This window comes from Sporolactobacillus sp. KGMB 08714 (assembly GCF_036598985.1).
Taxonomy (GTDB): domain Bacteria; phylum Bacillota; class Bacilli; order Bacillales; family Sporolactobacillaceae; genus Sporolactobacillus.
This window is the reverse complement of record NZ_JAUUBW010000067.1, coordinates 57,672-115,342: the sequence shown is the minus strand read 5'-3', so window position 1 is coordinate 115,342 and position 57,671 is coordinate 57,672. Positions and strand designations below refer to the sequence as shown.

The 57,671-nt window shown below is 50.2% G+C and carries 54 protein-coding genes (2 of these 54 cut by a window edge); 38 read left to right on the top strand and 16 right to left on the bottom strand.

Annotated elements, in window-relative coordinates:
* Window positions 1-433: the final stretch of a phospholipase C gene (locus tag Q6A92_RS18660; protein ID WP_332239014.1), read on the top strand. The gene continues 1,121 nt to the left of window position 1, outside the view; 433 of the gene's 1,554 nt are visible here — the last part of the coding sequence; its start codon lies beyond the left edge, outside the window; it ends in the stop codon at window positions 431-433.
* A 290-nt stretch (window positions 434-723) separates the two neighbouring features.
* On the opposite strand, the gene Q6A92_RS18655 is transcribed toward Q6A92_RS18660, so the two are convergent.
* Complete coding sequence (locus Q6A92_RS18655; protein WP_274400513.1) at window positions 724-849, bottom strand: hypothetical protein; 126 nt, start codon at window positions 847-849, stop codon at window positions 724-726.
* Window positions 850-970: 121 nt separating this feature from the next.
* Here Q6A92_RS18655 and Q6A92_RS18650 point away from each other — a divergent pair, with 121 nt between their 5' ends.
* Complete coding sequence (locus Q6A92_RS18650) at window positions 971-1,843, top strand: FTR1 family iron permease (RefSeq protein ID WP_332239013.1); 873 nt, start codon at window positions 971-973, stop codon at window positions 1,841-1,843.
* 793 nt (window positions 1,844-2,636) lie between these two features.
* Here the strand turns inward: Q6A92_RS18650 and Q6A92_RS18645 are convergent.
* Entirely contained in the window at window positions 2,637-3,620 is a 984-nt protein-coding gene (locus Q6A92_RS18645) for a quinone oxidoreductase family protein (protein WP_332239012.1), read from the bottom strand.
* 262 nt (window positions 3,621-3,882) lie between these two features.
* Here Q6A92_RS18645 and Q6A92_RS18640 point away from each other — a divergent pair, with 262 nt between their 5' ends.
* Window positions 3,883-5,127 carry an MFS transporter gene (locus Q6A92_RS18640; protein WP_332239011.1) on the top strand — a complete coding sequence of 415 codons (1,245 nt, stop codon included), beginning with the start codon at window positions 3,883-3,885 and terminating at the stop codon, window positions 5,125-5,127.
* A 63-nt stretch (window positions 5,128-5,190) separates the two neighbouring features.
* On the opposite strand, the gene Q6A92_RS18635 is transcribed toward Q6A92_RS18640, so the two are convergent.
* On the bottom strand, window positions 5,191-5,757 hold the full coding sequence (locus Q6A92_RS18635; RefSeq protein WP_332239010.1) for a hypothetical protein: 567 nt from the start codon (window positions 5,755-5,757) through the stop codon (window positions 5,191-5,193).
* A 188-nt stretch (window positions 5,758-5,945) separates the two neighbouring features.
* Here Q6A92_RS18635 and Q6A92_RS18630 point away from each other — a divergent pair, with 188 nt between their 5' ends.
* Window positions 5,946-6,104, top strand: a complete 159-nt coding sequence (locus Q6A92_RS18630; protein ID WP_332239009.1) for a hypothetical protein — start codon at window positions 5,946-5,948, stop codon at window positions 6,102-6,104.
* A 636-nt stretch (window positions 6,105-6,740) separates the two neighbouring features.
* Window positions 6,741-9,131, top strand: coding sequence for a glycoside hydrolase family 31 protein (locus Q6A92_RS18625; protein WP_332239008.1), 2,391 nt, complete (start codon window positions 6,741-6,743; stop codon window positions 9,129-9,131).
* 90 nt (window positions 9,132-9,221) lie between these two features.
* Here the strand turns inward: Q6A92_RS18625 and Q6A92_RS18620 are convergent, their stop codons facing one another.
* The 3 genes from Q6A92_RS18620 to pflB form a co-directional block, all read right to left on the bottom strand.
* Window positions 9,222-9,413, bottom strand: coding sequence for a hypothetical protein (locus Q6A92_RS18620; protein ID WP_332239007.1), 192 nt, complete (start codon window positions 9,411-9,413; stop codon window positions 9,222-9,224).
* A gap of 235 nt (window positions 9,414-9,648) precedes the next feature.
* Window positions 9,649-10,410 carry a pyruvate formate-lyase-activating protein gene (gene pflA, locus Q6A92_RS18615; protein WP_274400523.1) on the bottom strand — a complete coding sequence of 254 codons (762 nt, stop codon included), beginning with the start codon at window positions 10,408-10,410 and terminating at the stop codon, window positions 9,649-9,651.
* Window positions 10,411-10,458: 48 nt separating this feature from the next.
* Complete coding sequence (gene pflB, locus Q6A92_RS18610) at window positions 10,459-12,708, bottom strand: formate C-acetyltransferase (protein ID WP_332239006.1); 2,250 nt, start codon at window positions 12,706-12,708, stop codon at window positions 10,459-10,461.
* Window positions 12,709-12,958: 250 nt separating this feature from the next.
* Between pflB and Q6A92_RS18605 the strand changes: the two genes are divergently transcribed.
* Together Q6A92_RS18605 and Q6A92_RS18600 are read left to right on the top strand one after the other, a co-directional pair.
* Window positions 12,959-13,273 (top strand): TFIIB-type zinc ribbon-containing protein, encoded by a 315-nt coding sequence (locus tag Q6A92_RS18605; protein WP_274400525.1) that lies wholly within the window; start codon window positions 12,959-12,961, stop codon window positions 13,271-13,273.
* Between the two features lie 493 nt (window positions 13,274-13,766).
* Entirely contained in the window at window positions 13,767-14,474 is a 708-nt protein-coding gene (locus Q6A92_RS18600) for a type 1 glutamine amidotransferase (protein ID WP_332239005.1), read from the top strand.
* Window positions 14,475-14,487: 13 nt separating this feature from the next.
* Here Q6A92_RS18600 and Q6A92_RS18595 read toward each other — a convergent pair whose 3' ends face one another.
* Entirely contained in the window at window positions 14,488-15,312 is an 825-nt protein-coding gene (locus Q6A92_RS18595) for a Cof-type HAD-IIB family hydrolase (RefSeq protein WP_274400528.1), read from the bottom strand.
* Between the two features lie 50 nt (window positions 15,313-15,362).
* Complete coding sequence (locus tag Q6A92_RS18590) at window positions 15,363-16,118, bottom strand: DeoR/GlpR family DNA-binding transcription regulator (RefSeq protein WP_332239004.1); 756 nt, start codon at window positions 16,116-16,118, stop codon at window positions 15,363-15,365.
* 236 nt (window positions 16,119-16,354) lie between these two features.
* On the opposite strand from Q6A92_RS18590, the gene Q6A92_RS18585 reads away from it, so the two are divergent.
* From Q6A92_RS18585 to Q6A92_RS18515, 15 genes are all read left to right on the top strand, one after another.
* Window positions 16,355-19,195: a sigma 54-interacting transcriptional regulator gene (locus tag Q6A92_RS18585; RefSeq protein WP_274400532.1), complete on the top strand. Its 2,841-nt coding sequence runs from the start codon at window positions 16,355-16,357 to the stop codon at window positions 19,193-19,195.
* A 259-nt stretch (window positions 19,196-19,454) separates the two neighbouring features.
* Entirely contained in the window at window positions 19,455-19,883 is a 429-nt protein-coding gene (locus Q6A92_RS18580; RefSeq protein WP_332239003.1) for a PTS sugar transporter subunit IIA, read from the top strand.
* A complete protein-coding gene (locus Q6A92_RS18575) occupies window positions 19,884-20,375 on the top strand; it encodes a mannose/fructose/sorbose PTS transporter subunit IIB (protein WP_332239002.1) in 492 nt (163 codons plus the stop codon).
* A 78-nt stretch (window positions 20,376-20,453) separates the two neighbouring features.
* Window positions 20,454-21,248: a PTS mannose/fructose/sorbose transporter subunit IIC gene (locus tag Q6A92_RS18570; RefSeq protein ID WP_274400682.1), complete on the top strand. Its 795-nt coding sequence runs from the start codon at window positions 20,454-20,456 to the stop codon at window positions 21,246-21,248.
* Between the two features lie 15 nt (window positions 21,249-21,263).
* Window positions 21,264-22,127, top strand: a complete 864-nt coding sequence (manZ, locus tag Q6A92_RS18565; RefSeq protein WP_274400538.1) for a PTS mannose transporter subunit IID — start codon at window positions 21,264-21,266, stop codon at window positions 22,125-22,127.
* A gap of 170 nt (window positions 22,128-22,297) precedes the next feature.
* Window positions 22,298-22,756, top strand: a complete 459-nt coding sequence (locus Q6A92_RS18560; protein ID WP_274400540.1) for a DUF986 family protein — start codon at window positions 22,298-22,300, stop codon at window positions 22,754-22,756.
* 327 nt (window positions 22,757-23,083) lie between these two features.
* Entirely contained in the window at window positions 23,084-23,632 is a 549-nt protein-coding gene (locus Q6A92_RS18555; RefSeq protein ID WP_332239001.1) for a beta-class carbonic anhydrase, read from the top strand.
* 144 nt (window positions 23,633-23,776) lie between these two features.
* Entirely contained in the window at window positions 23,777-23,971 is a 195-nt protein-coding gene (locus Q6A92_RS18550; RefSeq protein WP_274400544.1) for an alpha/beta-type small acid-soluble spore protein, read from the top strand.
* Between the two features lie 184 nt (window positions 23,972-24,155).
* Window positions 24,156-24,992, top strand: a complete 837-nt coding sequence (locus tag Q6A92_RS18545; RefSeq protein ID WP_274400546.1) for a Cof-type HAD-IIB family hydrolase — start codon at window positions 24,156-24,158, stop codon at window positions 24,990-24,992.
* Window positions 24,993-25,324: 332 nt separating this feature from the next.
* Window positions 25,325-26,557 (top strand): metallophosphoesterase family protein, encoded by a 1,233-nt coding sequence (locus Q6A92_RS18540; RefSeq protein ID WP_332239000.1) that lies wholly within the window; start codon window positions 25,325-25,327, stop codon window positions 26,555-26,557.
* Between the two features lie 104 nt (window positions 26,558-26,661).
* Complete coding sequence (locus tag Q6A92_RS18535) at window positions 26,662-29,481, top strand: ATP-binding protein (RefSeq protein ID WP_332238999.1); 2,820 nt, start codon at window positions 26,662-26,664, stop codon at window positions 29,479-29,481.
* 139 nt (window positions 29,482-29,620) lie between these two features.
* Window positions 29,621-30,298 (top strand): response regulator transcription factor, encoded by a 678-nt coding sequence (locus Q6A92_RS18530; RefSeq protein WP_274400551.1) that lies wholly within the window; start codon window positions 29,621-29,623, stop codon window positions 30,296-30,298.
* Window positions 30,298-31,680 (top strand): HAMP domain-containing sensor histidine kinase, encoded by a 1,383-nt coding sequence (locus Q6A92_RS18525; RefSeq protein WP_274400553.1) that lies wholly within the window; start codon window positions 30,298-30,300, stop codon window positions 31,678-31,680. Before Q6A92_RS18530 ends, Q6A92_RS18525 begins: the two co-directional genes overlap by 1 nt.
* Before the next feature lie 97 nt (window positions 31,681-31,777).
* Window positions 31,778-32,773 (top strand): 3'-5' exoribonuclease YhaM, encoded by a 996-nt coding sequence (gene yhaM, locus Q6A92_RS18520; RefSeq protein ID WP_443029759.1) that lies wholly within the window; start codon window positions 31,778-31,780, stop codon window positions 32,771-32,773.
* A 107-nt stretch (window positions 32,774-32,880) separates the two neighbouring features.
* Window positions 32,881-33,174: a sporulation YhaL family protein gene (locus Q6A92_RS18515; RefSeq protein ID WP_274400557.1), complete on the top strand. Its 294-nt coding sequence runs from the start codon at window positions 32,881-32,883 to the stop codon at window positions 33,172-33,174.
* 139 nt (window positions 33,175-33,313) lie between these two features.
* Here Q6A92_RS18515 and Q6A92_RS18510 read toward each other — a convergent pair whose 3' ends face one another.
* Window positions 33,314-34,204, bottom strand: a complete 891-nt coding sequence (locus Q6A92_RS18510) for a peptidylprolyl isomerase (protein ID WP_274400558.1) — start codon at window positions 34,202-34,204, stop codon at window positions 33,314-33,316.
* Between the two features lie 393 nt (window positions 34,205-34,597).
* Between Q6A92_RS18510 and Q6A92_RS18505 the strand changes: the two genes are divergently transcribed.
* Together Q6A92_RS18505 and Q6A92_RS18500 are read left to right on the top strand one after the other, a co-directional pair.
* Entirely contained in the window at window positions 34,598-35,203 is a 606-nt protein-coding gene (locus Q6A92_RS18505) for a YpmS family protein (RefSeq protein ID WP_332238998.1), read from the top strand.
* A gap of 137 nt (window positions 35,204-35,340) precedes the next feature.
* Entirely contained in the window at window positions 35,341-36,573 is a 1,233-nt protein-coding gene (locus Q6A92_RS18500) for an aminopeptidase (RefSeq protein ID WP_332238997.1), read from the top strand.
* A 188-nt stretch (window positions 36,574-36,761) separates the two neighbouring features.
* On the opposite strand, the gene Q6A92_RS18495 is transcribed toward Q6A92_RS18500, so the two are convergent.
* From Q6A92_RS18495 to Q6A92_RS18485, 3 genes are all read right to left on the bottom strand, one after another.
* The gene (locus Q6A92_RS18495; RefSeq protein WP_274400563.1) at window positions 36,762-37,166 is read right to left on the bottom strand and encodes a YtxH domain-containing protein; all 405 of its coding nucleotides are present in this window, start codon (window positions 37,164-37,166) and stop codon (window positions 36,762-36,764) included.
* Window positions 37,167-37,328: 162 nt separating this feature from the next.
* On the bottom strand, window positions 37,329-37,871 hold the full coding sequence (locus tag Q6A92_RS18490; RefSeq protein WP_332238996.1) for a tryptophan transporter: 543 nt from the start codon (window positions 37,869-37,871) through the stop codon (window positions 37,329-37,331).
* Window positions 37,872-37,993: 122 nt separating this feature from the next.
* Window positions 37,994-38,431: an HIT family protein gene (locus Q6A92_RS18485; RefSeq protein WP_274400565.1), complete on the bottom strand. Its 438-nt coding sequence runs from the start codon at window positions 38,429-38,431 to the stop codon at window positions 37,994-37,996.
* 222 nt (window positions 38,432-38,653) lie between these two features.
* Between Q6A92_RS18485 and Q6A92_RS18480 the strand changes: the two genes are divergently transcribed.
* From Q6A92_RS18480 to Q6A92_RS18455, 6 genes are all read left to right on the top strand, one after another.
* The gene (locus tag Q6A92_RS18480; protein WP_274400566.1) at window positions 38,654-39,406 is read left to right on the top strand and encodes an ABC transporter ATP-binding protein; all 753 of its coding nucleotides are present in this window, start codon (window positions 38,654-38,656) and stop codon (window positions 39,404-39,406) included.
* Entirely contained in the window at window positions 39,394-40,614 is a 1,221-nt protein-coding gene (locus Q6A92_RS18475; RefSeq protein ID WP_332238995.1) for an ABC transporter permease, read from the top strand. Before Q6A92_RS18480 ends, Q6A92_RS18475 begins: the two co-directional genes overlap by 13 nt.
* A gap of 180 nt (window positions 40,615-40,794) precedes the next feature.
* Window positions 40,795-41,589: a cell wall-active antibiotics response protein LiaF gene (gene liaF / locus Q6A92_RS18470; RefSeq protein WP_274400568.1), complete on the top strand. Its 795-nt coding sequence runs from the start codon at window positions 40,795-40,797 to the stop codon at window positions 41,587-41,589.
* 5 nt (window positions 41,590-41,594) lie between these two features.
* Entirely contained in the window at window positions 41,595-42,638 is a 1,044-nt protein-coding gene (locus Q6A92_RS18465; protein ID WP_332238994.1) for a sensor histidine kinase, read from the top strand.
* Entirely contained in the window at window positions 42,631-43,269 is a 639-nt protein-coding gene (locus Q6A92_RS18460; RefSeq protein ID WP_274400570.1) for a response regulator, read from the top strand. The genes Q6A92_RS18465 and Q6A92_RS18460 overlap by 8 nt, the downstream gene beginning before the upstream one ends.
* 357 nt (window positions 43,270-43,626) lie before the next feature.
* Window positions 43,627-44,331: a TerC family protein gene (locus tag Q6A92_RS18455; protein WP_274400572.1), complete on the top strand. Its 705-nt coding sequence runs from the start codon at window positions 43,627-43,629 to the stop codon at window positions 44,329-44,331.
* Between the two features lie 136 nt (window positions 44,332-44,467).
* Here the strand turns inward: Q6A92_RS18455 and Q6A92_RS18450 are convergent, their stop codons facing one another.
* Window positions 44,468-45,355 carry a LysR family transcriptional regulator gene (locus tag Q6A92_RS18450; RefSeq protein ID WP_274400574.1) on the bottom strand — a complete coding sequence of 296 codons (888 nt, stop codon included), beginning with the start codon at window positions 45,353-45,355 and terminating at the stop codon, window positions 44,468-44,470.
* Between the two features lie 255 nt (window positions 45,356-45,610).
* Here Q6A92_RS18450 and Q6A92_RS18445 point away from each other — a divergent pair, with 255 nt between their 5' ends.
* The gene (locus tag Q6A92_RS18445; RefSeq protein WP_332238993.1) at window positions 45,611-46,828 is read left to right on the top strand and encodes a multidrug efflux MFS transporter; all 1,218 of its coding nucleotides are present in this window, start codon (window positions 45,611-45,613) and stop codon (window positions 46,826-46,828) included.
* Between the two features lie 39 nt (window positions 46,829-46,867).
* Here the strand turns inward: Q6A92_RS18445 and Q6A92_RS18440 are convergent, their stop codons facing one another.
* The 3 genes from Q6A92_RS18440 to Q6A92_RS18430 all read right to left on the bottom strand — a co-directional run bounded on the left by Q6A92_RS18440 (window position 46,868) and on the right by Q6A92_RS18430 (window position 48,804).
* A complete protein-coding gene (locus Q6A92_RS18440; protein WP_274400579.1) occupies window positions 46,868-47,773 on the bottom strand; it encodes a YitT family protein in 906 nt (301 codons plus the stop codon).
* 241 nt (window positions 47,774-48,014) lie between these two features.
* Window positions 48,015-48,215 carry a hypothetical protein gene (locus tag Q6A92_RS18435; RefSeq protein ID WP_274400580.1) on the bottom strand — a complete coding sequence of 67 codons (201 nt, stop codon included), beginning with the start codon at window positions 48,213-48,215 and terminating at the stop codon, window positions 48,015-48,017.
* A 340-nt stretch (window positions 48,216-48,555) separates the two neighbouring features.
* The gene (locus tag Q6A92_RS18430; RefSeq protein ID WP_274400581.1) at window positions 48,556-48,804 is read right to left on the bottom strand and encodes an aldo/keto reductase; all 249 of its coding nucleotides are present in this window, start codon (window positions 48,802-48,804) and stop codon (window positions 48,556-48,558) included.
* 307 nt (window positions 48,805-49,111) lie between these two features.
* Between Q6A92_RS18430 and Q6A92_RS18425 the strand changes: the two genes are divergently transcribed.
* The 7 genes from Q6A92_RS18425 to glpK all read left to right on the top strand — a co-directional run.
* Entirely contained in the window at window positions 49,112-49,678 is a 567-nt protein-coding gene (locus Q6A92_RS18425; protein WP_332238992.1) for a GDSL-type esterase/lipase family protein, read from the top strand.
* A 1,126-nt stretch (window positions 49,679-50,804) separates the two neighbouring features.
* Window positions 50,805-52,424 (top strand): anaerobic glycerol-3-phosphate dehydrogenase subunit GlpA, encoded by a 1,620-nt coding sequence (glpA, locus tag Q6A92_RS18420; protein WP_332238991.1) that lies wholly within the window; start codon window positions 50,805-50,807, stop codon window positions 52,422-52,424.
* On the top strand, window positions 52,417-53,565 hold the full coding sequence (locus tag Q6A92_RS18415; protein WP_332238990.1) for an FAD-binding protein: 1,149 nt from the start codon (window positions 52,417-52,419) through the stop codon (window positions 53,563-53,565). Before glpA ends, Q6A92_RS18415 begins: the two co-directional genes overlap by 8 nt.
* Window positions 53,558-54,775, top strand: coding sequence for an anaerobic glycerol-3-phosphate dehydrogenase subunit C (locus Q6A92_RS18410; protein WP_332238989.1), 1,218 nt, complete (start codon window positions 53,558-53,560; stop codon window positions 54,773-54,775). Before Q6A92_RS18415 ends, Q6A92_RS18410 begins: the two co-directional genes overlap by 8 nt.
* A gap of 197 nt (window positions 54,776-54,972) precedes the next feature.
* A complete protein-coding gene (locus tag Q6A92_RS18405) occupies window positions 54,973-55,524 on the top strand; it encodes a glycerol-3-phosphate responsive antiterminator (RefSeq protein ID WP_332238988.1) in 552 nt (183 codons plus the stop codon).
* Window positions 55,525-55,769: 245 nt separating this feature from the next.
* Complete coding sequence (locus Q6A92_RS18400) at window positions 55,770-56,603, top strand: MIP/aquaporin family protein (RefSeq protein ID WP_332238987.1); 834 nt, start codon at window positions 55,770-55,772, stop codon at window positions 56,601-56,603.
* 26 nt (window positions 56,604-56,629) lie between these two features.
* On the top strand, window positions 56,630-57,671 hold the 5' portion of the coding sequence (glpK, locus tag Q6A92_RS18395) for a glycerol kinase GlpK (RefSeq protein WP_332238986.1). The gene runs 488 nt beyond the window's last position; the window shows 1,042 of its 1,530 coding nt (coding positions 1-1,042); its start codon is at window positions 56,630-56,632; the stop codon falls past the right edge of the window.

The following is a 57,671-nucleotide window of genomic DNA, read 5'->3' as shown; positions in this document are numbered from 1 at the left end:
GCAATGGAAAGATACGGCTGTCGTCATTGCCTATGACGATTCGGACGGCTGGTATGATCACGTGGCGGGTCCGCTGGTCAACGGCTCAAACGACCTGGGCAACGATGCCTTGTTCGGCCTCGGAAACAGCGGAACGCCGAGTCTCGGAAACTATCTCGACCGCGCCGGCTACGGCCCGCGTCTTCCGCTTCTCGTGATTTCGTCTTATGCGAAAACAAATTATGTTGACCATACCTTGACTGACCAGACTTCAATCCTGCGCTTTATCGAGGACAACTGGAAACTGGGAAAGATCGGCAATCATTCATTTGATGCGATAGCTGGTTCGCTCAATAGCATGTTCAATTTCAAACAGGGCCCGAAAGCACAAAGATTGTTTCTTGACCCGGCGACAGGCAAACAGGTCCGGCCGGGCAAAGTGAATAAGAATTAAATCTTAGTCATCTATGAAAAATAGTGCCGGCACGGATCGCTCTGATCGGCCGGCCGCCATCGAAAACGGATTTTTAAATCGAGTGACCGGGAGAGGATGCTTCCGGTTTTTTTGTATTTTTCAGCTCTTAATCTGCAGGAGACGCGTTCAAAATCGATCCGTTCCTGCTCTAAAGGAAACTGCCTGATTCTCTGTTACGGGAATCGATAGATGCGAATAAAAAATGAACGGTCGTTGATTGCAAGTAAATGGCGAACCCGCCTCAGTAAACGAAAATCAACAAATATGAATCATTGAACAAATTCCGGCTTTCGACCGATCATGACCGTTCCGGCAATCAGCCGATGCTTCAGTGTGATGACAAAGTTAATTCCCGTTTCATATCGGAAAAGATAGGTTCTGAATGAATATTCCATTTTGCAGCGATCTTTGCGAATGGCAAAAAAGAAATGTTTAAATCAAAAGAGAAGAATTTTTTCATTTTTTTCTTGTACGAACCGGGCTCACATGCTAAAATATTTGTGAAAACAATTGATAATGATTATCAATTTCGAATATGAAGGGACGATCCTTATGTACGCCGCTTTTCTTGTTGCTCTAAGGGAAGGTCTTGAAATATCACTCATCGCCGGTATCATTTTTGCCTATCTAAGTAAAATCGGCGAGAAAGAGAAAAAAACGTATATCTGGGCCGGCCTTTTTTTAGCAGCACTTGTATCCATTGGTTTTGCAGTGATCATTTATCGCTTTAACGGCCCCGGCGAATGGGCGTATCAGGCCTATCTTGAAGCGACGATTTTTTTCCTGGCTGTAACGATACTGACTTACATGACTTTCTGGATGAAGAAGAACGGATCGTCGCTGAACGCCGGCATCAAAGATAAAATCAATAACGCACTGCACGGCGGAAACGTGTTTCAGCTCGTCTTTCTGGCGTTTATCACCGTCATCCGCGAAGGCGCCGAATTTGTGATGTTTATTCTTGCCATCCTTAACGGCCGGTCTGCAAATCCGCTGCCCATCGTATCGGGTACGGCCATCGGGCTTGTCCTCGCCGTTTTGATCGGTTACGGTATCTACAGCGGTACTTATCGAATGAATCTGTCTTATTTCTTTCAAATAATGGGCTCCCTGCTGATTGTCGTTGCAGCGGGGTTGCTTGGGAGTGCCGTCGCCGCGTTAACAGAGACCGGTATATTGCCGGTGACCGGCTACATATATAATTTAAGCGGCGTTCTGAATCAGCATGATGCGATCGGCGCGGTGCTCAATGCCCTGGCGGGCTACTCCGACCATCCGACCTATCTGCAGGGCGCGACGTGGTTCATTTATCTGGTTGTTGTCATGATCCTGTTTACGAGAAATAAGAGCGTGCAGACGGGAAAAATAAACGCGTCGTCCGGCAAGTAATCATGGTTGAACAGAATAAAGTAAAATGGGTATTCCCCCAACTCATATATCTAGTTGGGCCGCGGCGTGAAAGCGCCGTCGATTCTTCCGAAAAACGAGCGGCTGGCACGAGCGGCAGTCTATAGCCCCGAATGTTTATGCGGACAACGGTTTATTCCGCTGAAAAGGAGGATATCCGGCACGGACAGGCATTAACCTGGCGGAAACACCTGATCTTTTTCTTTGGCCTGCCGCGTACCCATGTAAATCGTGGTGAAAATCGCCGGGAAACGTCGGCGTATCAGTAAACAGACCGGGATCAATAAGTGTGAATAATCGAAGCACCAAGATTGTACCCGATTGATTTAACCAACCGTGGCAGACAGTTTATCGGTTGTTACTTTCGGTTTAAACTCTTAACGGAGCGATACTCCGCCGGAACAGGGCGAATCGAGCCCATTTCAGGGCGATAGTTCGCTGTTTTAGGGCGATTCATTCCTTTTTCAGGGCGATTAGCAATTTTTTTGGAGAGAATTCTCGGACCGATGTTGGCCGGCGGCCGGGCTGTATGGATTGGATTTCAGCCCATTATCGACCGTGGCAGGCATTAGAGTTATCGGCTGTTACGTCTTGATTATCGACCGTGACAATAAGTTTATCGACCCTTGCAGAAGTTTATGGATCGTGAAGACGTTCTCGCCTTTCAAGAGATGGTTTCAGGAAGAGTCGATCATCAATTGACGGCACAGCAGAAAAATGAACTAAGGGGATACTCATATAAAATAAAAGGAGACGGCCTAACGGCCGCCTCCTTTTACTTCGCCACATCCAGAACGATTTTTCCTGTACTTTTGTGGCTCTCCATCCATTCATGAGCTTTTGCCGCGTCTTCCAGAGGATAATGTCTCCCGACTTTCATTTTCAGGCGTCCCTCTTTTAAATAACGGAAAATGTCGGCGGAAGCATTGCTCAGAAGATCCGGCCGGTTCCTGATTGTTGTTCCGAGACTGAAACCGAGAACGGCACGGCAGCTTGAATGCAGATCCGTTGTCTTGAAATGTCCCGTTCCTCCTGCTGCACTGCCGAAATTGACAAGTCTTCCGTACATGGCGAGGCAGGTAAGACTTTTTTCGGCGACATCACCGGAAATCGAATCAAGAATGACGTCAGCACCTTTTCCGTCAGTCAATTCTTTGACTTTTGCTGCAAAGTCTTCAGTCTGATAATTAATGACATGGTCCGCGCCTGCTTCCAGAGCAGCGTCGCGCTTCCGATCATTTCCAACCGTGCCGATCACTTGTTTTGCGCCCATGATCCGGGCAAGCTGGACGGCCGTTGTGCCGATTCCGCCCGCCGCAGCGTGGATCAGCACCGTCTCGCCGGGAGCAAGGCGCGCCACGTCGGCAAGCAGCTTATACGAGGTGAAGGAGACGGTCGGACAGGCCGCGGCTGTCTCAAAATCAACGTTATCCGGAATCGGGAAAGTCAGATTTTCATCGGAAACCGTATATTCCGAATAAGAGCCGTTTTTAAGAAGCGCAATGACCCGCTGGCCGGGCTTAAGACGGTGCACATCAGACCCGACCTTTTCAATGATGCCGGCTGCGTCCAGGCCGGGAATAAAAGGCGGCTTGCCGCCCGAGTGATAGCGGCCCTGCCGTGACATAATGTCGGCAAAATTGACGCTGGTTGCGATAATGCGGATCAGCACTTGCCTTGCATCTATAGAAGGGATGTCCGTTTCGGCTACTTTTAAGACGGACGGACCGCCAAAATCTGAGACAACGACTGTCTTCATTCTCTGTTCCTCCCGATTTTGAATTCTGTGTCGGATATCATGATAACATCCGTATTCATTATAACGGCGGAGTCCGGATGTTGCACTCAATGTGCGTGAAAGAGGCAGTGGGATTTTTTACCCGGATCAATGATAAGTTATTGTAAATAATCGATCATTTTCAGACAAAACAGCCGTGCGTTCTATAGAATAGACGATAGAAGCTGAAAGATTACCTTCCAGTATTCCTGCACTTAACCAAAAAGGGAACGGAGCGTGTTCGATGAAAAAATGGTCCCGGGAGGAAACTAGCTGGATATTTTATGACTGGGCAACCACGGTCTTTTCTGTTGTCATGATGACGGCGCTGCTCCCGATCTATTTCAAATCCGCAGCGGCGGAAGCAGGCATGAGCGGGCCTGAGTCGACCGCCATATGGGGCTATGTCAATTCTTTTGCCACGCTGATCATTGCCCTCCTTGCCCCGATTTTGGGGACGATTGCCGACTTCAGGGGATATAAAAAACGTTTTTTTACAGTTTTTTTCTTTCTCGGCGTTCTGTTCACCGCTCTTCTCGCCCTGATCCCGGCGTCACAGTGGACGGCGGTACTCGTCTTCTATTTTATTGCCTTAATCGGATCTGCCGGGGCGAATGTTTTTTACAATGCCTTTCTTGTCGATGTCACGTCAAATGGACGGATGCATCAAGTATCTGCCAGGGGATTCGCGCTCGGTTATATCGGCGGCTCCATCCCCTTCATTTTTTGCATAGCGCTTGTCATGCTTGCCCAGAACGGCCGAATTCCGATGACTGTCGGAGCGGCGAGCAGACTGTCGTTTGCGGTGACGGCACTTTGGTGGGGGCTGTTCACCATTCCTTTTTTAAAAAACGTCCGGCAGCGCTATTTTATTGAGCGCGTGTCGAGACCGGTCACAGCGAGTTTCCGGCGCCTGTTTCATACTATTCAATCGGTAAAAAGCTATCCTGCCGTTTTCCTTTTCCTATTGGCCTACTTTTTCTATATTGACGGTGTCGGCACTGTCATCACAATGTCCACTTCATTCGGGACCGATCTCGGAATCGGAGCGGCTCAGCTTTTGTTGATTCTGCTTGTGACTCAATGGGTGGCCGCCCCGTTTGCCGTGCTCTACGGCCGTCTTTCTGAGCGGTTGGGTGCCAAAAAAATGCTTTACGCCGGCATCGCCGTCTACATCGTCGTATGCGCCTATGCCTATTTCATGAAGACAGCTCTTGATTTCTGGATACTGGCCATGCTCGTCGCCACGTCGCAGGGCGGCATTCAGGCGATCAGCCGCTCCTATTTTGCGAGGCTGGTCCCTAAGGAGTCGGCCAATGAATTCTTTGGTTTTTACAGCATCTTCGGCAAATTTTCAACGGTCCTGGGTCCTCTTCTGCTCGCTGCGGCGACTCAGCTGTCGGGGCGGACGAATGTCGGTGTGCTCAGTGTGGCCATTCTCTTTATTATTGGCGCTCTGATCCTGAGAAAAGTGCCGGACCATGAATGAGCGTGCGTTCACGGTCCGGGCTCCGGGCCATTTTTCATAGTCTGACAGATTGCCGATGCCCGCTTAATTTCTTTTTGCCCGGATTCTGATCCACAGAGCGATCACGAGTGCGCCGGCCACATCTGCTATTAGATCGGTCATCGTATCTGTATTGTCGATCTGCATGGTTGTACCGAACAGCTGGTCGATGCTGAATTCATAGATTTCCCAAAAGAGCCCGCCAAGCGCTGAGAATGACAGGATGAAGAGAAAAAGGAACCACGGGGAGATCCTTTGTCCCGCATCCCGGCGGCCGACAAACATCCTGTAAAGAGCAATGGCTGCAAAAGCAAGAACGACACCGCTCAGTCCATGCACCAGCTTATCCCATCCGTGAATTCGGTAAAAGCCTAGAACCGATCCGAGAAACTGAGATCCGAACAAAAAGATGAGATAGGTGATGGCGAGCGGCAGATCGGGCCTGAAACGTTTAAAAACAGTCAGCAGGGCAGGAACGGCCCCGCACAGCATGCCGGCCAGTCCGATCGATCCGAAAAAAGCGTTTCCGGAGACGAAATTGAAGACGGCCACCAGAGCCATTAAAATAATGTAAAAAGTGCTGAATAAAATAACATAGCGGCGATTTGTCATCGCTTACACCTGTTTCCTTTATAATAGAATAAAATGATTATCCCGGCGACAACCGGTAAAATGAGTGAAGACCGAAAAACTGCGCTTAATGACCGAAAAAGCGTTGGCGACGACCGATAAACCGAACGTTATGACCGAAAAACTGCGTCTAGCGACCGATAAAATCCTGCCGACAACCGGTAAAATGAGTGAAGACCGAAAAACTGCGCTTAATGATCGATAAAGCGTCGACGGCGGCCGATAAACCGGACGTTATGACCGAAAAACCGTGCCTAACGACCGATAAAATGAGTGAAGACCGAAAAACTGCGCTTAATGACCGAAAAAGCGTCGGCGGCGACCGATAAAGCGGACGTTATGACCGAAAAACTGCGTCTAGCGACCGATAAAATCCCGGCGACAATCGATAAAATGAGTGAAGCCCGATAACTGCGGACTGTGTGCATAAGCAAATAGGGGCAGAAAAATACCGAACATTTCAAAATTTATCATCCGCCTATGGAAATCGATCGCCTGCCTTCAAATTATATCGTTTTTCGGGAAAGAATATCCATATTTATTAGAGATGTCACCGATTCATGCTGCGGTTCGGCCAGATTTAAACTGAAGGGATACTCTCTGGAAATACTTATCATGAAAATCATGCGGCTGGGCAGAAAAAAATTTTTGAGGCTTTGCGGCTGATCTTTTTCTATCCGTCCGCAGTCCGTCGTCTGTTCTGTGCCGGGGGACCGTTGTTAATGCTTGATGACAATGCTAAGCTAATCTTTAGCTGAATATTATGAAAAAGCATCGGTTCTTTGTCCTGGCGGGTTCTTACGATGATTGATACTGCCGAAGCCCTTCGCGAGTGAAGCATTTTTACGTAAGCGGTTTAATTCTTTGAGGGGCATTGACCCGTCACTGCCGGCCGGATTAAGAAAAAGATAAAACGGATGTCCGACTGTCTGTTCAATATTCTATCGGAAAAGCGAGGAGATTATATGTTCGGCCTGATAAAACATTTTAAACAGCAGGACAATAAAATCATGATTGAATTTGAACAAAACAGCGTTCTGGCTGAAGTGATCACACCTTCGATTATTCATTTTTTCGCGCCTTTATCGGCGAAACAGGGCATTTCCAGGGCTGTGGAGAACCTCAGGACTGCGCCGGGCAGCCTTTCCGTCAGACATGAGCATCGAAAAATTGTTGTCAGGACTGAAAAGTTAGTCGTGAATATCTACGATGAGTTTAAGGTTGATATTTTCAACGCCGACGGAACCGTTTTATGCGAAGATTACAGGGGCGGCGATCAGCCGTTCGTAAGGAGGGGATCCGGGGAAGGGCTGGATCTTGCGGCTGAAGAAGGGCACAAGTTCGCGGCCGAGAAACAGCGGCTGAAAATAAAAGTGCTTAAAAAGATGGAGAAAGCGATGTACTTCTATGGACTGGGAGATAAAACCGGCCATCTGAATAAAAAAGGCACCCATTACAAAATGTGGAATACGGATGATGCAAGCCCTCATGTTGAGAGTTTCGAGGCAATGTACAAATCGATTCCTTTATTTATTGCGCTCAAAGAGAAACAGGCCTTCGGCATTTTTTTCGATAATACGTATGAATCTGTCTTCGATATGGGCAAAGAGAACAGCGGCTACTATTCATTCGGCGCCGTCGACGGCAATCTGGATTATTATTTCATCTACGGGCCGTCGGTCGGGGAAGTTGTCGGCGGCTATACTTATCTGACCGGAACAACGCCGCTGCCGCCGCTCTGGGCACTCGGATACCAGCAGTGCCGGTGGGCGTACACACCGGAGAAAAGGCTGCGCGAAATTGCCGGCCTTTTCAGAGAAAAGGATATTCCGTGCGACGTTCTCTACCTCGATATTGACTATATGGACGGCTATCGGGCCTTTACCTGGGATAAAGCGAAGTTTGCCGATCCGAAAAAAACGCTGGCCGATCTCAGAAGCAGAGGCTTTAAAGTCGTTACGATTATCGATCCCGGGATCAAGAAGGACAAGGGTTATACCATTTACGATCAGGGAATCAGAAACGGCTATTTTGCCACGGACAAGGACGGCATTCCCTACGTCAATCGGGTTTGGCCGGGAGACGCGCTCTATCCCGATTTTGCAAATGAAAAGGTCCGGGCATGGTGGGCGGACAATCAGAAAATCATGACAGACACCGGCGTTGCGGGCATTTGGAATGATATGAATGAACCGGCAAGCTTCAACGGGCCTCTTCCCGGCGATGTCGTTTTCAATGATAACGGCGTGCCTGCCGATCATAGAGAAATTCATAATGTCTACGGACACTACATGTCGAAAGCGACTTATGAAGGTATAAAAAAGGCAACCGGCAAACGGCCGTTTGTTGTTACACGGGCATGCTACGCCGGGACACAGAAATATTCGACCGTCTGGACCGGCGACAATCAAAGCATATGGGAGCACCTGAGAATGTCGCTGCCGATGCTGATGAATCTCGGATTAAGCGGCATGGCTTTCTGCGGCGCCGATGTCGGCGGATTCGGATTCGACTGCACGGCGGAACTGCTCACACGCTGGATTCAGGTCGGCTGCTTCGCGCCCCTTTTCCGCAATCATTCCGGCATATTCACCAGGGATCAGGAGCCCTGGGCATTCGATGAAGAATCGGCGAGCATTAACCGTAAATATATCAAACTGCGCTATCGGCTGCTTCCGTATTTCTATGATATTTTCCATCGCGAGGAAGAAAACGGCCTGCCGCTGATCCGTCCGCTGCTGCTGCACTATCAGGACGATCCGAAAACTTATGAGATCAATGATCAGTTCCTCTGCGGTGAAAATATCCTGGTCGCTCCGATAGTGGAACAGGGCGCAAAGGCGCGGATCGTTTATTTGCCCGCGGGCAGCGGCTGGGTCGACTACTGGACGAAAGAAGAGTTCAAGGGAGGCCGGTATGTCATCAAAGAGACGCCCCTTGACGTATGTCCGGTTTATATAAAAACGGGAAGCATCATCCCGAATTATCCGGTTCAACATTATGTCGGTGAGATAGAGATTGAGGAGCTGGCTCTGGACATCTATCTTCCGGACGGCGGCGCGGACAGTTATTATGAACATTATCAGGACGACGGCGAGACATTCGCGTATCGTCAAGGCGCCTATAATCTCTATCAAATTACCGTTCGAAAGGACGGAACGGGAAAGACGGTAAAAATTGCTTTAAATAAAAAACATTCAGGTTACAACAAGGCTTACCGATCTTTTAAATTCATTCTCAATAATATCAGGCCGTCCGAAGTGGCCGCAGACGGGAAGCCTGTTGCGTTCGAAAGAGTAGAAAACGGCGTTCAGTTCCGCGTTGCCCGGGCGGCGGAGATCGTTGTCAAATGCTAAGCAGAAAGGGGATAACGAATACAGGAAACCGATTTTAGCGCCGGTCTTTTTGCATCGGCAGCTTATCGGATGTCGCGGACATTCCATCGATCATTGCTGAGATTTATCGGTCATTAGGCACGTTTTATCGGTCGCCGGGATTTTATCGGTCATGACGTCCGGTTTATCGGTCATTAGGCGCAGCTTATCGGTCATTAGGTACGTTTTATCGGTCGCCACCGGGATTTTATCGGTCATTAGGCGCAGCTTATCGACCATCGCCGGGGGGGTATCGGTCGCCATTGATTTTATCAGTCTTCAGCAGGTACACCCGGTTTATCAACCGCGGCAGGACGTTTATTGACTGCTGCAGAAGTTTATGGATCGTGGAAACGCTTTCCACCTTTCATAGATGGTTTCAGGAGGCGCCGGCCATCAATTGACGGCACAGCAGGACAATGAGCTAAAGGAATACTCGTAAAATTTTACCGGCTGAAAAAAATAAAACATCCTGCCTGTAGCGGCAGGATGTTCTGCTTCATTCGGGAATAGCAACAAGACCTTCCTCAAGATTCCGCCGAAACAACTGATAGGCCCTCTTCAGTTCCTGGTCGGAGGGAGGCTGGACTTCTTTTAATTCATAATTGAGTCCGAGTGCCTCCCATTTATAGATACCCATCTTATGGTAGGGCAGAATCTCGACACGCTCGACGTTATCGAGTGTGCTGATGAATTTGCCGAGCCGGTCGAGGTCGTCCTCGGAATCGGTCACTCCGGGGACGAGGACATGGCGGATCCAGACCGGAATGTTCTTGTCTGCCAGAAGCCGGGCGAAAGCGAGGATGTTTTTATTCGGCAGGCCGGTCAGCCATTTGTGCTTGTCGGAATCGATTTCTTTCAGATCCAGCAGAATAAGATCCGTGTAGTTCGCCAATTGATCAAAAGCTCTGTGGAAAAAAGGCGCATCGACATAACAGCCTCCGGATGTGTCAATTGCTGTATGGATGCCGATTGCTTTGCACGCTTTGAACAGCTCCGTAAGAAACGGCATCTGCAGCAGCGGCTCTCCGCCGCTGACCGTTATGCCTCCGCCGGACGACCGAATAAACGGAAGGTAATCTTTTAATTCGCCGACAATCTGTTCAACGCTGATCGATTTTCCGCTGCCGATTTCCCGGGTATCGACATTATGGCAGTATTTGCAGCGCAGGGGGCAACCCTGCAGAAACACCACGAAGCGAATACCGGGTCCGTCAACCGTGCCGAAAGATTCAATCGAATGGATATTGCCCGCAACCATGTTATCCCTCCTCCCGGCTCATCATCTTCATTGGCCGGATACAGCCGCTCATATCGATTCATGGAATGTGCGGTGCACGACTTCAAGCTGCTGTTCACGAGTAAGTTTAATAAAGTTAACGGCATAACCGGACACACGGATGGTCAGCTGCGGATACTTTTCAGGGTGATCCATGGCATCAAGCAGCGTCTCGCGGTTAAACACGTTGATATTAATGTGATGACCCCCTTTCTCGGCATAGCCGTCAAGCATGGCTATTAAGTTTGCAACTCTCGTTTCTTTTCCTTTTCCGAGTGCCTGAGGCACGATCGAAAATGTGTTTGAAATGCCGTCCAGTGCATAGCGGTACGGGAGCTTGGCGACAGAAGTCAGCGAGGCAAGCGCTCCTTTTGTGTCGCGTCCGTGCATCGGATTGGCGCCCGGAGCAAAAGGTTCGCCCTTTTTGCGGCTGTCCGGCGTGTTTCCCGTTTTCTTTCCGTAAACGACATTGGACGTGATCGTCAGAACCGACAGAGTCGGTACCGACTCGCGATAGGTTTCGGTCTTTTTCAGCTTCGTCATGAACCGTTTCACCAGATCAACGGCAATAGAGTCGACACGATCGTCGTTGTTGCCGTATTTCGGGAAATCGCCCTCCGTATTAAAATCTACGGCCAGGCCGTTTTCGTCGCGAACAACATGAACCTTCGCGTACTTGATCGCGCTCAGGGAATCCGCGGCGACGCTCAGTCCCGCGATACCCGTCGCCATCGTACGCAGGATATGCGTGTCATGAAGCGCCATCTCGCTGCGTTCGTAGCAGTATTTATCGTGCATGTAATGAATCACATTGAGCGTGTTGATATAAAGATCGGCAAGCCAATCCATCATCCGGTCGAATTTAGCCATCACATCGTCATAATCCAGCACGTCGTCTGTCACCGGGGCGTAAGGAGGCGCAACCTGAACCTTCTGAATTTCATCGACACCGCCGTTGATCGCATAAAGCAGCGTCTTGGCCAGATTTGCCCGGGCGCCGAAGAATTGCATCTGTTTACCGATGCGCATCGCCGACACGCAGCAGGCAATGCCGTAGTCGTCGCCGTATTCGACACGCATCAGATCGTCGTTCTCATATTGAATCGCACTTGTTTTGATCGAAATCCTGGCGCAGTATTTCTTGAATGCTTCGGGCAGCTGTTTGGACCAGAGGACGGTCAGGTTCGGTTCCGGCGCGGGCCCGAGATTTTCAAGAGTATGCAGGAAACGGAATGAATTCCTGGTCACCAGCGAACGGCCGTCGACAGCCATGCCCCCCAGTGATTCTGTTACCCATGTCGGGTCGCCGCTAAACAATTCATTATAGTCCGGTGTGCGGGCGAATTTCACAAGACGAAGTTTCATGACAAAGTGGTCGACCAGTTCCTGGACTTCCGATTCTGTCAAAAGATGTTTGGCCAGATCTCTCTCAATATAGATGTCAAGGAATGTCGAGGTACGGCCAAGGCTCATAGCGGCCCCGTTCTGTTCTTTTACCGAAGCGAGATATCCGAAATACAGCCACTGAAAAGCTTCTCTCGCATTCTTTGCCGGTTTGGAAATATCGAAGCCGTAATCAGCCGCCATCGTTTTCATATCCCTCAGCGCACGGATCTGTTCCGTCAGTTCTTCTCTGAGCCGAATGACGTCCTCCGTCATTTTGCTGCCTGTATTCTTTTTATCGATTTTCTTCTGTTCAATAAGGTAATCGACTCCGTAAAGTGCGACGCGGCGGTAGTCGCCGATGATCCTTCCGCGTCCGTACGCGTCGGGGAGGCCGGTGATAATACCGACGTGACGGGCCAGTTTCATTTCATCCGTATAGGCGTCGAACACACCCTGATTATGCGTTTTTCGGTAATCGGTAAAAATTTTTTCCATTTCGTCGCTGACTTTATAACCGTATGATTCGCAGGCCAGCTTTGCCACGCGGATGCCGCCGAAAGGCATCAGCGCACGTTTGAACGGCTGATCGGTCTGGACGCCGACTATCTTTTCAATGTCTTTATTCAAATAACCGGGTTTGTGCGATGTCATCGTGGATACGACTTCAGTATCCAGATCCAGCACGCCGCCTTTTTTTCTTTCTTCTTCGGACAGCTGCATCACTTGTTTCCAAAGCCGTTCCGTATTTGGGGTCGGCCCTGCGAGAAAGGATTCGTCACCGTCATAGGAGGTCAGATTTTTCATGATAAAATCACGGACGTCTATTTCTCTTTTCCAGTTCCCGTCGACAAATCCGTCCCACGCTGCGCTATTTCTCTCCATTACGGCTTCCATGGTTTTTCATCCTCCTTCGTGTAGAGTAAATGTATCTACTCTCCCATCATTATAGCTCAATAATAGAAAGCGCTTTCATTCCATCTGTGACAATTTGTTCACAATAGTTGAACCCGGCTTTTCCAGAAGTATCTTAAGCGTTTTCCGGAAATGGGGCGCATCCATCACCGGCATTTGGTCTAAATCATCACCGCTAAAAAAATTTGTTATAATAAAATAAGGAGAATTATACAGAAGGGGAGCGATGAAGATGAATTGTCCGGCATGCGAAGATGTGCGAATGAAAGAAATGGAGCGGGACGGCGTGATCATCGATATCTGCCCGAGCTGCAAGGGAGTCTGGCTGGACCGCGGAGAGCTGGAAAAAATTACGGAGCGAGTAAGAGAAATCCGACAGCCGTTTAATCAATGGTACGAACAAGACGACAGGGAATATGAAGATTGGCACGACCGCAGACATGACGATCACGAGCATCATGATCGGGACGATGACAGACATTCGGAGTATCCCCGGAAGAAAAAGAAGAAATCCGTACTGGATATGCTGGGGGACATGTTTGATTGAATGATTCTTTGATAAATGCTTTGACAATATAAAATCCGTCCGGATTCTCTTCGAACGGATTTTTTTGTATAAAGTAAGAAAATGAGCGGATTTTTTTATCGGCGGGCGATTCAGGCGTTGCGATTGCCCGGCATCGGGACGCCGTTCCCCCCTGTCCTAAACGGCAACCGCTGCCCGACGTTGATGATAAATCTTTTTTTGTTCCGTCCGTGATGATACGGAATTTTTCCGGTGCACGATCGTGCGGCCAGCTTCCGCAGCAGAGCTGATGGCGTCCCGGGCAAGTTAAAGAGATTGTTTTTATTAACCTGCCTGTTCGCTTTTAATAGCGTATTTTTTTGAGAAAAGCCCGGCAGACGCACGGCCTTATTCGTTGATTTTCCTTTATCCTATATAATGATAGTACATGCTCTTTGTGCCGGAAACGGCGCATTCGAGAATTTATCGGCAGATCCGAGGGTATAAAACAGAATGAAAGGAAGTTGTCCGCAAAATGCATATTCATTACTTTCAGCATGTTCCGTTTGAGTCGCCCGGGAACATTGCCGTCTGGGCGGCAGAAAGGCATTATTCGTTCATCGGGACGCATTTTTTTGAATCGCATAAGCTTCCGGATGCAGAAAATATCGATTTGCTGGTGATTATGGGCGGGCCGATGAATATTTATGAGGAAGAAAAGTATCCCTGGCTCCGCGAAGAGAAAAAATTTATCCGGGACGTTCTGGAGCGCGGGCTGCCGGTTCTCGGTATTTGCCTGGGTGCCCAGCTGCTTGCCGATTGTCTAGACGGGAAAATTTATCCGGGGGAAGAAAAAGAGATCGGCTGGTTTCCGGTCTTTTTCCCGGAAAACAGGAAGGGCCCGTTTCGGCTTTTCCCCGGCACACTGGATGTGTTCCACTGGCACGGCGATACCTTCACGCTCCCTGAAGGCGCGGTGCGGACGGCTTCCAGCGCTGCCTGCAGAAATCAGGCCTTTATCTACGGCGATCGCGCCGCCGGCCTGCAGTTCCACATCGAAATGAACGAGGAAACTATCAGCCGTCTGATCGCTCAGTCTCAAGATGAGCCGGAAGGCGGGCGTTTTATTCAGAAGAAGCGGGAGATGACCGGCCGGCCGGATAAAATTGAAAGAAATAAGACACTGTTATTCCGCTTCCTCGATGAATTTTTAAAGGGAGCATCGGCCGGCGGACCGCAATAGCAATATGTGCCGGTTAGATTAAACCGTATGCTTCGAGTGCGGCCGGAATGCCGTCCTCGTCATTGGACAGCGTCGTCGCATCGGCGCCTGCTTTGACTTGATCCGGGGCATTGCCCATTGCGATGCCGGCGCCGGCAAAACGCAGCAGGTCCAGATCGTTGAAGTTGTCGCCGAACGCCATGGTTTCTTCCCTTTTAACATGGCAGGATTCCATCAGCAGAGCCGCGGCTGCCGACTTGCCGGCTCTTTTCGCAATGATCTCCAGATAAGAAGGTTTCGATTTATAGAACGAAGCACTAATCCCGTTTTCCGTCAGCACCGTTTCAAGAGAATCGATGGCCGCGGGAGGTCCCATGCACAGGACTTTGTTGATTGCGGGGAAATCTTTATTCATGCCGTCGTCCGCAAAATGCAAAAGATGGGTCCGGGTACCTGTGATCGCCTGTTCCTGTGTAATCCAGGCATTATCCGGTTCCGGAACAAACCATTTATCCGGGCTGTAGGCGGACACGCTGATAGCGGGGAAATGCTTATGAACCAAGTCATAAATAGAAAAGATTATATTCGGCTCGATGGGCCTGCTGAGCATCACATTTCTCAGACCGTCCGATTTTTCGCAACCGAGAATCAGCGCTCCGCCGTAACAAATGATCGGATCGGAAATGGCAAGTTCATGCTGCAGAGGAAGTATTCCGTCCGGCATGCGCGCGGAAACTAAAATAAAAGGGATGCCCTTTTGTGACAAATCATGAACAGACCGGCGTGTTTTTTTGCTGATTTGATGGCTGGAGTTGAGCAGTGTTCCGTCGATGTCGCTGAAGACAAGTTTAATAGACATTTTATCTCCTTCGAATATTTATTTTGGGCGCTTTTAGACAGCGTTTCCGGCTATTTCGCAATCATGAGTTCCGTCCCGTACAGCGATAAAGTATGCATGAAGGGTGCGGGCGGTCTTTCGCTGGTGATCAGTGTATCGACGTTTTCCCAGCCGAGTCCTTTAAAACGGCTCACTTTTGTGAATTTCTTGCTGTCGGCAAGGACGATGGTCCGGTCGGACCGGGCAGCGGCTGTTCCTTTTATAAAAGCGTCATCTTTATCGTGATAGTAAAAACCGTCTTCCGCTATCGCCGCCGCGCCGAGAAAGGAACAGTCAAAGCGGATCCGCTCAAGCTGACGGGCACTTTCGCTATCAAACAGATAACGATTTGTCTTGTTGAGCGCCCCGCCAAAGAGAAAGACGGTCGATCGGGCCCGATCGGACAATATTTCGGCAATATCCAGGGAGTGGGTGTATACGGCGGTTTCTATGTCGAGCTGTCTTGCCATCGCTGACACGGTGGTCGATGTATCAAAGAAATAGTGGCCCTTCTCGTGAATGAACGAAAGAGCCGTTGCTCCAATCCGTATCTTCTCGTCGGAAAAAGTCTGAAGTCTTTCCCGGTACGCCAATACCGTGTTTTGTAAATCGGGCAGGGCAATGCCGCCGTGCGTCCGGATTGCCGCGCCCTGCCCGGTCAGTTTGACAATGTCTCTCCTGGCTGTGTCGCGCGAAATATGAAGGTGGGCGCATATCTCGTTTACGGACATACTTTGATGGGTTTTCAAATAATCGAGAATACTGACCAGACGTTCTTCCTGATACACAGCATTCATCTCCCTGTTAAGCAATTGTAATTCATAATGCCTTTTTTATCAAGCAATTTTAAGCATTTATTTTAAAACATTACGCTTATATAAGCATTTTGGCTGTTCTGTTTCACAATTGATACACTAAAAGTGTCTTATGTTAAAATAACAGTGAAATCATTTCAGCCCGTATAGTCTAAATGATTCGGAAACGGTGTTTTCAGAAATAAATTTTTCACTGCGGAGGAATCAAAATGAAAAGAATCGACCGCATTTATCAACAACTGGAGGAAAAGTGCGATACTTTGACGAAAGATCAGCTGCTGGACCGTGAGGGTTTTTCGGCAAATGAGCTCGCGGACGATCTGGAAATGCTGAGAAACAACGTCAGCCTTGAACTGAACAATCTTGTTCGGCTGGGAAAGGTCATTAAAATAAAAAAACGCCCTGTATTGTATATTCCCCGGGACACGGTAAAGAAAAATTACGGCTATATCATCGACAATACCATTCTGGACATTCCCTCATTGAAGGAACTCTACCAGGCCAAAGAGAAGGCGGACATTGACAAGGATGAAGATCCGTTCAGCCTGCTGATTGGTTCGGAAGGGAGTCTGAAGAAACTGACAAGCCAGGCCAAGGCGGCTGTTGTTTATCCTCCGCGCGGCCTGCATACGCTGATCCTCGGACCGACCGGTTCAGGAAAGACATTGTTTGCCCATATGATGCACAATTACGCTATCTATATGAAGAGAATGGATAAGGACTCTCCCTTTATTGTGTTTAACTGTGCGGACTACTATAACAATCCGCAGCTTCTGATTTCACAAATTTTCGGCCATGCCAAGGGCGCTTTTACAGGAGCGGAAAACGATAAACAGGGTCTGGTGGAGAAAGCGGACGGCGGCATTCTGTTTCTCGATGAGGTCCATCGCCTTCCGCCCGAAGGACAGGAAATGATCTTCTATTTTATGGATACGGGGCGCTACAACAGGCTGGGCGAGACAGAGAAAAGAAGACAGGCCCAGGTTCTGATTATTGCAGCGACTACCGAAGATCCGTCTTCCTCGTTTCTGCAGACGTTCCTGCGGCGGATCCCGATTACGATCACAATGCCGTCGTTTCATGAACGGCAGACGAGAGAAAAAGTGGATCTGACCAAATATCTGCTGTCGAAGGAAGCAAAGCGGATTCATAAAAACATTAAAGTGAATGAAGACGTGATCAAGGCGCTGATCGGCAGTGTCACTTTCGGCAATGTCGGACAGCTGAAATCAAATATTCAATTTGTCTGCGCGCAGGGATTCCTTGACAGTATGGACAGTCCGTATGTGAATCTGTATGTCAAAATGCTGCCCGAAGAGATGAAAGAAGGACTCAGCCTCATTTCGAGAAATGCCAGGGAAAACGAGGAAATATCGAATTACGTAGGCAAGGTGACGGTAATTACAGACGAGGGAACGAAGGAACTGGTTGATGACGATGTTTACGAACTTCCTTTTGACATGTACAAAATCATTGAGGATAAGGCGAGCCTGCTTAAGCAGGAGAATGTGGATCCGGCCGAAATCAATCGTTTTGTAGCGACGGATATCAAACTGCACATCAAAAGTTTTTACCAGCAGGTCACCAAACGCCCCAACATGAAATTGTCCAAACTGGTGGACGGGCGTGTAATCGATCTGGCGGAAGAATTGCGGTCGCTGGCCGAGAGTATGCTGAACAAAACCTTTAATGATAAATTTCTTTATTTCATCAGTCTTCATATCGACGGTTTTCTCAAGAGAAAAAACAGGCTGAGTGCGGGTGCGCCGACTTCGTATGAAAGGCTGGTTGATGAGAACGAGCCTGAATACCAGGTCGCTTTGAAAATGAAGGAGATGATTGAAGAAAAACTGAGAGTCAGACTGCCGAAGGTTGAAGTAATGTACCTGGCAATCCTGCTGGTTTCTGCCAATGAACTGAATCAGAAAGGGAAAGTCGGCATTGTGGTTGCGGCTCATGGAAATAGTACGGCGACGTCGATCGTCAATGTAACGAAGGAGCTGCTCGGCGATTATAATATTCAGGCTGTCGATATGCCTCTTGACGTCAGCTTTAAGGTCGTTCTCGATGAAATTGTATCGGTAGTCAGGAAGGTGGATCGCGGGGAAGGGGTATTGATGCTGGTCGATATGGGATCGCTTTATTACTTTGAAGAAAAAATCGGCGAAAAATCCGGTATTGAAGTGAAGGCCGTCGATATGGTATCGACGCCGATGGTTCTCGATGCCGTGCGCAAAGCCAATTTTCTGGACATGGACCTGAAATCGATCATTGCCTCTCTGAGAAACCCGCAGAACTCCGTGGAAGAGGAAATCATTCAGGTGTCCAAAAATCGCGGAAAACCGAAAGCGATACTGACCATCTGCTCCAGCGGCCAGGGAACGGCGAAAAAAATGGAAGAACTGCTTAGAACCTTTATCAGCGACATTACCGATGAGGAGATCCACATCATTCCGATATCTGTCATCGGAATGAATCAAACCGTACAGGAGCTGGAAAAGAAATATACGATCATCGCTTCGATCGGGGTCAGAAAGCCAAAGGTCAACGCTCCTTTCATCTCACTGGAACACTTCATCGAGGGAGAAGGCCAGCTGACAATTGAGCAGGCCATCAGGAACAAGCACATACAAATTAAAAACGGCAAAAGCGGGCAATCCGACAAGATCGTCCGCGGGTTGTGCGAAGACAGCTTAAAAATGATGCTGACCTATCTGAATCCCTATCGGGCCATTTCAACCTTGCTGCACTTCTGCGATAACCTGCAGAAAGAATGGGATGTTCATTTTAAAAATACGACCACGCTCCGGGTAGTGGTCCACAGTGCCTTTGCTATGGAACGCGCGGTCAGGGGCGAGGTCCTGCATTACAGTAATCCGGTCACGGATGAAAAAAGGGCGGTACTTGCCAGGGTCAGAAACGCTTCGCAGGTCATCGAAAAGGAAATGAATATCCAGCTGCCCGAGGATGAACTTTTCTATCTTGTTGATCTGCTTCAGGATGAGTTTCCGGACCGGCTGCAAAAAGCAAAAAGCGTCGAAGCCGACTGAGCGCTGCCGGATAGAAGTGTATTAAATGGGTGTTTAAATGTCTGAAGTGTATTATTTTTGCCGTATAGATTATGTTGAAACGGTTTCAATAAATATAGTGTATTAAAATAAAAGAATATGCTCTTAATCATCCTCTTTTCGGCCTATGAAAAGAGGATTTTTACTTATTTTAAATAACCGGGGATTTTAATACATAAATTGGCACAGAAATTGCATACTAGAAAAGTGCTGGATAATGTGATGGCAAGGAGGGGAGAAGATGGTCGCACTGATTGTTGCTACTCATGGCGCATTTTCAAGAGAAATCGTTAAATCTGCAGAAATGATCTTCGGCAAGCAGGATAATCTGGCGACGGTTGAATTTACATCCAATGAAGGGCCGGATGACCTCAGAAAAAAATATGATCAGGCTCTTCAGAACTTGGATACAAGCGACGGTGTGCTTTTTATGGTCGATTTATTCGGAGGAAGCCCCTTTAACGCCGCGTCGAATCTTGTGGCCGATAAAGAAAATATGGACGTTATGACCGGTGTGAATCTGCCTATGTTGATTGAATGTTTTGCACAACGCAATACTCTGGGTCTGAAGCGGCTGGTCGATACCATCGGAAAAACGGCGGTTGAAGGTGTGAAGTCACTGAGAAAGACACTTGAGGAAACATCAGAAGATTCAGGGGAGGAATTTTAAATGATCATTAGATTGGCTAGAATCGATTCACGATTGATCCACGGCCAGGTGGCAACCGTGTGGACGAAGGAAACCGGTGCGAAACGATTGATTGTTGTCAGCGACGGAGTGGCAGGGGATAAAGTCCGGAGCACTCTTCTGAAGCAGGTGGCTCCTCCGGGGGTCACGGCACATGTCGTCAGTGTTGATAAAGCCGTTAGGGTTTACAACAATCCGAAATACGCAAAGGATCCGGTTCTGCTCCTGTTTGAGAACCCGACGGATGTCCTCCGCGTGATTGAAGAGGGCGTGGACATTCAGTCAATCAATATTGGCAGCATCGCTTTTGCAGAGGGCAAGACGATGATTACAAATGCCGTAGCGGTCGGCAAAGACGATATCGAAGCGTTTAACGGCCTTCACGGCCGCGGGATTGAACTTGAAATTCGCAAGGTTCCTTCGGATAGAAAGGAAGATATCATGCCCTTGCTGAAAAAACTGGAGAACAAATAAACACATGCTTTTCTTAAAGATGGGTTTAATGAAATTCATATAACCAATTCGAATTTTTAGGGGGGAAAGAAGATGACCATATCTTTAATTCAGATCATCTTGGTCTTTATCGTTTCGTGTATTTCGGGGATGGGATCGATCCTTGATGAATTCCAGACCCACAGACCACTGATCGCCTGCACGCTGATCGGCCTTGTGCTCGGCAACGTGACAACGGGTATTATTGTCGGTGGTACGTTGGAAATGATCGCTCTCGGCTGGATGAACATCGGCGCAGCAGTCGCTCCTGATGCCGCCCTTGCCTCGATCATTTCAACGATTCTGGTTATAGCAGGCCATCAAAGCGTCGGTGCCGGCATTGCCCTAGCGATTCCGCTGGCGGCTGCAGGACAGGTGCTGACGATTGTTGTCCGTACGCTTACCGTCGGGTTCCAGCACGGGGCCGACCGGGCGTGTGAGACCGGCAATCTGAGAGCGATGGACTGGTGGCATATGTCGGCCTTGCTGCTGCAGGCGATGCGTATCGCTATTCCCGCACTGCTCGTCGTCATTACGGTCGGAACTTCGTCCGTACAGCATATGCTGACCGCAATTCCGCAAGTTATTACCGGCGGCCTGAATGTCGCAGGCGGCATGCTGGTCGTTGTCGGATATGCGATGGTTGTTAACATGATGCGTGCGGGCTATTTAATGCCACTCTTCTTCCTTGGTTTTGTTGTCGCTGCGTTTACGAATTTCAACCTCGTTGCCCTTGGCGTTATCGGCCTGGTACTTGCCATTGTCTATATCCAGCTGAATCCGAAATACAACAAACAGGTGGCAACGGCTGGCGGACCGGCAGAATCATCCGATAATGACGATGAATTGGATTAAAGGAGGGAAAAGAAAATGAGTAATGAAACAGCCGCAGTAGCAGCAGATAAGAATGAAAAAAAGCTGACTAAAAAAGATTTGTTCTGGGTATTCGTCAGATCGAATTTACTTCAAGGTTCATGGAATTTCGAAAGAATGCAGGCTCTTGGATTCGCTTTCTCGATGACTCCGGCGATCCGCAGACTCTATCCGGCAGGCAGCGAGGAACGGAAACAGGCAATGAAACGGCATAATGAATTCTTCAACACGACTCCGGCGATGGCTGCGCCGATCACCGGCGTTGCTCTGGCTCTTGAGGAAGAGAAAGCGAACGGCAAGCCGGTTGAAGATGCCGCGATCAACGGCATTAAAGTCGGCCTGATGGGGCCGCTGGCCGGCGTCGGCGACCCGATCTGGTGGGGCACACTGCGTCCGATCTTTGCGGCATTAGGTGCCGGCATCGCGATGCAGGGCAATATTCTCGGGCCGATTCTCTTCTTCGTCCTTTGGAACGTTGTTCGTCTCTGGTTCAGATGGTGGGGCGTTTCATACGGTTATCGGAAAGGTGTCGATGTTGTTCAGGACATGAGCGGCGGACTTCTGCAGAAGGTAACCGAAGGCGCTTCAATACTCGGTTTGTTCGTCATGGGCGCACTGGTCAATAAGTGGACGAAAGTCGATATTCCGGTGGTTATTTCCAAAGTCAAAAACCCGACAGGCGGAGGCTACACGACGACAACCGTTCAAAGTGTACTGGATTCGCTGATGCCCGGGCTGGTACCTTTGCTTCTGACATTCATCTGCATGTGGCTGCTCAGAAAAAAGGTCAATCCTCTGGTCATTATCCTTGGATTCTTCGTTCTCGGCATTTTGGGGTACTGGATAGGCTTGTTCAAATAAAATGTATTCTGAATCCCGGAGAGCCGGCCGTTTTTGCCGGCTCTCCTGTTTTTTTAGTATGGCCGGGATATTGGCTCTTTGCCTGAAACGCCATAGGGTATAAAATAACTATGATCGCTCCCATGCCGCTGGAAATGTGCGGCACTACGAGAAAATCGGAGGCCTGTGATATGCATATTACCGATATTATTCTGTTATTAATTATTATTGCCTATGGAGGCTATCTTCTGACGGACGGTCTGATTCTCCCGCTTTTCTGGGGAAAGACCCTTCTGGCGGTCAGGATGAGAAAAAGAAATTATGTCGATCAGCTGATTCTTGCCGGCCTTGTCGTCATTATTTACATTGCGAGCAAGGTGCGCGGAGACAGCGGCGGATTAACCGGCCTGCTGCTCATCTGTCTTGCACTGATCCTGCTGTACGGCGTACTCATTTATGCCCCGAAAGCCAGGTTCAAGGAAAACGGTTTTTATTACGGCCTGTCGTACACTGCATACGATCAGATTAAGAATATAAAGCTCTCGGAAGACGGGGTGCTGGTTATTGATAACGGACACCGCAGGATCCTGCTGTATGCACGGAAAATGGAAGACCTTGAGAAAATTCTTCATGTACTTCAGGAACATTAGCTGACAGGGAGCGGCCCGCTGTTTCGGTTCTTTTCTCCGCAGGAGGGCTTCGCGCCCCTTTTTATTTTCAGTCGGGCGGATCTGAATATTCGGATGGGTTCCTATGCCCCGTTCAGACGGAATGACGCCGAACGGATCGGGCCGCAGCGGTTCATATGCCGATGCCTGCACGGCTGCTTTTGGTTGCTGCCGATTTTTTGCGGCTGCCGCTTTTATTCTGCCGTTTCGCCCGTTTCTATAAGCGGGACGGAGCAATAAGCTGGATGAAACCTTTATATTTCCTTATGATAGTTGGGGATGCATGATGACCGACGGGGGAAAATAAAAATGGAGCAGTTAAAAGAAATTTTGAAGTATAATGAAAAATTTGTCAAAGAAAGGGCTTACGCTCCCTATCAGGCGGGAAGCCGCCCGGTAAAAAAGATGACCCTGGTGGCCTGTATGGATTGCCGCCTGATTGAACTGCTTCCGAAAGCGTTAAATATTAAAAACGGCGACGCTATTATAATTAAAAGTGCCGGGGGCATGGTGGAACGCCCATACGGCAGCGTCATGAAAAGCATTCTTGTTTCTCTGTACGAGCTGGGATCTGAAGCGGTTTACGTGATCGGCCACAGCGGATGCGGCATGCACGGCCTCGAAGCGGATAAAATGATCCGTGACATGAAGAATCGCGGAATCGGAGAAGAAACTTTTGCTGCCCTTGAAAACGACGGCATTGACGTGAAGGAATGGCTGTGCGGCTTTCAATCGGTTGAAGCACAGGTCAGGAAAAGCGTGTCGATCGTGAAGAATCATCCGCTGCTTCCGAAAGGAACGCCTGTTTACGGCCTGGTTATTGATCCGAAAACCGGCGAATTAAAACCGGCCGGTTAAAGCTGACCGTATCCTTTTTTCTTAATCCGCCTGCCGTCGGCCAAGCCTCTTTTCAGTGCTATGTCCGCTAACAATTTCCAATCGCTGATCGGAATATAGAATCTGAAAGCAGCGCACAATAGGCTTACAAGGGAGGTGAGACACATGGCAAATTCAAATCAATTAGTTGTGCCGGGTGTACAGCAGGCGCTTGATCAGCTGAAAGTGGAAATTGCCCGCGAATTCGGCGTCAGCCTCGGGGCCGATACGACTTCCAGAGCGAACGGCTCGGTTGGGGGAGAAATTACCAAACGTCTGGTCGCTCAGGCTCAGTCTCAATTCGGCGGCTATCAGAAATAAGCAATGAAACGGTTAGAGGAAATATACGGAAGGGCGGCTGTCAAGCCGCTCTTTTTGTGCCAGAAAAGCATGGGGTGGTCTGAGCCGGGAAATCCTTCCCGGGTCTTGTTCTATTCGGCCGGTGCGCTTCATATGTTTAGAACAGGAATAAGGGATATTCTGGATTCCAAAAAGGGGGAGGACCTTGGTATATCGCTTACTGGCATTGGACATCGATGGAACCCTTCTGAACAACAGCAACAGACTGGACCGGCGCACAAAAGATGCCGTTCAGTACGCCCGGAAAAAAGGTGTTGTCGTTACCCTTGTTTCCGAACGCCATTTTCACTCAGCAGCAAAAGTGGCCCGTTTACTCAGACTGACTCATCCGATTATTACGCATAATGGGGCCTTCGTGTCTTCCTCAATGGATAACCCGGTCTACACAAGCAAAATCGAACATAGCGTCCTGCTGCAGCTTGTTGAATTTCTGGAAACCTATCCGTGTCAGATTCAGGTTTCTCACGAACGGCTGTCGATCAGCAACAGGCCGCGTCAGAAAAATCTGATCGCCAAAATGACGATCGGCATGAATGAGCCGCTGTTTTATCCGGTGACCTACGTGGATACACTCAGCCAGTATCTTTTAGAGAATTATGAGAGTGCGACGGATGTAAAAGTCAAATTGAAAGATGAGAAAGTGATGAACGACATCGAACAAGCAATAGACGATTATTTTCCTTCGCTCGCAGTCAGCAGGCCGTCGATTCACGACATCACACTGGTGCGCCAGGGAACGTCAAAGTTTAACGGGCTGCTTTTCTTTGCCGGGCAGCTCGGCATTCCTCTTCATGAAATTGTGGCGGTCGGCGACGGTCCGGAAGATGCGGAAATGATTGAAAAAGCAGGGCTCGGCGTTGCGATGAGGAATGCCTCTCCCGATGTGAAAGCAAAAGCGGACTGGGTGACACGGACAAATGAAATGGACGGTGTCGCTTACGTGGTCAGGGAAGTGTTTCGGAAACAGCTGCGCGTTCACTGACAGGGGCCTGACCACCCATAAAGGCTGAAGCGCGTTCGCCATCACTGGGATTTCCGTCTGAAGAGGGCGCCGTAAATCCGGATCAGAAAATAAAGGGAGCGGACGGGTGAAGCGAAGAACGAAACCGATCACTTAACGGGCTTGCCCCACAGTCGACTTTTCGGCTGCAGGGCAAGCCCGTTAACGTTGATCCATCCATTTCATCCGATCCTAGAAAGGGCAGAGGATTCTTTTTAAGAATCATTCTCTTTCACATTATAAGAGAACGTGTGATCGGTCGGAAGATATGCTAAAATATAAGACAAATACGAATGAAGGAGAGGGAGCATGATATGATTCGTTTCATTCATGCCGCCGACCTGCATCTGGACCGGCCTTTTGAAGGGCTTTCGGAACTCCCCGCGCCTCTGCATGCACGTGTGAAGACGAGCACGTTTACAGCTCTTGCGCGGCTGATCGACCGAACGCTGGCGGAAAAGGCGGACTTTTTGATTATTGCCGGCGATATTTTTGATGACAGCCATCGGAGCCTTAAGGCACAGAAACGATTTATTCAAGCCATGGAACGTCTTCAGGCGGCCGGAATTGAGGCATTTCTGGTGTTCGGAAATCATGACCACCTGGATGATCCGTGGAACCGGCTTGATTTTCCGGAAAACGTCCATGTTTTCCCGGCTTTTCCGACGATGATTCCGTACAGGACGCGGGACGGCCGGCTTGTCCATTTATATGGGTTCAGCTACGCTCAGCGCGGGGTGACCGAAGACATGGCCGCAAAATATGTCAGAAAAGACGGCGCCGATTATCAGATCGGCATTCTCCACGGTGCGGAGCGGACGGCTGCCGGCGATGATCGTTATGCCCCTTTTGCGATCGGGGAACTGGCGGAAAAAGCGTTTGACTATTGGGCTCTCGGCCATATCCACAAACGGCAGCAGCTCTCCCCGCCCCTGCCTATCTGGTATCCGGGCGATATCCAGGGACTGTCCGTAAAGGAAACAGGGGAAAAAGGAGCGCTGCTTGTCGAATTGGACGAGCAGGGATCCCGTGTCCGTTTCATTCCCACAGCCGATATTTTGTGGAAAAGGCAGGAAATCGTTTTAAAAGGTCCGGTCACGGCCGAAAATCTGGGAAAAGCAATTGACCGTGCCAAGGAAGAAGCACGCAGCGGCCAATACGGTGTTTTTCTGACAACGGATTTTTCTTTTTCCGATACAGATCAGGATCGGGACGAGCTGAGTGATCTGATTCAGGAATTTACTGAAGCGATGAACGACGGTGAAGAGGAACGGAATGATTTCGTCTGGCTGAATCCTGGCGAGATGCGGGTCGGAACGGACTGGAACCGTGAGGAGCTTCTGCGGAGCCCGCATTTTATCGGCGATCTCTTCAGGCTGATTGAAACGAACGGGGCCATGGAGGAAGCGGCCGCCCTCCTTTACAGCCATCATGCCGGCAGGCGCTTTCTCAGCCCGCCGACCGATGAAGAGAAGGAAAAAATCAAACGAGAAGCGGAGCGGCTGCTTGTTGAAAGGCTTCTTCCGGATGTCCGCAGAAAGAACTGACGAGAACGGCGCTGCAGAAAAAAGCGGAAACGCAAAGGAGCGTCTCGTCCGTCAGGGTTAAAGGAGGGTGCGGGGCGGCCTGGTAAAACAGAACCGCCGGACAAATGAAAATCAGAACATTGGACATCAACCAATTCGGCCGTTTTGAAAATCGGAAAATCATTTTGCCGGATTCTTCTTTCGTGATCGTCTATGGAAGGAACGAAGCGGGAAAATCAACGTTGATGCATTTTATGCTGGATACGCTGTTCGGATATCCTCAGAAAAATGCGCTGGTCAGGTGGCTGAGGAACAATGAGGAGAACCGTCTCGGCGGATCGCTGACTTTTCTCGGAGAAGACGGGCGCGAGTTCAGGCTTGAGAGAATGTTCAAAGAGAAAGCGTCTCCCCGCCTTTTTATCGGCAGCAGCGGAACGGGCGACGTGAATGCACTGTTTCACGGAGTGGACCGTTTGTTATATCAGAGCGTCTTTTGTTTCGACCTTGAGGGGCTGAAAGGCATCGAGAAAATGAAACCTTCCGATCTGAACGACTTCCTGCTTGGAGCAGGGATGATCGGGAGCCGGAAACTTGCGGAAGCGCAGCAGGAACTGGAAAAAAAGTGCAGCGCCCTCTTCAAAAAAGGCGGAAGAAATCCTGAAATCAATCATCTGCTGAACGAATTGGACAAGCTGCGGACCGAAATAAGGGACCATGAGAGAAAGCTGGACGGTTTCAAGCAGATTGAGGAAGAAATCGATCGGACGGGCGGGAAAATCCGGCTGCTGGAGCAGAACAAAAAAGATGTCCTGCAGCGTCAGCGGGAATGGGCCGCATTCTCCGCGATCCGGCCGGTTATCGTCAGTTACCGCGCGCTGGAGAATGAAATCAAAAGTATGGGGGACATCGCCCGTTTCCCGGAAGACGGCAAGATTCAATATAATGACTGGCGCAGGCAGATCGCCGCTGCGGAGGACGAAGCGGCCGGCCTCGCCGACCGGATCGATCAGCTGGACGAATCGATCCGGTCGATTCGCGTCGATGATGCGTGGTTTTCCGAAGAAGGAAATCTGACGGCACTGTTTCGCGAAGCAGTAAAAGACGAACAGAATCTGAGAGAGACAGCCCTGCTGGAGGATGACCGGCGGAAAAATCAGAATGAATACGCGGGTGTACTGAAGAATCTCGGGCCCGGCTGGGATGCGGATAAATTGCGCGGAGCTTCTGCGAACCTTGCCTTCAAACGCCGCCTGCAGGAAAAAACAGAGCGATTGAAGGAATCGGCGGAGGAGAAATCCGCCGCTTTCCGGAATCTTGAGGAGCGGGAAGCAGAGGTCCTGCAGCTGAAGAAACGTCTGGAAGAGCTGAAAGGCGGACATAGGGAAGAGAACGGAGGAGCGCAGAAACGGGAAGACCGGACCGGGGCAGGCCCGTTTTCCGCTCCGGTGATCGTTCCCGCATTTTTAGCGACGGTCTTAGCGGCGGTACTCTCTTATTTTCTGATCGCGCCGGCTGCGGCTGTTCTCGTTTTTCTGTTCGGGCTGCTGCTCGGCGGCCTGTTTCTTTACACTTCCCGGCTTGCGCTGCGGCGCGCCGTTCGGCCGTCCGCCGGGGCGGAAACGGAAGCGGCCGTTGATCGTCGTTATGAAGCGGAAATGAGTTTTACGCGTGAACAGCTTGTCAAGACTGAGAAGGCCTGTGAGCAGGCGCGTTCGGCCGCCGGGGATCTTGAAAAAAGTCTGGGCGAAGAAAGACGCCTGTTTCAGGAATGGCTGGCTGCGAACGGCTACAGCGTTGAGCGGACGGAGTGGGCTGCGGATATTGTGCGGCTGGTTGATGAGGCGCGGACTGTTCTGAACAGGATAGAGGCGCTTGAAGCGCGCATCCGCGACAGGCGTAAGGAACACGAATCGTTTGAACGGGAGAGGCAGCGGCTCGCGGAGATTCTTCATGTGCCGGGAGGAAATGCCGCTTTTATCGAAAAACGATACAATACGGAGAAAGAAAGGCAGCAGCAGGCCCGGGATCTGAAGAAGCAGAGGGATATTTATCTGAAACAGGCACAAATACTGAAAAAAAAGCTGGATCGTTTTTACGGAGAGCGGGATCGGCTGCTTGAACGCACCGGCGCCGCCGATGAACAGCAATTTTTTGCGCTCGCCGATCGCTCTGATCGGTTCCGGAAACTGATAGAAAAAAGAGATGATCGGCTGATCCATATGCGCGAACTGGCTGAGAATGAAGAAAATCTGCGGCGCTATTTTCACGATCTCGATGCAGGCAGGTGGGACGGAGTCACGGAAGATGCGCTCAAAAACCGTCTGGCGGATCTGGAGGAAGGGCTGCAAAAGGCTAGAGAATATGTGATCCAGAAACAGACAGAGTACCGGAGTGCGGCCGATGACGATTCTTACCGCGACGCACTGGATCGTTATCATTCACTGCTGGCCGAAGTCAACGGCAAAGCAAGGGAATGGACCGTCTTCCGGATGGCCGAATGGGCAATAGCCAGAACTAAGGACAGTTACCGGAAACAGAGGCTGCCTAAAGTCCTGAAAGAAGCCGAACGCTATTTTAAACAGGTGACGGACGGGGCCTATATTTCCCTTAATCTCAATGATGACGACGGGTTCGTCGCAGAACGCAGGGACGGCCGGATCTTTCTGGCCGGCGAACTGAGCAGGGGAACCGCCGAACAGTTATATTTGTCGCTTCGCCTGGCTTTGACGGATGTTTTTGACGGCGGCGAATCGCTGCCCCTGATCATTGATGAAGGGTTTGTCAATTTTGACCGCCCGAGGGCCGAGCGTGTTTATTCGCTGCTGAAAAAAATATCGGACCGGCGCCAGGTGATCCTTTTCACCTGCCACGATTCGGCCTTTCTGAAGGATCACCCTTCCTGCGTTCTTTCACTTTCCGGACAGAGCCGGCAGACGGCCGTCTGAATGAGCCGCACGGCGTACAAGAGTCCGGCACTCGTGTCCGGGAATAATGAAAATTGTTTCATTTATCACGCGCTGTAAGGCCTCATGGTATAATAAATGGACAGTATGGGAATTTTGAACGAAATAAGGATGAGTGTATATGAGCGGAACCGTCTTTCAAATTAATCTTGTCGAAGATGAAGAAAGCCTTGCTTCCATTCTGAAGGTTTATATGGAAAGGGAAGGATGGAATGTTTCCGTTTTCCGGACAGGCGAGGAAGCGATCAAATTCCTGCATAACGGCGTGCATCTCTGGATTCTTGATATTATGCTTCCGGGAATGTCCGGCTATGATCTGATCCGGAAGATTAAGGAAAATCATTCAGAACAGCCCGTCATTTTTATTTCAGCCAGAGATCAGGATCTTGACAAAATTATCGGGCTGGAACTCGGCAGCGACGACTACCTGGCCAAGCCTTTTCTGCCCAAAGAGCTGGTGATTCGCGCTAAAAAATTGCTGCACCGTGTTTACGGCGGCGGACTTCACGAAAATCTTCTGTCTATTTCCAAGTATCAGATCGATGTGGTCCGCCGAAAAGTTTTTGACGAAGAAAAATCGGTCATCGATCTGACGTCAAAGGAGTTCGATGTCCTGTTATATCTTGTCGAGAATGCCAACGTTGCTAAATCGCGAAGAGATATACTCAAAGAGGTATGGGGTGAGGATTATGTCGGATCGGATCGTGCAGTCGACGACGTGGTCCGGCGAATCCGCAGAAAACTGAGCCGCCTGTCCCTTGAAACAGTTTACGGCTCCGGGTACAGGGTCGTGTCCTGATGTTCAGATGGACATTGGCGAAGCGTATCTGGCTGTCGTTCGCTCTTCTTGTAATGATTATCGGCATCATTATGGTCGTTGTCTATCCTTACTCCATTCAAAGCGCTTTGAAAGAGGATTCTTATGAGACGATTGAGCAGGAGCAGCTGCAGAATGTGCTGCATCAGGATGCGGGAAACTACGGGGTGGACAACTCAGGCTCCGGTTTTCTGGATCGTCAGCAGGCGGTTAAATCGGTCGGCAACCTGCTGATTGATTCGAATTACCGCCAGATTCTCGGCAATTCGATTCCGGCTTCTGTTTTCAACGAGATGAAAGGCCATATCAAACAGCAGAAAGCGAGCATTCAGCGTTACGAACTGGTTTACCGCGGGTCGACGTTGTATTATGTCGTCAGACGGGTGAACGTCAATATGGAAACCGGTTATCTCATTTCCTATATGTGGAATACTTATACTAATGAACTGATGCATAAACTGTGGGCCAGGCTGATCTTTATCTTCGTCCTGACGGGCATTCTCGGTCTTTTTATCGCATTCTGGCTGGCACGCTATTTAAAACGTCCCCTGGATATACTGGGCAGCCGTTTCGAAGAGATTTCACGGCTGAACTGGGAAAAACCTTTTGAATGGAAAGGGGACTATGAATTTGAACGCCTTTCTTCGCAGTTTGAAAAAATGCGTCTGAATCTGATGCGGTACGACGAGTCGCAGAAAGTATTTCTCCAGCAGGCGTCTCACGAACTGAAGACGCCGATCATGGTCGTGCACAGCTACGCCCAGTCCGTAAAAGACGGGATTTATCCCAAAGGGGATCTGATGGATTCTATGGATGTCATTATCCATGAATCGGAACAGATGGAGAAAAGAGTCAGAAAGCTGCTCTACTTTACACGCTTTGATTCTCTTCGCGACCAGAAGATTCATTTTACGCGGATGGCTTTCGGCGATATTGCCCTGTTCATTAAGAAACGGCTGAAGACCCAGCGCCCGGATATCAGGATTCATGTCTCGGGAGAAGAAACGGCCGTCTGGGGAGATAAAGAACAGTGGCAGACCGTTTTCGAAAATCTGGTGGAGAACGGGCTGCGTTATGCGAAACAAAATATATGGGTGACCGCGGAGGAACGGAACGGCGAGACAATCATGGTTGTCGAGAACGACGGCCGGAAGATCCCCGAGAACGAAATGGAAGCGATGTTTGAACCCTTTAAAAAAGGGGAAAAAGGCCAGTTCGGTCTCGGCCTGGCCATTGTCAAACGTATTGTCCTGCATCATCGGGGCGGGATCAGAGTAGAAAACAGCGCGAACGGAGTGGCCTTTATAATCACTGTGCCCGCACCGCCGAAAGATAAACGCTTACCGCCCGCTCAGGCGGACTAGGTGATTCCTCGGCTCGGAGGGGAGCTTGCCGCCCGCCTTCGTGCGGATTGAACCGTCAGTATCCGGCTGCGGCCCACTTATGAAGGGAATGGGGAAGTTGAAAGGAATTGCGTTTTATAAAGAAGGCGAGCATGTCCGCGACTACTTGCTGATTAAAACAGTAACAAGGGGAACGGCGAGCAATGGGAAACCCTTTCTCACCATTGTTTTGCAGGATAAGTCCGGAGATATTGAATCGAAACTGTGGGGAAGCACGTCGGAGGACGAGTCGAATTATATTCCCGGGGCAGTCGTATTGGCGGAAGGAGATATTACGACTTACCGGGGAAGAAATCAGTTTAAAATCCGCACAATCCGTCTCGCGGATGAGCATGATGCGGTTAAAAAATCCGAACTCGTGATGGCCGCCCCGCTTTCTGCGGAGGCTCTCGATGAAAAAGTGACCCAGTATCTTTTTGAGATTAAAAATCCGGTGATCCAGAGGCTGACGCGTGCGCTCCTGAAAAAACACCACCGTGCATTTTTTGAATATCCGGCGGCAACAAGCATTCATCATAATTTTCTTTCCGGCCTTGCCTACCATGTGTGCTGCATGCTGGACATGGCCAAGGCGATTGTCGGGCTTTATCCGGAAGTAAACCGCGATTTGCTTTATGCGGGCATCATTCTGCATGATATGGGCAAACTGAAGGAATTATCCGGCGTGACATCAACCAGCTACACGCTTCCGGGCAACCTGCTCGGCCACATTTCAATTATGATTGATGAAATCGGCAGAGCAGCCGGCGAGATGGGAATAGGCGATCGGGAAGAAGTGCTTCTTCTGCAGCATATGGTGCTCAGCCATCACGAGAATCCCGAGTGGGGCAGTCCTAAACCGCCGCTTTTCAAAGAGGCGGAAATTCTTCATATACTTGATGATCTGGATGCTAAAATGAACATCATGACACGGGCGATCCGGAAAACGCGGCCGGGAGAATTCTCAGAGCGCGTCTTTGCGCTGAACAACCGTTCGCTGTATCGCCCGTCCTTTGATCGGGACGACGGAAATGAGACCTCTGCCCTTTCGTCCGGTTTAGAGCACAAACAGTGACAGATTGTACTATTTGTGCGGGCCTGTGCATAAAAATAGAGTACAAGACGTCATCCGGAAGATTCGGATGACCGGAAAACTTGAAATTGTGCAGAGGAGGTCGGAAAATGAAACAGGCAAGACGTTCTCTATATGCCGTTGTCCTGCTGTTCATGCTGTTTATGATGCAGCAGCTCGGTTTGATTGATCCGATTCTTTCCGGAATTGAAAGTGTGCCCTGGTGGGTATATCTGTTAATCGCCGGTATTCTGTTCAGCGGTTACCGGGCATTTTCCATTTCCCGAGAAGATAAGGAACTCGATGACGAATGGGTCGAGAAGCAGGGAAACATTTATATGAAAAGGATAGAGGCGGAAAAAGAACGGCGCGATCGCAACAAGGATCCGAAGGCGATGCTTTGACGAGCGGGGGGCCTTCGGATTTTTTTCGGCTGAAGCCGCTGATGATCCGCCCGGCTGGCCGGGCCAAGGAAAAACGATCCTGAAAAAAAGCCGCTGACGGTTAATTACCGTTTCAGCGGCTGCTTTTTTTATGTTCACATTATTGTGCGGTTGAGGATGATGAAGTCGTCGTTGAATTGAACAAGTTCGAGAAAGATTTGTCTTTGACCTGAACGTCGGCATTTTTAATCAGTGTCTGCATCACTTCACTCTGGGACTTTTCTTTACTGGTCAGATAAGCGGATTTGACTTCCGACTTAATCTGATTGTAGGCATCTTTTTTCCCTTCCAGTTTGATGATGTGATAGCCGCCGTCCGTCTTCGAATAGACAGGACTGCTGATCTCGCCGACTTTTAATTTCAGCGCGGCAGTGCTGAACTCAGAAACCATCGACGACGCCTGGAACCAGCCAAGCTCGCCGCCCTTCGAGTTTGTCCCCGTATCGGTTGAATACTTCTTGGCGAGTGCGGCAAAGTCGCCTCCCTTTTTCAACTGCTGAACAATAGACTGCGCTGTTTTCTGATCCTTGACCAAAATATGGCTTGCTTTCAGCTGAGTCAGCGAGGCCTTATTTTTATTATAATAGTCAACGAGATCTTTGTCGGTCACCTTGATGCCGGCCTGCTGTGCCTTGGTCATCATCAGGGAGTCTTTGATGTTGCGTTTGAACTGGCTGTCGGTCAATCCGTTCTGAGAGAGTGCCGTTTCAAAAGACTGCTTGTCGGAGAAAGATTTTAAAACCTGATTATACTTTGCATCGACTTCTTTTTGCGACACATTGTATTTGCTTGACAGCAATTTTTCATACACCAGGTTTTGAAGAATCTGGCTTCCGTTACTGCTTGTTTTCAGTTCATTGTAGAAATCCTGCTCTGTAATATTGCCGCTTTTAGTCTGGACGACAACGGCGCTGCCCAAACTGCTGTTCCCGCATGCTGCGAGACCGGAAAGGCCCAGCAATGCGGCAAGAACAATGATAAATTTCTTCACTGCGTCCACTCCTATTTGAATTAGTCCCTTCATTTACAAAATTTTCGAAGAGACTTATTTTAATCCGTCGCACCCGCCGCGAAAAACAGGTCGGCTGCCGAAAAGCATGTGCGCGGACTGCTTCCTGTTAACACTGTCCATTCTACCCGAAAGAAGGCCGGCTTGTCGAGGATATTCAATGATTCGTCCGTCCGGCTGATTCGAAAATATCGAGAATGGGTCAATAGCAAACGCTTCTGAAAAAATATAAAGATTTTGTCAATGCTCGGAAAGCACAAAGAAATGCGCTATGCTATAATTAATCAATTTGAAACGTATTTCCCTCTGATTTCTTGAAGATACTGCAGGAGGAGTCTAATCAAAGGGGCGCATGCATGGAAAGGAGCAGCCGCATTGATCGAGAAAAGGCAAACATTAAATAAAAAAAAGCGGAAAAATTTATGGAAAGCTGCTTTTTTTGCGTTGCTTTTCATTTTTTTACTATTTGTTTTGCTGCTTTTCAGCCTGCTGACGTCGGGATTCTCCGGCACATCGCAAACCGTCCCTTCGAGATTGACGGATGGACAGGCTATTTTCACCGTTCAGGCCAATAAGCGGCAGCTGCAGAATATGATTAATGATCAAATAAGCAGGAACGGGAACAACCGGCTGTCTTACCAAGTGGCGATCGGCAACCGGGTTGTTTTGAAGGGGACTTATAAACTGCTGTTTACGGGCATTCCGTTCACACTGACATTTGATCCCGTTGTCAGTCACGGAGCGATTATTTTGAAAGAATCCAATGTACGCGTCGGCAGCCTGGAACTCCCCGACAAAGAAGTCCTGAATTTCTTAAAAGTCAGCGCCGGCTTTCCGGACTGGGTTGTTTTCCAACCGGACAAGCAGCAGATTTATATTGATCTGTCGAAGATCAGCATACAGAACGGCCTCTATCTTCAGGCGGAGACCATCGATCTTCCAAAGAACGTCGTCGCTTTCACCGTTCATCAGAAGCCTTAAACATATCCGGATGGGTTATGAAACCGCTGTCCTTTTTGCGTATATTTATCGATAAAGTGATAAAATAATGTCGATACATTGGAATAAGGGGGGGCGGCCGTCTGTTTGTCAGTTCAATCATATGGAGGGCGGGAAAAATGAAAACTTTCGCACAAAAGCTGGAAAAATATGCTGATCTTGCCGTTAATGTCGGGGCAAATGTTCAGAGAGGGCAGGAAGTGATTATTAAGGCTCCGGTCGATGCGGCGGAACTCGTCAGGATCGTGACGGAGAAAGCTTATGAGGCAGGTGCAAAACGCGTTTTTTTTAACTGGACGGATGATCGGCTCGATCATTTGCGTTTAAAATATGCTGCTGAAGATGTGCTCCGTGATTATCCGGCATGGAAAGCGGCGGGTCTTGAAACCCTGGTGCAAAGGGGCGCGGCCTGCATCGACATCCGCACGCCGGGCATCGGCATTACTGACGGCATCGATCCGCACAAGTTGGCCGTCGATCAGCAGACGGAATGGAAAGCCTTGAATACGTACTATGATTACCGCATGTCTGATCGCGTCAGCTGGACGATCCTGATTTACCCGACCGTCAGGTGGGCGAAAAAGATGTTCCCCGGGAAAATAAGGGAACTTGCTATGAAAGACCTGTGGAATGTCATCTTTAAAATGACAAGAATCGATCTTGAAGATCCGATCCAGGCATGGAAGGATCATCAGAAAAATCTGGCAGACAAGCGGTCGGTGCTGAATCGAAAAAAATACCGCAAGCTGCATTATCAGGCGCCGGGTACGGATCTGGAGATCGCTTTTGATCCGGCTGCTCATTGGGACGGCGGTGCGTCGATTAACAGCCGCGGAACAAGATTCGTTGCCAATATTCCGACGGAAGAAGTATACACCCTCCCTATGAAGACAGGCGTCAATGGCACGGTGACCAGTACCAAACCATTGAATTACGGAGGAACATTGATTGAAAAACTGTCTCTGACGTTCCGGGACGGCCGGATTGTTCAGGCGAACGCTGAAAAGGGACAAGATGTAATCCGGCATCTGATCGACACGGATGAGGGCTCTCATTATCTCGGAGAGGTGGCGCTCGTGCCGAATGATTCCCCCATTTCCCAATCCGGCCTGATTTTTTATACGACGCTTTTTGATGAAAATGCTTCCTGCCATCTGGCTATCGGGAAAGCCTATCCGACTTGTCTCGACGGCGGTGCTGAAATGTCCGGGAAGGAGCTTGAGGCACACGGTGCGAATAACAGCCTGATTCACGTAGATTTTATGATCGGCTCAGGCCGGCTGAATATTGACGGCCAGACAGAGACAGGCACATGGGAAGCTGTTTTTCGGAACGGTGTCTGGGCACTTTAATCTTTCTGCAGACTGTCCGCCGTCCGGGATCGCGCATTCAAGAGAATAAAAAACAGGAGGCATCTCGCCGGTCGTTTTGCGACTTTGAGATGCCTCTTTTTAAAAATGGATGGACCGGCGGACCTCAAGATTCCGCGGATTCCTGTTCCGGACCGGATGATCGTGCTTGTTTCGGCAAAAGCTGTAAATTAAAGAGAAGGAGGTGTTTCTTCTTCGCCTGGCTTCTTTTCCGGTGCGTTGGACTTGAGTTTATTGCTCAGTTTTTCTTTTGCCGCTTCGAGCTGAACGACGTTATTTTTAATTTTTGTCAGATAGGGCTGGACGTCTTCCTTCCACCCTTTCAGCAGGTCGCCGATATCCGACATCGTCGATTTCAATACCGGCAGGCTCTCATCCTTCAATGATAAAACGCGGTCTTTGACTGTATTCAGATTGCTGGCGGCATCCTTGAGCGGCTGCTGAATAGAGGAAGCCTTCTGCCAAATATCATTTCTGACGTCCTCGCCCTTTTTCGGCGTTACGAGAAGTACAACCGTTCCGCCGACAAGTCCGCCGATTGCGGCTCCGATCGTATACGATATAAATTTTCCCATAGCGTTTCACCTCTTCAGATATCTAAACTTACTATTATTATAACCCAGCCGGATCCGATTATCACTCTGCCGGCACATTAAAAACCCCCGAAGCGGATTTTGACTGTCCCGCTTCGGGGGAGAAATTCACGATCTTGCAGATTACCGCCCTCACTCTGCCCGTCAGTTTAACGTTCTTCCGGTACGGAAAGCCGCGCTGCGCCCGGCGATTCGGCTAATGAGCGGAAAAAGAACGGCCGTCAGAACAGCATTTACAGCCGCTGTCGGAAGAACTAATACGACGAAAAGGCTGGTAAAGGTTGCGGGGTTCAATCCGGCCAGAAGAATCATCATCGAAAGGAACACGGTACCGCTCAGTGCCGTTCCTAAACCGGCCAGCACGATGCCCGCAATATATTTGGCAGGCCTTGAAAAGTAGTGCCCGGCGACTGAGAACAGAGGAAAAACGACTGCTGAGGTTACGAATTTGTCAATCACGCTCGGGAAAAATCCGCCCGGCATGTTTGTCGTCAATCCGGCCAGAATCCCGGCAACAAGGCCGATGACAAGAAAGCTTTTCCTGTCGGCAAAGAAATAAAGGGCAAGGAACAACATCACAAGCAGAAGATCGGCTTTCATTCCGAACAGAAGCCCGGGTACAACTGTGTGAAGGACTGTCCCGATTGCTAAAAATAAAGCGACAATGATTAAATTCTGAAGTTTCATGCTCATCTCTCCTCAAACTAAGCTGATCATCCCCGGCAGTACCCTTATGGTCTGCCGCAGGATTTTACTAAAAATATACATTTCTTTTTTTGAAAAAGCAAACTTATCAGAACCGGCCCGGATTATGCTTCCCTTATATTTTCAGCAATTGTTGCGGCGATGGCCGAGCGCTGTTCATTTGTGTAGTCTTCCGCGTGCGATTGAAAGCCGAACGTAAATGTATCTGTCTTGCCGTAGCGCGGAATGAGATGGATATGATAATGAAAAATACTCTGCCCCGCCAGAGTGCCGTTATTATTCAATAGATTCAGTCCTATCGGATGAAAAGCCCTGTTGATGGCGGCAGCGATGAGCGGAACACGGCGGAACAGTTCTGCGGCGACGTCCGGGCTCAGGTTAAAAATATCTTTTTGATGCACTTTCGGAATAATCAGCGTATGCCCTTTCGTAACCTGACTGAGATCGAGGAAGGCGTAGACGTCTTCGTCCTCGTATACCTTTGCGCTCGGAATCTCGCCGTTAATAATTTTACAGAAAATGCAGTTTGATTCATCTGACATGTTGGCTCATCCCTTCTTTTTCTCATTTCAATCGTCTTGCGGCCTGCTAAAAGATCCCAATGAATTGTCTTCATTTTAACACATCTGAGGAAGGGGCTGCCTATAATCATCTCAAAGGATCAAGATTTCAGAACATTTACGGTCGGTGCTTTTTTTTGTTAGACTGGTAAAAGAAGAAAAGATTAAACTTATTCAAAGTAAATAAACGGCAGGTGTGAACACATGGATACAATCTTGACCGTGGAGCATCTCAGCGGCGGCTATTCGCGACAGCGCCCTGTGCTGCACGATGTTTCTTTTGAAATGAAAGCCGGCGAACTTGTCGGCCTGGTCGGCCTGAACGGAGCAGGCAAGAGCACGACAATCAAACATATTCTCGGCCTGCTTCAGCCGTTCGCGGGCGAAATCCGGGTCAACGGACGGACGATCCATGAGGACAAGCTCGCCTATCGGCAGAAAATGGCCTATGTCCCCGAGATGCCTGAACTGTATGAGCAGCTGACATTGGAAGAACATCTGAAACTGAGCGCAATGGCTTATCACCTTGACAGGAAGACCTATGAGGAACGGAGCGGCCGTCTGCTGGAACTCTTTCACATGGAGAAGAAGCAGCACTGGTTTCCGACTCATTTCTCGAAGGGCATGCGCCAGAAGGTGATGATCATGTGTGCCTTTCTGATTCGGCCGGAATTGTATATCGTCGATGAACCTTTTGTCGGCCTTGATCCGCTCGGAATCCAGTCTCTTCTCGATCTGATGGAGGATATGAAACGCCGCGGAGCGGCGATACTGATGTCGACTCATATCCTGTCGACGGCTGAACAGTACTGCGACCGGTTTATTATTCTTCACGAGGGCAGAATCGCCATTCAGGGAACGATCGATACAATCAGGCGCCGCTACGGCGACGACAGGGCATCGCTGCATGATATTTATCTGGCTGTGGCAAGGGGGAGGACAGAATGGCTGAACTGATCCGGCTTTGGCGCCGGCGCCGCGCCGACAATTTTCAAATGCAGCTGCGTTATTGGAATCTGATCGGCAAAAACAGCGGCCTGATGTTTGTTCTTTATGCGGCCGTCATTATCGGCGGGTTTTACTATAAACGCTGGCTTGACGTTCTGCCGCAAGCTTTTCCTGCGGCCCTGGCGGTGACCGCCGTTTTGTCCGTCCCCGCCGTCCGTTCGCCGATCCGCACATTTATGCAGCCTGCGGACAAGGTGTTCCTGCTTCCGGTTGAAGCGGAACTCGGCGGCTATTTCCGAATGAGCAGAATGTACAGCTTTATTTTTCAAAGCCTGTTTCTTATTTTTTTTCTGCTGATTTGCGCGCCGCTTTACGCCAAGAGTTCCGCCGGCGCCGCATCTTATTGGATTGTCGCCGCTGCGGCGATTGCAGTCAAGGGCTGGAACATCGACTGCCGCTGGCAGGAACAGTCGATCGACGGCACCGTGCCGCTGAAAATCATTCGTTTTGGGTTTTCATTCCTGTTTTTATACGGTTTTGCAGGCGGACTGAACCTGGCAGTGCCGGCCGTCTGTGCGGCTGCCATGCTGCTTTCCAGCATTTTCCTGTTCCGCCGTCCGTCCGGCCGCTCCCTCTTAAAATGGGATCGGGTCATCGATATGGATAATAAACAGGAAATGCAGTTTCTCCGCTTTGCCAACCTTTTTACAGACGTACCGCGCTTAAGGCACCGCGTCAAAGCAAGAAGGCTGATCAGTGCCCTTTTCCCTGTACGTTCATTTGACGAAGAAAGCGTCTACCGACAGCTGTTTATTAAGACATTTCTGCGCGCGGACGACTATTTCGGCATTTATCTAAGACTCACCGCAATCGGGGCGCTCGTCTGTTTTTTTGTCAATAACGGCTATTATACGGCGCTTGCAACGGCGGCGTTCGTTTATCTGACCGGTCTGCAGCTGCTGCCGCTGTGGTATCATCCCTTTCCGCAGGCGCTGGCCGGCCTGTATCCGATCGCCGGACGCCTCAGGAGAAGGAGTTTCCTCAAGCTTATCTTTCCACTGTTTGCGCTGCAGAGCCTGATTATGAGTCTCGCCGGTGCGCTCGGCAGCCGCAGCCCGATCGGGTTCCTGCTTTTTCTTGCTGCCGGAATGGCGGCCGGCTGGCTGTTCACCGTGGCCTATACCAAACAAAGGCTTGAGAAAGAAGACGTTCGCTAGAAGGCCGTCCGGTGATTCAGGGTCGATCGGACCCGCTGCATTATGGAAAAGAGAGGGCGAATCTCATTGCTGCTAATCCGTCTCAAGGCGGAGGGAAAAAACGCTTTCAGTCTGTGGAAATATGCAATGGCTCTTTATATAGTAGGAATAGAGGTTTCCTAACTGAAAGGATTGAGCTGAATGCCGTTTGGTAAAATTTTAATCGCCTTAATGGTGATACTGCTCGGGTGTTACTGGCTTCTCAGCAGTCTGAATCTTATTTCCCCGGGAATAATGGCGATGCCCGTCGAAATTTTGCCCTATCTATTCATTCTATTAGGCATGCTGCTGATCATTGTGCCGCTGGTACACCGAAAAAGGCCGGGCTTTTTCTGGGGACTGTTCTTTCTGATATACGGCGGCCTGATTCTGGCAGGCAATTGGGGACTGCTGGTTTTTACCTGGCGGGATTTTTGGAAACTGTGGCCGTATCTGGTCGTCTATTTTGGACTGATGATGCTGTTCGGAGAACCGTTGACGACCGCGCACAGGAAACATAGGAACAGAATACACAGAATGCGCAACTTTATGGATGACGGTGAGGAAAATCGATTCTGGGATGATCGGCCGGACAGGACATTCCATTTTATCCGTGATGCGTCGTATAAGGAAGAAAATTGGAAGGCCCGGCCGGTCCATGAGCGGGTAAGAATCGCGAACTACAATTTCGATTTTACAAAAGCCTTTATTCCTGAAGAAACCATTCCGGTCACGATATCGGGCTGGGTCGGGGACATCAAGATCATTGTTCCCGAGGACGTTCCCTTTCGGGTCAGTGTCAGAGCGACCGTCGGCGATGTCAGAATTGACGGCGATGAACAGAGCGGCAGCCTGAGAAATATCGATTATCAAACGGTCCATTACGATCAGGCGGTCCGCAGGATTGATTTTAAATTTGATTTTCAAGTGATCGATTTGACGATCAGTCAGGTGTGAAGCCAATGTCCAACTATCGAATCCGGGTCGCTAAAATTCAGATCGCGTCGAGCTTTTTCTCCTCCGTGCTGCTTTTTGGCATGCTGCAGCTGTTTTTTTTCTATATTTCCGATCCTCACGGGCTGCTGATCAGTGCCTTGGCATTTTTCCTGAGCTTTCTGATCAATCTGTTTATCGGGACACTGCTCGTTACAAAGGATTATCGCCTGATCAAGAATCGAATCGAGAACATCGATCTGTTTGTCAGAACGCTCTCGTCCGGAAAATTATCCGCCCGGATAAAAACGGAGAGCGAAGGAACAATTTCGCAGGTCGAACAATCGCTGAACGAACTAGCGGATAAGATTGATACACAGGTGAAATTTCTGCAAAAACTGATCAATGAAAATGTCGAGATCAATGCAAAGGTCAGGAATGCGGCGGTGATCGAGGAGAGGCAGAGGATCGCGAGAGATTTGCACGACGCGGTAAGCCAGCAGCTGTTTGCCCTGTCCATGTTTGCGTCGGCGGCGAAAAAATCGGTTTTCACCAATCCGGAGAAGGCTGCCGAAAATATAGCGGATGTATCGGATATAGCCGGCAAGGCACAGGGGGAGATGCGCGCCTTGCTGCTTCATCTGCGTCCGGTCCGTTTGCGCGGCGAGTCGCTTGATAAGGGGCTTGAGCGTCTGATCGCCGAGCTTGACGGCAAGACGCCGATTCACTTCGAAGCTTCGGTCGATCCGATTGCCGGCTTATCGAAAGGGATCGAAAATCATCTGTTCCTGCTCAGCCAGGAGGCCCTTTCCAATGCGCTGAGACATTCGGAGGCGACAAAAGTCAGGCTGACGCTTTATGCGAAGGAGCAATCCGTTGTCTTGAACATATTTGATAATGGCCGCGGCTTTAATCCGGCAAAAGAAAAGATTGCGTCCTACGGACTGAAAACGATGCGCGAGCGGACAGAGGAAATCGGCGGACACTTTATACTGACGACGCAGGAAGGGGAAGGAACTTCCATTCATATCCGTGTCCCGATACAAGAAGAAAGGGTTGGCCAAGATGGATAAAATCCGGGTAATGGTTGTCGATGATCATGATATGGTAAGAAAAGGGCTGAAAGCCTTTCTGTCGACGGAAAACGACATCGAAGTGGTCGGTGAGGCATCCGACGGGAAGGAAGCGGTTCTGTTTGATCAAAAAATCGCACCCGAAATCATTCTGATGGATCTGATCATGGAAAACGGCGATGGCATTACAGCGACGAAGACTATTCTGGCGAGGGATCCGGGACGAAAAATTATTATTCTGACAAGTTTCTATGATGATGCGCAAGTATTTCCGGCTATCGAAGCGGGAGCAATCAGCTATCTCTTAAAAACGGCATCTGCGGAAGAAATTATACAGGCCATCCGCAAGGCCCACGCGGGCGGGACGGTCATTGACGGAAAAGTGGCGCGGAAGCTCGTCGCGGGTCTGCATAAAGAGCCGCAGCCGTTCGAACAGCTGACAGAAAGGGAGCGCGAGGTCCTGCGGCTGATTGCGTCCGGAAAGAGCAATGCCGAAATCAGCATGCTGTTATTTATCGGAATCAAGACAGTCAAGACGCATGTCAGCAGCATCTTCGGAAAACTAGGCGTTTCAGACCGCACGCAGGCGGCTATCTATGCTTATCGGAATCATCTTTTTCCGGATGAATAGGATGAAAATTTTCATTGACAGAACGGAACAATTATTATAAGATAATCTTAACAAATGAATCATCTCTCTATAAAAGGGGAGTAGCCTGCAAAGAAGCGCCGTCATTACGGGAGTATCCCCGGCCTTCTTTGGCAGCAGTCATGCTGCTGGCGAGACCTTTGCCTCGATCGGATGAAATGGGCAAAGGTTTTTAAATACAGACAGCCTTTCCATCAGACGGTGGAGCGGCTGTCTTTTTATTGAGAAAACAGCCCGTTGCCGTATGGGGCCGATTGACCGGCGCTTTCTTAAGAGAGACCGGTCATCCGTTGTTTCATTTGAATGGTTCAGATAACATGACAGGAGGACTGTTTGTTTATGGAGTTTTTGACACCGGAATTCTGGTATTCTCTTGCTATCATCGTCGGCATCGATTTGTTTCTTGCCGGAGACAATGCGATTGTGATCGCGATGGCTGCCCGCCGGCTCCCCGACCGCCAGCGTTCGCGCGCCATTCTTTACGGGACGGCAGGGGCGGTTGTGCTGCGTGCACTCTGCACTTTGATCGTCGTCTATCTGCTGATGATTCCCGGCCTTCATTTTGTCGGAGGCCTGCTGCTGATCTGGATTGCCTATCGCCTTCTTCGCCCGGAAAGTGACAAGGGAAAGAAGAAAAAGGTCAAGGCGGAAACCAGTATCTGGGCGGCCGTCCGCACAATTATCGTTGCCGACGCGCTGATGGGCCTGGATAACGTGCTGGCCGTGGCAGGAGCCGCACAGAGCGACCCGCTTCTTGTTATTTTCGGCCTGCTGATCAGCGTCCCGCTTCTTATGGGCGGCAGCGCGATCATCCTGGCGCTGATCAATCGGTTCCAGTGGCTTGTTTTTCTGGGCGCGGCCATCCTTGCTCTGACCGCGGGACGGATGCTGTTTGCCGAGCCGGTCTTCATTAATCTGCTCGGCAGCCTGGAGGCCTGGGTGAAGTGGCCCGTCATCATTGTCATTATTGCAGCCGTTCTGTATTCGGGATGGAGAAGCCAGAAAAAAAAGGCGCAGGTCGAAAGGCGGAATCGGGCTGTCTAAGTTTATACAAATAAAAAAGTATAAAAAGATGAGCGGAATGCAGTATTAGAAAAACGAAGGCTCGCCGGCGGTCTGGCCCGGCCTGCCGATTTTTTCTTTTTAGGCGGACGCTGCAGCCGCGTACGGCATTGCCTGATTATGAATGATTCAGGGCCGCAAAATAGTGGATAACGAATTGCCGGAACTGCGCGGCAATCGGCGAATGATAACGGTCCTCGTTCCAGACGAGGCTGATGGTGCGGAAACAGTGCGGCTGACTGATTCTTAGCGGGACAATCGACGAATCCCTGATCGTCCGCAGGGTCAGCGAGGAAAAAAAAGCCACGCCCAGCCCTTCCCTGACGAGACCGCGGATTGAAAGTGAATCATCGACTTCAAAAGCGATGTCCGGCTGAAACCCGGCCATCCGGCAATAAGCATCTGTTGTTTCACGGAATGCTCCTCCTGACTTCAGAATGAAGGGTTCATGAGCGATTTCTCTGAGGCTGACGCTTTCTTCCGAAGCCAGAGGATGTGATTTCGGCACGGCAAGATAGATCTCGTCGTTCATCAGTTCCCGCCAGCTGAACCGGCTTTCTCTTTCACGATAATAAGGTGTGATGCAGATATCGATGTCTCCGTTTTCCAGCTGCCTGTTAACGGTGTCGCGGGAAATCTGTTTGACCCGGAAACGGACATAAGGATGCTTTTTACGGAAACTGCTGAGCAGATCGGGAACAATCGGCGTTCTCATAACGGCGAGAGCAATGCGGTCATTTTTCACCTGCGCGAGGTCGGACACTTCCCGTTTGCCTTCCTGCAGAATGGACAGGGCCGTTTCCACCTTTTTTAAAAATAATTTGCCATAACTATTCAGTTTGATGCGGCGCCCTTTCCGATCGAAAAGCGGAACGCCGATTTCGTTCTCAAGACGTTTAATCGTCTGGCTCAGGGACGGCTGCGCAATGGACAGTTCCTTTGCGGCACGCGTCATGTGTTCGAGGCGGGCGACGGTCTGAAAATATTTAAGCTGGAGCAGCTCCATCATACATCCTTCCTTTTGGTTGGGGTTGAAACCGGTTATGAACAGCTATTATATAGCTTACGGCCTATGCTTTTATAATAATATATATATTGGTTTAAATGAACAGTTGTGTCTATTATTAAGACTGTGTAAAAAGTGCCCTTCTTACGAACAGGGCGTTATTTCTTTCTGTTTACAATTTAAAAAAGGCTGTGTTCAAAAGCCGACAAAGTCATTTTATAAAGCTTTGGAAAATAGAAGCAAGGTGTTTTTTTCATGTCATTTCCTTTATGGAAAAGAAATCTCTATGTATGCTGGTTCGGCGCATTTGCGACGGCAGCGGGGATGAGCCAGATTGTTCCGTTTCTTCCGCTTTTCATTGAACAACTTGGGGTCCATAATACGTCGGATATCGAAAGATGGGCAGGTCTGATTTTTGGTGCGACATTTCTCGTGTCGGCCATTGTGTCGCCGATCTGGGGATCGCTTGCGGACAAATACGGACGAAAACCGATGCTGATCCGCGCCGGCCTGGGCATGAGCCTGGTCGTGCTGTCCATGGCCTTTGTGCAGAATGTCTATGAACTGTTTGCACTGCGCCTGATTATGGGACTGGTTTCCGGGTTCATTCCCGCCTCCATTATTCTTGTTGCGACTCAGACTCCGAGAAGCCATTCAGGCTGGGCGCTCGGCATGCTTTCGACGGGAGGCATCGGCGGATCGCTGGTCGGCCCGCTGATCGGCGGCTTCCTCTCGCAATTCATGGGGATGCGCATGGTTTTCATCGACACAAGCATTCTGCTTTTTTGCGCATTTCTCGCCTCGCTGTTTTTTATCAAAGAAAAATTTGTCCGCACAGAGAAAAAAATGCCGTCCTTTCGCGAGGTATGGAAGATCGTTCCCAGCCCCGGCATGTTTGTCGCTATGTTTATCACGACGTTCATGGTTCAATTGGCCAATATGTCGATTGAGCCGATTATCACTGTGTACGTAAAGATCCTCATGCCTTCTTCCCGGAATCTTGAAATGATTTCGGGAATCGTTGTTTCTGCCGCCGGACTGGCGAGCGTAATTTCCGCACCGCTGCTCGGCAAGCTGTCCGACAGGATCGGCCCGCGCCGCGTCCTGCTTAGTGCACTGATTTTTATCGGTTTTATTTTCATTCCCCAGGCTTTTGTCTCCAGCCCGTGGCAGCTGATGGGTCTTCGCTTCCTGATGGGCCTGGCGATTGCCGGCATCCTGCCGTCGATTAATACCATCGTCAAGAAAATGGCTCCGCCAGCTATTACCGGCCAGCTGTTCGGTTATAATCAGTCGGCCCAGTTTCTCGGCACTCTGGGGGGAGCGCTGCTCGGCGGACATATGGCTGCCCAATTCGGGATGAAGTATGTCTTTTTTTCGACAAGCGCGCTCCTCTTTCTTAACGCCGGCTGGGTCGTCGTGTCCGCTCATCTGGCCAAAAAAGGGAAACGGGTCGAAGCCCGGCTCCGGTAGTACGATCTTTTCCGGAACGGGCAGGAAAATGCCTGCCCGTCAGTGAATGCGCCGTTTTTTAAAACGGCCGCCCTTGACGTCATGAATGTCGCTGATGGCGAGAAAGGCGTTTCTATCAAGCGAATCGACGATGCTTCTTACTTTTGCCTCCTCAAGACGGCTGATAACGGTGAAAATGACATTTTTGTCGTCCCCGGTGTAGGCCCCCGATCCGTTCAGATAGGTGACGCCTCGCCCGAGCCGGTCGTTGAGCGCATCGCCGATTTCGGTATGGCGGTCGCTGATAATCCAGACCGCTTTAGAGGACTCGAGGCCGGTCGTCGTCACATCGATCATCTTGAATGCAACGAAGTAGGCAATCAATGAGTACATGGCATAGTTCCAGCCGAAAACAAAACCTGCCGAACCTAGAATGAAAATGTTGAAAAACATGACCGTTTCACCGACGGAAAAGGGAACCTTTTCGTTAAAGAGCACAGCGAGGATTTCTGTGCCGTCGGAGGAACCGCCATTTCGGAGGATCAGGCCGACCCCTATTCCCATAATCACTCCGCCAAACACAGCGGCGAGCAGCAGATCGTGGGTAAATGTCGGAATCCGGCCGAACAGAGAGGTCAGGACGGCGAGCAGAGTGACACCGCCAATGGATGTAATGGTGAATGTTTTCCCCATTTGCTTGTAGCCGATCACAAAGAAGGGGAGATTGATGACCAGTAAATAAATGCCGATCGGCAGACTTGACAGTTGAGCGAGCATAATCGAGATGCCGACTACTCCGCCGTCAATGATTTTATTGGGAACGAGGAAGGCCTCAAGAGCAATTGCATCAAGCGTGACACCGATGATAATTAATAAAAAACGCAGAATAAGTTGATGAACGGTCAATTTTTTATGCTGCTGCTTTTGCATCAATGCTGTCTGGGCAGCAGTATCTTCTTTTTCCATATTCGGAATCGCACCTTTCGATGATTATGATGGAGTGTAAAGGCAGCCGGCTGTCTGCACAGATGTTCCGGCCGGTTTCTTCGAAGAGGACTGAGTCGGTAAACAGTTTAAAAAACCGGCAAATAATAGCGCTGCCCGGCAGCACCCGCTGCCGGCCAATGAAATCGATGGAATAAATGAGAAAGACGTTCTTTAACCGCGGTGTTGTTCATATTCCCGGCGAGTCGGGGAAGCCATAAGCTCAGAGCTTAATGGCTTTTTTAATATGCCTTTCAAGAATGCTGTCGATAGCGTCCAATGCCTGTTCGTCCCGTTTGAAATCCGCCGCTTCGGCCGCCGCCGTGATTGGCTCGGGATGGCGTGCGCCGCCGAGCGATGCCCTGATCGAAAATTCAGCGGATGGCCGGCACGCGAGCGGATCTGTTATAGCGTTCCTCCGCATAATTTTCCGGATCCTGCACGGCTGCGAGGTAATGCACCAAATGGGTGTGCTCGGAATTTCGGAGCGGCAAGCCGGAGATCGTCCCCTGTGAACGTGCGGTCTCCCGCCATTTTTCCGCTCGGCAGGGCTCTGCACAGATTCCCGTAATAGATAGAGTGCCGTTAATTCGTGTTCCTGACTGTAAGGCAGGATCTTTCTTTCAAATAGACTAAGGGGGCTGAACGGTGTGGATCGGCGCGGCTTTGCGAAATGCCGCATTTGTTCGGCCGTAAAATTGCTGACGCCGCTGGCACGGATTTTACCCTCTTTGTACAGCCCGCCCATTGCTTATACCGTTTCTTCAATAGGAACGGGCGGGGTCCGGCCGGTGAACCTGATAGATATCGATATAATCCGTGTCAGGCCTGGTCAGCGAGTCGTCGATCTCTTTGCAGATCCGTTCCGGCCCAGTCAGGGCAGACCTTTGCGCGATCCCCCCCTGTCGCCGCGCTTTCCGGATTCTTTCAGTGCCCGGCTGCCAACCTTCTCGGCGTGTCCCTGTCCGTAGGTCGGAGCCGTATCGGTTCTTTGTCGTCCGCCCCGCATCCATTCTCCGATTGCCCACCTTCCGGGAGCAACGCGCGGCTACTGCATCGTTCCCGAAATTGTCGTTCTTTCCAAACAGATCGCCTCTGTTTTCTGAAAAATTTTCATTCTCCCTTTATTATTTATTATAAAGGGAGAAAGCAGGCAGAATCAAAAAATTCGTTGCGCACGGCGTTACAGATCGTGCGCAACCGTCCCCTCAATGATTGGAGATCAGCCGGCGAAACGTGTAAAATAACGGATGAAAAGAGCGGCCACGGGGCTTTTCATCAGGCGGTAACGGATGAATCTTGAAATGAGGGAAATAAACTTTGAAAAAAAAATTAATTTGTTTCGGGGACAGCATTACCGCGGGCTGGGACGGCAGCAGGGAACGGCCCGCACTGACAAGAAGGCTGGAAAAAGGACTTAAATGGCTGATCCGCAACGCCGGCGTCCCCGGGGAAACGACGGAGCAGGCGCTGACAAGAATCGACAAAGATGTCCTGAGCCGGAATTATAACTGGGTGACGATCTTATTCGGCGCTAATGATTCTTCTCTTCATAAGGGGATCTCTCTAGAAAAATTTATGGACAATATGACTATCATGGCCAAGAGCTGCGGAAGCGGAAGGACGATTCTGATTACCCCTTCCCCGGTCATTGAAGAAAGGCAGAAGGGAAAAAGAACGAACGGCCGGATCTCAATATACGCCGAAGCGGTTCGGCGCGTTGCTGCGGAAACGGGAAGTGCGCTGGTCGATCTGCAGCGCCGTATGCTGGAAAAAGCGGATTACAGGCCGATGCTGCAGGCCGATGGCTTGCATTTTTCCAGTGCCGGCTATGATTTCCTTTCCGGATTGATTATTCATGAGATCGAAAAGGGTGGAAATGATTAAAAATGCTATTTTTACCTTGCTGAAAATGAAATAATAAAAGAAGAACGGCCCTGGATGCGGCAATAATTCGTAATCTGCGGCTTTGCACGCCCATGGCTGTCCGGTTATGATCAATAGGCAGGAAGCGGCCGGCACTGAATAAGGGAGCTGTCCGCCGGCCGGGAATTTCGAAGCGGGGAACCCAGATACGGCAAATACTTGTAAAAGAACTCACCCTGAACATTTGCCGGCGCGTCATTGTTTTTTGCAGCAGCAATGATCCGCCGATGAACGAGAGATCACGAGGCCTGAAGCAGCGCTTGAAAGCGATGTATGTTTTCCAGCGGCTCGACCGGCCAAACGGTCTTGTCCGGTTCAACAAAAAGAAGTCAGGTACAGTGCCGGAGGGGCGAAGCTCAGAATCACGTGGCCGGCGAGGACCCGGGACCGTGCAGCGCCCGGCATTCAGCGTCCGAAAGATTCTCCTGCAGCCTGTAAATCACTATCTTCTTCCTCATGACGGTTGCCGAAAATGGATATGAATTTCAGACCGGCGCCGTTCCACTCTCCTCTCACTCATACGAAGCAAAAAAGGCGGCAGCCTGATGCCGCCTTTTTTGTGTTAAAAGTACAGAGCCTTTATAGTATAAACGCAGCCTTCTGTCCTGCAGCTGCACCGACTGACGCAACAAAGGCTTCATCCGGACGAAGCCAAGCTTTCTAAGCCGCGGCACAACCGGCGGCTCATTTCATTCCGGCGGCGAATGGGGCCGTTCACCTGCTTCTTTATTTTGTAACCATGTTATTAAACGAAAGTTATGTAAAATTCATCAAAAGTTCAAAACTTGCAGCCGATATTTTATCACCGGCAGAGCCTTTTGATGTATCATAGAAATGGAAAATATAATAAGTGGCTCGGAGATATGGAAAAAGCCGTGAAAACTGCCGAGGGGCGAACCCCAGGCGTGTTTTCTGCGGCTTTTTTTGTGCTTTTTTGTCGGGCCTGAGTCCGGCAGAGCGCCGATCCGCTCTATTTGTGAATCCGCTTACATTTTACCGTATGGATCGGCATCCCGAGAGTTTAATCGACTGATTGGAGGAAGTTGTGCCGGGACCTATGAAAACCGGGGAAAGTGGGGGAGAAGAAATGGAAGAAAGATTGGAAACACAGGTGGCTGTTATCGGAGGAGGAATCACCGGCGCAGGAATCCTCCGTGACCTGGCTTTACGCGGGATCAAGGCCGTTTTAATCGAACAGGGAGATCTCGGTCACGGAACATCGACGCGGAATCACGGGCTGCTGCACTCCGGAGCCCGTTATGCCGTCCGTGATCCGGAAGCAGCGGCGGAAAGTTATCATGAAAATCTGATTCTGAAAAAAACGGTTCCCGGTTCCATCGAAGGGACAGGAGGCCTGTTTGTCAAAGTGCCGGAAGACGATGATGAATATGCGCGCAAGTGGCTGGCATCCTGTAAAAAACTGGGTATACCGGCTGACGAAATCCCGGTCGGGCAGTCACTGCAGGAAGAGCCCTATCTGGACAAAAAGATTCAGGCTGTTTTTCGTGTGCCCGACGGAGCCGTGGACGATTTTACCCTGCTGGTGGATGTGGTTGCCGATGCCGTCCGCCGCGGAGCAAAAGCGCTGACTTATCACAAAGTAACGAACGTGCTGATCGAACAGGGCCGTGCTGCCGGCGTCCGCATCCGCGATCTGCTCAGCGGAACCGAAAAAGAGATCCGTGCCGACGTTGTTGTCAATGCGGCCGGACCCTGGGGGATGGAAATTGCTCAAATGGCCGGAGTGCCGCTAAAGATTATCAATAATAAAGGGATGCTGGTTGTTTTCAGTCACCGTTTTAATAAGCGGGTGATTAACCGCTTGCGCATGCCGGGCGATGGAGATATTTTTGTCCCGGCTCACGATGTAACGATTTTCGGCACGACCGGGATCAACACGGAAGATCCGAACGATTTTTCCCTGAGCAGGCCTGAACTGGAGCGTATGCTGGCCGCCGGGAAGACCATCATTCCCGCGATCAATGAGATGCGCCTGATCCGTGCCTACAGCGGCAGCCGTCCGCTCTATCAGGAATCCGCCGGCCATGATTCCGGCGGCAGAGACGTAACCCGGGGAATGGCTCTGCTCGATCATCGTGAGCGCGACGGACTGGACGGATTTATAACGATTACGGGCGGCAAACTGACGACATTCCGGCTCATGGCAGAGAAGACAGCCGACCTCGTTTGTAAAAAACTGGGTATTCAGGCAAAGTGCACGACGGATGCAGAACCGATTCCGGATAGAAGGAGAAAGGACGCGTTCGATCAGGCCGATCTCGCACCGGCGGCAAGACATAAATTGAAAAACTGGGCCGGTGTGCACGCGGCGAGGATCGAGTCCTCTCTGAAGGATGAGGAGTCGGGCCACATTGTCTGCGAATGCGAGCAGGTTACCTGGGCGGAAATTGAGGCGGCGATGCCTGAAAAGGGCAGCTTCCGCCTCGGCGATATCCGGCGCAGGACCCGTCTCGGGATGGGGCCGTGCCAGGGAACGTTCTGTAATTTCCGGGCCAGTGCTCTCGCCGTTGAAAAAGGGCGGGCCACAGTCGGGGAAGCGGACCGCGCACTTCTTGATGCCGTTGCTGAAAGGCAAAAGGGAATGGGCGTCGTCGCGACGGGGGAAACCGCCCGGCAACTGTGCTTAATGAAGACGATCTACCGGGTTTCTTTAGGCTTCAGAGAGGAGGAACAGCAACATGTATGATGTGGTCGTTATCGGACAAGGGCTCTCGGGTCTGCTGTCTGCCATCTGGGCAAGAGAAGAAGGGCGCCGAACGGCATTGGTGGCGGCCGGCGCCGGCAAAATCATGCAGTCGACCGGAGTGATCGATCTCATTCCGGGATCGGACGGAAAACTGAAAGAGTGGACGGAGCATTACCACGTCGGTCCGCGGCAGCAATTGCAGCTCGCGGAGGCGGTCGGAAAGTTTCAAAAACTGATGAATCGATTGGGTTATCCTTATACGGGCGACATAGAAGATCCTGCACCGATTGTGACCGGATCGGGCCGCGTCAAACGCACGGCTTTGTACCCGCAAACCGTTGTTCCGGTCCCGGACCGGGGATCGGCGATTGTCGTCGGGTTTGACGAACTGGCCGATTTTCAGCCGTTCTTTGTCCGGGAAAATCTGCGAAGAGAACGCCCGCAGCTGTCCGTTGAATCGATCAGGATCCATTTGGGAATGCATTCACAGCGCCTGATGACTCAGCTGGACGCGGCACGGCTTCTCGATCGTAAAGATATTCGTGAAGATTGTATTCGGCAGATTAAAAGACAGATGGCTCAAAAACATATCGGCCGGCCCGATCTTTTCATTTTTCCTGCTTCTCTTGGGGAAAACAGATGGGAAGAAACAATCGGACAGTTTCATATCGAGCTCGGAGCAAGAGTGACGGAAGCGCCCGGCCTGCCGCCGAATGCAACGGCCGTCCGCCTCTACGAACGGCTGAAGCGGGCCGCCGTCCGGTCGGGTGTCCGCTTCTACAGCGATACGACAGTAGTCGGAGCCAGTATCGACGGAGAAGCAATCAAATCTGTGAAGATCAAAACGCCGGGCCGCGTGAGCGAGTTGAGCGGCGAATACTTTATTCTGGCGACCGGCGGCATTCTCGGCGGCGGATTGGAAGTCACTTCGCAGGGAATAAAAGAGTGCGCCTTGCATCTTGAAACGGATGCATCCGGGAAAGCAGTCCGTCCTCCGATCAATCTGCATCCGGCGGGTGCGAGCAGGGGAGAGCGGACGGCAGGCCCGGGAATCGTCGGCGGCGCGTACACCCTATTGTCCAGTTATGAGGCGGTATCCGGACTTCGCCGCTCCGTTGCGGGAGGCGTCGAAAATGTTTGATCTGAATCAATTGGAGACCAGCTATGATAAATGTCTGAAATGCAATGCCTGTGTTGCCAGCTGTCCTGTTTCCGCTGTGACCTTTGATTTCGGCGGCCCGAAGCATATGGGTCCGGAATTAAAAAGGCTGATCGACAATCAGCAGATTATTGACGATAAACGGATCGAATTCTGCACATTATGCGGCAACTGCGATATTTCCTGCCCTGAAAATGTTCATATTTCGACTCTGACGGCCTATGCAAAAGCGATTCATACAGAAAAATCAGGATCCGGTTTTCGTGATTTTGTTTTAAGCAATGCGGAGCTGGTCGGTAAAATGGCTTCCGCCTTTGCCCCTGTTACCAACCTGGCCATGAAGATGAAGCCCATACGCAAAATGATGGACAAAATGATGGACATTCCCGAAGACCGCCGTTTTCCAAGCTATCGATTCAAGAATTTTAAGCGGATATACAAGAATAAAACGGCTGGCAGCAAACGAAAAGTTGCTTATTTTGTCGGCTGTTACGCAACATACAACGCGCCGGAAGTGGCTGAGAGTTTTGTCAAGGTGATGAAGTTCAACGGCATTGAAGTCGTCAGGCCCTGTCAGAAATGCTGCGGCATTCCGATGCTGGCCAACGGCCGTATGAAACAGGCACGGAAAAATGCGGATTATAATATTAAGAGCCTCCTCCCCTACGTACGTCAGGGGTACGATGTCGTTGCGACATGTACGAGCTGCAGCCTTGCGCTCAAAAAGGAATATTTGTCGATCGACGGGACCGATGAAGCGCGAGAACTGGCTGCGCACGTGTACGATGCCGGCGAATATTTGCGGATGCTGAAAGAAAACGGAGAATTGAACATGAATCTGGCGCCGCTGAAAGAAACGGCCGGCTATCATGCGCCCTGCCACATGAAAGCCCAGGGGATGGGCAATCCGGCCATGGATATACTGGAACTCATCCCCGAATACACCGTTCAGGATCTGGGCGCAGGCTGCTGCGGACAATGCGGCACGTTCGGCTTTAAAAAAGAGAAATACGATGTATCGATGAAACTCGGCCGTGCAATGGCTCAATCCGTCGAAGAACTCAATGCGGATTATACTGTGACGGAATGCGGCATGTGTAAAAATCAGCTTGATCAGCTGACGGACAAAGCCGTGAAGCATCCGATGCAGATTCTGGCCGAATCCTATGAACGGGCAAAGCAGGCCGTCTGATCGGGAGCAGGCTGTCTGCCGATCAGACGTTCCGTATAAAAAAAGCAGGAAAAGCCGGGGCTTCCGTATCCGGCTTCCTCATCGAATAATGATGAGGCTTTTTTGATTCAATCATGCCGGAGAAGGCCCGGCCGGCGCTTAAGGAGAATATTTAAGTGTGCTATGATAAGGAACGGCCGAAAGGAGCTGTATGAAGGATGCTATTTGCGGAAAAAAGTGTGATACCGGCAGTCAATAACATGAAAGATTACGAGAAATTGCTTGAAATGCCGATTCGTTCTATTGTTGTTCTCGACAGTTATGTTTCTCAGATTGCTGAGATGGTTCGTATGGCGAAGCGGCACCGAAAACATCTGTTCCTGCACGCCGATCTGATTCAGGGATTGAAGAACGATCTCTATGCCGCGGAATTTATCTGTCAGGATGTGCGCCCGGCCGGGATTATTTCGACGCGAAGCGCGATGCTTGACGTCGCGAAGAAACGGGGTCTCGTCACGGTCCTTAGAATTTTCCTGCTGGACTCGCGATCGATTGAAACAAGTTATCGCCAGCTCGAACAGATGCGGCCGGATATGGTCGAAGTGCTTCCGGGGCTGATTCCTTCTATGATCGGCGAGGTTCGCCGCCGAACGGGCATCCCCGTGATCGCCGGCGGATTGATCCGTACAAGAGAGGAAGTAGAAAACGCATTTAACGCGGGAGCGGTCGCTGTCTCGACATCGAACAAAGAGCTGTGGGATTTCATGTAAAAAGGCAGAGGTACAATGGAATCATTTTAGGAAGCTGAAAAAAAAATAAATAATTTCCGCTCTCATTATTGACAGCGTTTTCACCAGGGATTATCATTAGTTACGAAAAGTTAATTCATAATCTCTGGATGTTGAGATCGGGTTACTCCACTTCAGTTTATTCATGCGTTTCTTGGAATGCATGCATCTTTCTGGAGTGTTTTTTTATGCCTGATTTCATCGGAGGATGAAAGGGAGGGGCATTTATGTCCGGTTTTTTGGGCGAATTAATCGGCACTATGATCATGATTATTCTTGGAGACGGTGTGTGCGCCGGCGTGAATCTGAAGAAATCCTATGCGAATCGATCCGGCTGGATTGTCATCGCGTTGGGCTGGGGACTCGCGGTTGCAATCGGCGCATACGCAGTGGGCCGTTTCAGCGGCGCGCACCTCAACCCCGCATTGACGCTCGGGCTTGCATCTGTGGGCGCTTTTCCATGGAGCAAGGTGCCGGCTTATCTGGCCGGTCAGCTGATCGGAGCATTCCTCGGCGGCTGCGTCGTTTATCTCCACTATCTCCCGCACTGGCGTGAGACGGACAGCCCGTCCGTAAAGCTCGGCGTTTTCTGCACGGGCCCGGCGATTCCGCATAAGTGGTCGAATCTGCTCAGCGAAGTGATCGGAGCATTTGTACTTGTCGTCGGCATTATGTCGATCGGAGCGAATAAATTCGCCTTCGGTCTGAATCCGCTGATTGTCGGTTTTCTAATTGTCGTCATCGGGCTGTCGTTGGGCGGGACGACAGGCTATGCAATTAATCCGGCCCGTGATTTTGCTCCGCGGCTGGCTCATGCCGTGCTGCCGATTCCGGGGAAAGGCGGATCGAATTGGGGATACGCATGGATCCCCGTATTCGGGCCGATCATCGGCGGTGTTTTCGGGGCTCTGTTCTATCAGACATTTTTTACCGGCACAACGACACCTGCTTTTTGGATATTTGCTGTGATTGTCGCCGTTATTGTTGTTTCAGCCGTTGTCAGTGAACGAAAGCGGCTGATTGAAACCGTTTCAGCGCAGGAATCCGCTGCGGGTCAATAATCATCAAGATGAGAGGGGAATGAGCAATGAAAAGATATATTATGGCGCTTGATGCGGGAACGACCAGTGTAAGGGCAATGATTTTTGATCAAAACGGTGCGATAGTTCAGACTTCGCAGAAAGAGTTTAAACAATTTTTTCCCACTCCGGGCTGGGTTGAGCAGGATGCCAATGAGATCTGGGCGTCCATTCTGGCAGTGATCGCCGACTCTCTGTCCACGAGCGAAATCGATCCGCAGGAAATTGCCGGAATCGGCATCACCAACCAGCGGGAGACGACCGTTGTCTGGGACAAAGAAACAGGCCATCCGATCTATCATGCGATTGTCTGGCAGTCGCGCCAGACGGCGGATATATGCAAAGAACTGAAGGAGAAAGGGTATGATCCGATGGTCCGCAGCAAGACCGGGCTGCTGATTGATGCCTATTTCTCCGGAACAAAAGTGAAATGGATTCTGGATCATGTGGACGGCGCAAAACAAAGAGCAGAGAACGGCGAACTGCTTTTCGGTACGATCGATACATGGCTGATCTGGAAACTTTCCGGCGGACGCGTCCATGTTACGGATTATACGAACGCTTCGCGCACGTTGATGTTCAACATTTATGATCTGAAGTGGGACGATGAACTGCTGGATATGCTCGGCGTCCCGAAAAAAATGCTTCCTGAAGTCCATGCTTCGTCCGAAGTTTACGGCAAAACGATTCCGTATCACTTTTTTGGAGCGGAAGTGCCGATTGCCGGAATTGCCGGCGATCAGCAGTCCGCCCTGTTCGGCCAGGCCTGCTACGATGAAGGAATGGTGAAAAATACGTACGGAACCGGCTGCTTCATGCTGATGAATACCGGAGAACATGCCGTCCGCTCGAAGAACGGCCTGCTGACGACGATTGCCTGGGGCCTGAACGGCAAAATCACCTATGCGCTGGAGGGCAGTATTTTTGTCGCCGGCTCGGCGATCCAATGGCTGCGCGACGGCCTGCGGATGATTAAGACTTCGCCGGAAAGCGAAGAGTACGCCGTCCGGGTCAAATCGTCCGAAGGCGTTTACCTCGTGCCGGCATTTG

Excerpts from the sequence above, each read along its gene's own strand:
- Q6A92_RS18655 (WP_274400513.1), bottom strand. The coding sequence starts at position 849 with ATGGAATATTCATTCAGAACCTATCTTTTCCGATATGAAACGGGAATT.
- Q6A92_RS18650 (WP_332239013.1), top strand. The coding sequence starts at position 971 with ATGATTATCAATTTCGAATATGAAGGGACGATCCTTATGTACGCCGCT.
- Q6A92_RS18645 (WP_332239012.1), bottom strand. The coding sequence starts at position 3,620 with ATGAAGACAGTCGTTGTCTCAGATTTTGGCGGTCCGTCCGTCTTAAAA.
- Q6A92_RS18640 (WP_332239011.1), top strand. The coding sequence starts at position 3,883 with ATGAAAAAATGGTCCCGGGAGGAAACTAGCTGGATATTTTATGACTGG.
- Q6A92_RS18635 (WP_332239010.1), bottom strand. The coding sequence starts at position 5,757 with ATGACAAATCGCCGCTATGTTATTTTATTCAGCACTTTTTACATTATT.
- Q6A92_RS18625 (WP_332239008.1), top strand. The coding sequence starts at position 6,741 with ATGTTCGGCCTGATAAAACATTTTAAACAGCAGGACAATAAAATCATG.
- Q6A92_RS18620 (WP_332239007.1), bottom strand. The coding sequence starts at position 9,413 with ATGGCGACCGATACCCCCCCGGCGATGGTCGATAAGCTGCGCCTAATG.
- pflA (WP_274400523.1), bottom strand. The coding sequence starts at position 10,410 with ATGGTTGCGGGCAATATCCATTCGATTGAATCTTTCGGCACGGTTGAC.
- pflB (WP_332239006.1), bottom strand. The coding sequence starts at position 12,708 with ATGGAAGCCGTAATGGAGAGAAATAGCGCAGCGTGGGACGGATTTGTC.
- Q6A92_RS18605 (WP_274400525.1), top strand. The coding sequence starts at position 12,959 with ATGAATTGTCCGGCATGCGAAGATGTGCGAATGAAAGAAATGGAGCGG.
- Q6A92_RS18600 (WP_332239005.1), top strand. The coding sequence starts at position 13,767 with ATGCATATTCATTACTTTCAGCATGTTCCGTTTGAGTCGCCCGGGAAC.
- Q6A92_RS18595 (WP_274400528.1), bottom strand. The coding sequence starts at position 15,312 with ATGTCTATTAAACTTGTCTTCAGCGACATCGACGGAACACTGCTCAAC.
- Q6A92_RS18585 (WP_274400532.1), top strand. The coding sequence starts at position 16,355 with ATGAAAAGAATCGACCGCATTTATCAACAACTGGAGGAAAAGTGCGAT.
- Q6A92_RS18580 (WP_332239003.1), top strand. The coding sequence starts at position 19,455 with ATGGTCGCACTGATTGTTGCTACTCATGGCGCATTTTCAAGAGAAATC.
- Q6A92_RS18575 (WP_332239002.1), top strand. The coding sequence starts at position 19,884 with ATGATCATTAGATTGGCTAGAATCGATTCACGATTGATCCACGGCCAG.
- manZ (WP_274400538.1), top strand. The coding sequence starts at position 21,264 with ATGAGTAATGAAACAGCCGCAGTAGCAGCAGATAAGAATGAAAAAAAG.
- Q6A92_RS18560 (WP_274400540.1), top strand. The coding sequence starts at position 22,298 with ATGCATATTACCGATATTATTCTGTTATTAATTATTATTGCCTATGGA.
- Q6A92_RS18555 (WP_332239001.1), top strand. The coding sequence starts at position 23,084 with ATGGAGCAGTTAAAAGAAATTTTGAAGTATAATGAAAAATTTGTCAAA.
- Q6A92_RS18550 (WP_274400544.1), top strand. The coding sequence starts at position 23,777 with ATGGCAAATTCAAATCAATTAGTTGTGCCGGGTGTACAGCAGGCGCTT.
- Q6A92_RS18540 (WP_332239000.1), top strand. The coding sequence starts at position 25,325 with ATGATTCGTTTCATTCATGCCGCCGACCTGCATCTGGACCGGCCTTTT.
- Q6A92_RS18535 (WP_332238999.1), top strand. The coding sequence starts at position 26,662 with ATGAAAATCAGAACATTGGACATCAACCAATTCGGCCGTTTTGAAAAT.
- Q6A92_RS18530 (WP_274400551.1), top strand. The coding sequence starts at position 29,621 with ATGAGCGGAACCGTCTTTCAAATTAATCTTGTCGAAGATGAAGAAAGC.
- Q6A92_RS18525 (WP_274400553.1), top strand. The coding sequence starts at position 30,298 with ATGTTCAGATGGACATTGGCGAAGCGTATCTGGCTGTCGTTCGCTCTT.
- Q6A92_RS18515 (WP_274400557.1), top strand. The coding sequence starts at position 32,881 with ATGAAACAGGCAAGACGTTCTCTATATGCCGTTGTCCTGCTGTTCATG.
- Q6A92_RS18500 (WP_332238997.1), top strand. The coding sequence starts at position 35,341 with ATGAAAACTTTCGCACAAAAGCTGGAAAAATATGCTGATCTTGCCGTT.
- Q6A92_RS18495 (WP_274400563.1), bottom strand. The coding sequence starts at position 37,166 with ATGGGAAAATTTATATCGTATACGATCGGAGCCGCAATCGGCGGACTT.
- Q6A92_RS18490 (WP_332238996.1), bottom strand. The coding sequence starts at position 37,871 with ATGAAACTTCAGAATTTAATCATTGTCGCTTTATTTTTAGCAATCGGG.
- Q6A92_RS18485 (WP_274400565.1), bottom strand. The coding sequence starts at position 38,431 with ATGTCAGATGAATCAAACTGCATTTTCTGTAAAATTATTAACGGCGAG.
- Q6A92_RS18480 (WP_274400566.1), top strand. The coding sequence starts at position 38,654 with ATGGATACAATCTTGACCGTGGAGCATCTCAGCGGCGGCTATTCGCGA.
- Q6A92_RS18475 (WP_332238995.1), top strand. The coding sequence starts at position 39,394 with ATGGCTGAACTGATCCGGCTTTGGCGCCGGCGCCGCGCCGACAATTTT.
- liaF (WP_274400568.1), top strand. The coding sequence starts at position 40,795 with ATGCCGTTTGGTAAAATTTTAATCGCCTTAATGGTGATACTGCTCGGG.
- Q6A92_RS18465 (WP_332238994.1), top strand. The coding sequence starts at position 41,595 with ATGTCCAACTATCGAATCCGGGTCGCTAAAATTCAGATCGCGTCGAGC.
- Q6A92_RS18460 (WP_274400570.1), top strand. The coding sequence starts at position 42,631 with ATGGATAAAATCCGGGTAATGGTTGTCGATGATCATGATATGGTAAGA.
- Q6A92_RS18455 (WP_274400572.1), top strand. The coding sequence starts at position 43,627 with ATGGAGTTTTTGACACCGGAATTCTGGTATTCTCTTGCTATCATCGTC.
- Q6A92_RS18450 (WP_274400574.1), bottom strand. The coding sequence starts at position 45,355 with ATGGAGCTGCTCCAGCTTAAATATTTTCAGACCGTCGCCCGCCTCGAA.
- Q6A92_RS18445 (WP_332238993.1), top strand. The coding sequence starts at position 45,611 with ATGTCATTTCCTTTATGGAAAAGAAATCTCTATGTATGCTGGTTCGGC.
- Q6A92_RS18440 (WP_274400579.1), bottom strand. The coding sequence starts at position 47,773 with ATGGAAAAAGAAGATACTGCTGCCCAGACAGCATTGATGCAAAAGCAG.
- Q6A92_RS18435 (WP_274400580.1), bottom strand. The coding sequence starts at position 48,215 with ATGCGGAGGAACGCTATAACAGATCCGCTCGCGTGCCGGCCATCCGCT.
- Q6A92_RS18430 (WP_274400581.1), bottom strand. The coding sequence starts at position 48,804 with ATGGATGCGGGGCGGACGACAAAGAACCGATACGGCTCCGACCTACGG.
- glpA (WP_332238991.1), top strand. The coding sequence starts at position 50,805 with ATGGAAGAAAGATTGGAAACACAGGTGGCTGTTATCGGAGGAGGAATC.
- Q6A92_RS18415 (WP_332238990.1), top strand. The coding sequence starts at position 52,417 with ATGTATGATGTGGTCGTTATCGGACAAGGGCTCTCGGGTCTGCTGTCT.
- Q6A92_RS18410 (WP_332238989.1), top strand. The coding sequence starts at position 53,558 with ATGTTTGATCTGAATCAATTGGAGACCAGCTATGATAAATGTCTGAAA.
- Q6A92_RS18405 (WP_332238988.1), top strand. The coding sequence starts at position 54,973 with ATGCTATTTGCGGAAAAAAGTGTGATACCGGCAGTCAATAACATGAAA.
- Q6A92_RS18400 (WP_332238987.1), top strand. The coding sequence starts at position 55,770 with ATGTCCGGTTTTTTGGGCGAATTAATCGGCACTATGATCATGATTATT.